At 69.3% G+C, this 56199-nt stretch carries 47 protein-coding genes and 9 pseudogenes (2 of these 56 only partly in view); 28 read left to right on the top strand and 28 right to left on the bottom strand.

Annotated features, from left to right (window positions below):
- On the bottom strand, nucleotides 1–219 hold the 5' portion of the coding sequence (locus tag OHA58_RS31775) for a toxin-antitoxin system HicB family antitoxin (protein WP_100597555.1). Its footprint begins 9 nt before the window's first position; the window shows 219 of its 228 coding nt (coding positions 1–219); its start codon is at nucleotides 217–219; its stop codon lies beyond the left edge, outside the window.
- Nucleotides 220–396: 177 nt separating this feature from the next.
- On the opposite strand from OHA58_RS31775, the gene OHA58_RS31770 reads away from it, so the two are divergent.
- The 7 genes from OHA58_RS31770 to OHA58_RS31740 all read left to right on the top strand — a co-directional run bounded on the left by OHA58_RS31770 (nucleotide 397) and on the right by OHA58_RS31740 (nucleotide 8637).
- A complete protein-coding gene (locus OHA58_RS31770) occupies nucleotides 397–1191 on the top strand; it encodes an ABC transporter ATP-binding protein (protein ID WP_405483013.1) in 795 nt (264 codons plus the stop codon).
- A 10-nt stretch (nucleotides 1192–1201) separates the two neighbouring features.
- The gene (locus OHA58_RS31765; RefSeq protein ID WP_405483012.1) at nucleotides 1202–3769 is read left to right on the top strand and encodes an ABC transporter permease; all 2568 of its coding nucleotides are present in this window, start codon (nucleotides 1202–1204) and stop codon (nucleotides 3767–3769) included.
- A 71-nt stretch (nucleotides 3770–3840) separates the two neighbouring features.
- Nucleotides 3841–4731, top strand: a complete 891-nt coding sequence (locus OHA58_RS31760) for an LLM class F420-dependent oxidoreductase (RefSeq protein WP_405483010.1) — start codon at nucleotides 3841–3843, stop codon at nucleotides 4729–4731.
- A gap of 67 nt (nucleotides 4732–4798) precedes the next feature.
- On the top strand, nucleotides 4799–5224 hold the full coding sequence (locus OHA58_RS31755) for a GNAT family N-acetyltransferase (RefSeq protein WP_405483008.1): 426 nt from the start codon (nucleotides 4799–4801) through the stop codon (nucleotides 5222–5224).
- Nucleotides 5225–5418: 194 nt separating this feature from the next.
- Nucleotides 5419–6759, top strand: coding sequence for a hemolysin family protein (locus OHA58_RS31750; protein ID WP_405483007.1), 1341 nt, complete (start codon nucleotides 5419–5421; stop codon nucleotides 6757–6759).
- Entirely contained in the window at nucleotides 6756–7769 is a 1014-nt protein-coding gene (locus OHA58_RS31745) for a hemolysin family protein (RefSeq protein ID WP_405483005.1), read from the top strand. The genes OHA58_RS31750 and OHA58_RS31745 overlap by 4 nt, the downstream gene beginning before the upstream one ends.
- A gap of 79 nt (nucleotides 7770–7848) precedes the next feature.
- Nucleotides 7849–8637, top strand: a complete 789-nt coding sequence (locus OHA58_RS31740) for an SGNH/GDSL hydrolase family protein (protein ID WP_405483003.1) — start codon at nucleotides 7849–7851, stop codon at nucleotides 8635–8637.
- Nucleotides 8638–8718: 81 nt separating this feature from the next.
- Here OHA58_RS31740 and OHA58_RS31735 read toward each other — a convergent pair.
- The 3 genes and pseudogenes from OHA58_RS31735 to OHA58_RS31725 form a co-directional block, all read right to left on the bottom strand.
- A pseudogene (locus tag OHA58_RS31735) lies at nucleotides 8719–8934 on the bottom strand (NADH-quinone oxidoreductase subunit B family protein); the annotation flags it as partial.
- Between the two features lie 113 nt (nucleotides 8935–9047).
- Nucleotides 9048–9236 (bottom strand): annotated as a pseudogene (locus OHA58_RS31730) (universal stress protein); the annotation flags it as partial.
- A gap of 174 nt (nucleotides 9237–9410) precedes the next feature.
- Complete coding sequence (locus OHA58_RS31725; protein WP_405483002.1) at nucleotides 9411–10313, bottom strand: universal stress protein; 903 nt, start codon at nucleotides 10311–10313, stop codon at nucleotides 9411–9413.
- A gap of 486 nt (nucleotides 10314–10799) precedes the next feature.
- On the opposite strand from OHA58_RS31725, the pseudogene OHA58_RS31720 reads away from it, so the two are divergent.
- Nucleotides 10800–11300 (top strand): annotated as a pseudogene (locus OHA58_RS31720) (CBS domain-containing protein); the annotation flags it as partial.
- Between the two features lie 36 nt (nucleotides 11301–11336).
- Nucleotides 11337–11594: a CBS domain-containing protein gene (locus tag OHA58_RS31715; protein ID WP_405485280.1), complete on the top strand. Its 258-nt coding sequence runs from the start codon at nucleotides 11337–11339 to the stop codon at nucleotides 11592–11594.
- Here OHA58_RS31715 and OHA58_RS31710 read toward each other — a convergent pair.
- From OHA58_RS31710 to OHA58_RS31700, 3 genes are all read right to left on the bottom strand, one after another.
- Nucleotides 11572–12327, bottom strand: coding sequence for a DUF3472 domain-containing protein (locus OHA58_RS31710; RefSeq protein WP_405483000.1), 756 nt, complete (start codon nucleotides 12325–12327; stop codon nucleotides 11572–11574). The genes OHA58_RS31715 and OHA58_RS31710 overlap by 23 nt on opposite strands.
- Before the next feature lie 124 nt (nucleotides 12328–12451).
- The gene (locus tag OHA58_RS31705; RefSeq protein ID WP_405482999.1) at nucleotides 12452–13342 is read right to left on the bottom strand and encodes a family 16 glycosylhydrolase; all 891 of its coding nucleotides are present in this window, start codon (nucleotides 13340–13342) and stop codon (nucleotides 12452–12454) included.
- 65 nt (nucleotides 13343–13407) lie between these two features.
- Nucleotides 13408–15153, bottom strand: a complete 1746-nt coding sequence (locus tag OHA58_RS31700; protein ID WP_405482997.1) for an alginate lyase family protein — start codon at nucleotides 15151–15153, stop codon at nucleotides 13408–13410.
- A gap of 105 nt (nucleotides 15154–15258) precedes the next feature.
- Between OHA58_RS31700 and OHA58_RS31695 the strand changes: the two genes are divergently transcribed.
- Together OHA58_RS31695 and OHA58_RS31690 are read left to right on the top strand one after the other, a co-directional pair.
- Nucleotides 15259–18993 (top strand): S8 family peptidase, encoded by a 3735-nt coding sequence (locus OHA58_RS31695; RefSeq protein ID WP_405482996.1) that lies wholly within the window; start codon nucleotides 15259–15261, stop codon nucleotides 18991–18993.
- 137 nt (nucleotides 18994–19130) lie between these two features.
- A complete protein-coding gene (locus tag OHA58_RS31690) occupies nucleotides 19131–20135 on the top strand; it encodes a TrmB family transcriptional regulator (protein WP_405482994.1) in 1005 nt (334 codons plus the stop codon).
- Nucleotides 20136–20357: 222 nt separating this feature from the next.
- Here the strand turns inward: OHA58_RS31690 and OHA58_RS31685 are convergent.
- The 3 genes and pseudogenes from OHA58_RS31685 to OHA58_RS31675 form a co-directional block, all read right to left on the bottom strand.
- Nucleotides 20358–20555, bottom strand: a pseudogene (locus OHA58_RS31685) (NAD(P)/FAD-dependent oxidoreductase); the annotation flags it as partial.
- Between the two features lie 384 nt (nucleotides 20556–20939).
- Nucleotides 20940–21179: a UTRA domain-containing protein gene (locus OHA58_RS31680; protein ID WP_405482992.1), complete on the bottom strand. Its 240-nt coding sequence runs from the start codon at nucleotides 21177–21179 to the stop codon at nucleotides 20940–20942.
- A 164-nt stretch (nucleotides 21180–21343) separates the two neighbouring features.
- The gene (locus tag OHA58_RS31675) at nucleotides 21344–21940 is read right to left on the bottom strand and encodes a TetR/AcrR family transcriptional regulator (RefSeq protein ID WP_405482990.1); all 597 of its coding nucleotides are present in this window, start codon (nucleotides 21938–21940) and stop codon (nucleotides 21344–21346) included.
- Between the two features lie 219 nt (nucleotides 21941–22159).
- Here OHA58_RS31675 and OHA58_RS31670 point away from each other — a divergent pair, with 219 nt between their 5' ends.
- Nucleotides 22160–22795, top strand: coding sequence for an ATP-binding protein (locus tag OHA58_RS31670; RefSeq protein WP_405482989.1), 636 nt, complete (start codon nucleotides 22160–22162; stop codon nucleotides 22793–22795).
- A gap of 99 nt (nucleotides 22796–22894) precedes the next feature.
- Here the strand turns inward: OHA58_RS31670 and OHA58_RS31665 are convergent.
- Nucleotides 22895–23008: pseudogene (locus OHA58_RS31665) on the bottom strand (IS5/IS1182 family transposase); the annotation flags it as partial.
- Between the two features lie 575 nt (nucleotides 23009–23583).
- On the opposite strand from OHA58_RS31665, the gene OHA58_RS31660 reads away from it, so the two are divergent.
- A complete protein-coding gene (locus OHA58_RS31660; RefSeq protein WP_405482987.1) occupies nucleotides 23584–24729 on the top strand; it encodes a CapA family protein in 1146 nt (381 codons plus the stop codon).
- Nucleotides 24730–24741: 12 nt separating this feature from the next.
- Here the strand turns inward: OHA58_RS31660 and OHA58_RS31655 are convergent.
- A pseudogene (locus OHA58_RS31655) lies at nucleotides 24742–25500 on the bottom strand (DUF72 domain-containing protein); the annotation flags it as partial.
- A gap of 128 nt (nucleotides 25501–25628) precedes the next feature.
- On the opposite strand from OHA58_RS31655, the gene OHA58_RS31650 reads away from it, so the two are divergent.
- Complete coding sequence (locus OHA58_RS31650; RefSeq protein ID WP_405482986.1) at nucleotides 25629–25931, top strand: DUF1876 domain-containing protein; 303 nt, start codon at nucleotides 25629–25631, stop codon at nucleotides 25929–25931.
- A gap of 66 nt (nucleotides 25932–25997) precedes the next feature.
- Nucleotides 25998–26387 (top strand): annotated as a pseudogene (locus OHA58_RS31645) (NAD(P)-dependent oxidoreductase); the annotation flags it as partial.
- A gap of 96 nt (nucleotides 26388–26483) precedes the next feature.
- On the opposite strand, the gene OHA58_RS31640 reads toward OHA58_RS31645, so the two are convergent.
- Nucleotides 26484–27056: a hypothetical protein gene (locus tag OHA58_RS31640; protein ID WP_405485278.1), complete on the bottom strand. Its 573-nt coding sequence runs from the start codon at nucleotides 27054–27056 to the stop codon at nucleotides 26484–26486.
- 263 nt (nucleotides 27057–27319) lie between these two features.
- Here OHA58_RS31640 and purB point away from each other — a divergent pair, with 263 nt between their 5' ends.
- The 4 genes from purB (at nucleotide 27320) to OHA58_RS31620 (ending at nucleotide 31950) form a co-directional block, all read left to right on the top strand.
- Complete coding sequence (purB, locus tag OHA58_RS31635) at nucleotides 27320–28762, top strand: adenylosuccinate lyase (protein WP_116500128.1); 1443 nt, start codon at nucleotides 27320–27322, stop codon at nucleotides 28760–28762.
- A complete protein-coding gene (locus OHA58_RS31630; RefSeq protein WP_405485276.1) occupies nucleotides 28759–29364 on the top strand; it encodes a mismatch-specific DNA-glycosylase in 606 nt (201 codons plus the stop codon). Before purB ends, OHA58_RS31630 begins: the two co-directional genes overlap by 4 nt.
- Nucleotides 29365–30341: 977 nt before the next feature.
- Nucleotides 30342–31097 (top strand): DUF6879 family protein, encoded by a 756-nt coding sequence (locus tag OHA58_RS31625; RefSeq protein ID WP_405482984.1) that lies wholly within the window; start codon nucleotides 30342–30344, stop codon nucleotides 31095–31097.
- A gap of 10 nt (nucleotides 31098–31107) precedes the next feature.
- Nucleotides 31108–31950, top strand: a complete 843-nt coding sequence (locus OHA58_RS31620) for a helix-turn-helix domain-containing protein (protein WP_405482982.1) — start codon at nucleotides 31108–31110, stop codon at nucleotides 31948–31950.
- 232 nt (nucleotides 31951–32182) lie between these two features.
- Here the strand turns inward: OHA58_RS31620 and OHA58_RS31615 are convergent, their stop codons facing one another.
- The 6 genes from OHA58_RS31615 to OHA58_RS31590 all read right to left on the bottom strand — a co-directional run bounded on the left by OHA58_RS31615 (nucleotide 32183) and on the right by OHA58_RS31590 (nucleotide 36814).
- Nucleotides 32183–32800 carry a hypothetical protein gene (locus tag OHA58_RS31615; RefSeq protein ID WP_405482980.1) on the bottom strand — a complete coding sequence of 206 codons (618 nt, stop codon included), beginning with the start codon at nucleotides 32798–32800 and terminating at the stop codon, nucleotides 32183–32185.
- A 14-nt stretch (nucleotides 32801–32814) separates the two neighbouring features.
- The gene (locus tag OHA58_RS31610; protein WP_405485436.1) at nucleotides 32815–34341 is read right to left on the bottom strand and encodes a terminase; all 1527 of its coding nucleotides are present in this window, start codon (nucleotides 34339–34341) and stop codon (nucleotides 32815–32817) included.
- 34 nt (nucleotides 34342–34375) lie between these two features.
- The gene (locus OHA58_RS31605) at nucleotides 34376–34693 is read right to left on the bottom strand and encodes a hypothetical protein (protein ID WP_405482979.1); all 318 of its coding nucleotides are present in this window, start codon (nucleotides 34691–34693) and stop codon (nucleotides 34376–34378) included.
- A gap of 39 nt (nucleotides 34694–34732) precedes the next feature.
- Nucleotides 34733–35119, bottom strand: coding sequence for a hypothetical protein (locus tag OHA58_RS31600; RefSeq protein WP_405482978.1), 387 nt, complete (start codon nucleotides 35117–35119; stop codon nucleotides 34733–34735).
- 576 nt (nucleotides 35120–35695) lie between these two features.
- Entirely contained in the window at nucleotides 35696–36301 is a 606-nt protein-coding gene (locus OHA58_RS31595; RefSeq protein WP_405482976.1) for a DNA primase, read from the bottom strand.
- Nucleotides 36302–36556: 255 nt separating this feature from the next.
- Complete coding sequence (locus OHA58_RS31590; protein WP_405482974.1) at nucleotides 36557–36814, bottom strand: hypothetical protein; 258 nt, start codon at nucleotides 36812–36814, stop codon at nucleotides 36557–36559.
- 390 nt (nucleotides 36815–37204) lie between these two features.
- Between OHA58_RS31590 and OHA58_RS31585 the strand changes: the two genes are divergently transcribed.
- Nucleotides 37205–37810, top strand: a complete 606-nt coding sequence (locus OHA58_RS31585; protein ID WP_405482973.1) for a DUF4352 domain-containing protein — start codon at nucleotides 37205–37207, stop codon at nucleotides 37808–37810.
- 770 nt (nucleotides 37811–38580) lie between these two features.
- Here OHA58_RS31585 and OHA58_RS31580 read toward each other — a convergent pair.
- Both OHA58_RS31580 and OHA58_RS31575 read right to left on the bottom strand, forming a co-directional pair.
- Nucleotides 38581–38949, bottom strand: a complete 369-nt coding sequence (locus OHA58_RS31580) for a hypothetical protein (RefSeq protein ID WP_405482972.1) — start codon at nucleotides 38947–38949, stop codon at nucleotides 38581–38583.
- Between the two features lie 788 nt (nucleotides 38950–39737).
- Nucleotides 39738–41321, bottom strand: a complete 1584-nt coding sequence (locus OHA58_RS31575) for a recombinase family protein (RefSeq protein WP_405482971.1) — start codon at nucleotides 41319–41321, stop codon at nucleotides 39738–39740.
- A gap of 20 nt (nucleotides 41322–41341) precedes the next feature.
- On the opposite strand from OHA58_RS31575, the pseudogene OHA58_RS31570 reads away from it, so the two are divergent.
- Nucleotides 41342–41530: pseudogene (locus tag OHA58_RS31570) on the top strand (mismatch-specific DNA-glycosylase); the annotation flags it as partial.
- 45 nt (nucleotides 41531–41575) lie between these two features.
- Here OHA58_RS31570 and OHA58_RS31565 read toward each other — a convergent pair.
- The 4 genes from OHA58_RS31565 to OHA58_RS31550 form a co-directional block, all read right to left on the bottom strand.
- On the bottom strand, nucleotides 41576–42382 hold the full coding sequence (locus OHA58_RS31565) for an SAM-dependent methyltransferase (RefSeq protein ID WP_405482969.1): 807 nt from the start codon (nucleotides 42380–42382) through the stop codon (nucleotides 41576–41578).
- A 90-nt stretch (nucleotides 42383–42472) separates the two neighbouring features.
- On the bottom strand, nucleotides 42473–42907 hold the full coding sequence (locus OHA58_RS31560; protein ID WP_405482968.1) for a hypothetical protein: 435 nt from the start codon (nucleotides 42905–42907) through the stop codon (nucleotides 42473–42475).
- A gap of 65 nt (nucleotides 42908–42972) precedes the next feature.
- Nucleotides 42973–43710 carry an ABC transporter permease gene (locus OHA58_RS31555; RefSeq protein ID WP_405482966.1) on the bottom strand — a complete coding sequence of 246 codons (738 nt, stop codon included), beginning with the start codon at nucleotides 43708–43710 and terminating at the stop codon, nucleotides 42973–42975.
- Between the two features lie 2 nt (nucleotides 43711–43712).
- Nucleotides 43713–44642, bottom strand: a complete 930-nt coding sequence (locus tag OHA58_RS31550) for an ATP-binding cassette domain-containing protein (protein WP_405482965.1) — start codon at nucleotides 44640–44642, stop codon at nucleotides 43713–43715.
- 108 nt (nucleotides 44643–44750) lie between these two features.
- Here OHA58_RS31550 and OHA58_RS31545 point away from each other — a divergent pair, with 108 nt between their 5' ends.
- The 3 genes from OHA58_RS31545 to OHA58_RS31535 all read left to right on the top strand — a co-directional run bounded on the left by OHA58_RS31545 (nucleotide 44751) and on the right by OHA58_RS31535 (nucleotide 47948).
- A complete protein-coding gene (locus tag OHA58_RS31545; RefSeq protein WP_405482963.1) occupies nucleotides 44751–45974 on the top strand; it encodes a sensor histidine kinase in 1224 nt (407 codons plus the stop codon).
- A 71-nt stretch (nucleotides 45975–46045) separates the two neighbouring features.
- A complete protein-coding gene (locus tag OHA58_RS31540) occupies nucleotides 46046–46696 on the top strand; it encodes a response regulator (protein WP_405482962.1) in 651 nt (216 codons plus the stop codon).
- A gap of 94 nt (nucleotides 46697–46790) precedes the next feature.
- Complete coding sequence (locus OHA58_RS31535) at nucleotides 46791–47948, top strand: ROK family transcriptional regulator (RefSeq protein ID WP_328542878.1); 1158 nt, start codon at nucleotides 46791–46793, stop codon at nucleotides 47946–47948.
- A 291-nt stretch (nucleotides 47949–48239) separates the two neighbouring features.
- On the opposite strand, the gene OHA58_RS31530 is transcribed toward OHA58_RS31535, so the two are convergent.
- Nucleotides 48240–49007: a GntR family transcriptional regulator gene (locus OHA58_RS31530; RefSeq protein ID WP_405482960.1), complete on the bottom strand. Its 768-nt coding sequence runs from the start codon at nucleotides 49005–49007 to the stop codon at nucleotides 48240–48242.
- A 259-nt stretch (nucleotides 49008–49266) separates the two neighbouring features.
- The gene (locus tag OHA58_RS31525) at nucleotides 49267–50145 is read right to left on the bottom strand and encodes an RNA polymerase sigma-70 factor (protein WP_405482959.1); all 879 of its coding nucleotides are present in this window, start codon (nucleotides 50143–50145) and stop codon (nucleotides 49267–49269) included.
- Between the two features lie 183 nt (nucleotides 50146–50328).
- On the opposite strand from OHA58_RS31525, the gene OHA58_RS31520 reads away from it, so the two are divergent.
- Nucleotides 50329–51159 (top strand): alpha/beta fold hydrolase, encoded by an 831-nt coding sequence (locus OHA58_RS31520; protein WP_405482958.1) that lies wholly within the window; start codon nucleotides 50329–50331, stop codon nucleotides 51157–51159.
- 84 nt (nucleotides 51160–51243) lie between these two features.
- Here OHA58_RS31520 and OHA58_RS31515 read toward each other — a convergent pair.
- Nucleotides 51244–52032, bottom strand: a pseudogene (locus OHA58_RS31515) (EamA family transporter); the annotation flags it as partial.
- A gap of 47 nt (nucleotides 52033–52079) precedes the next feature.
- Between OHA58_RS31515 and OHA58_RS31510 the strand changes: the two are divergent.
- The 3 genes from OHA58_RS31510 to OHA58_RS31500 form a co-directional block, all read left to right on the top strand.
- On the top strand, nucleotides 52080–53558 hold the full coding sequence (locus OHA58_RS31510) for a PLP-dependent aminotransferase family protein (RefSeq protein ID WP_405482956.1): 1479 nt from the start codon (nucleotides 52080–52082) through the stop codon (nucleotides 53556–53558).
- Between the two features lie 176 nt (nucleotides 53559–53734).
- Nucleotides 53735–55318, top strand: a complete 1584-nt coding sequence (locus OHA58_RS31505; RefSeq protein WP_405482955.1) for an alkaline phosphatase D family protein — start codon at nucleotides 53735–53737, stop codon at nucleotides 55316–55318.
- Between the two features lie 96 nt (nucleotides 55319–55414).
- Nucleotides 55415–56199, top strand: partial view of a GNAT family N-acetyltransferase gene (locus OHA58_RS31500; protein WP_405482953.1) — the 5' portion only. It continues 667 nt past the right edge of the window; 785 of the gene's 1452 nt are visible here — the first part of the coding sequence; the start codon lies at nucleotides 55415–55417; the stop codon falls past the right edge of the window.

Here is a 56199-nt window from a genome sequence, read left to right as displayed (position 1 = left end):
GCCTTCGCGCTCCGCGCCGAATTCCTCGGCGAACACGGATTCGTACTGCTTCATGAAGTCGGCCGCCGCCTCGACGAACGTCCGGCCGAGCTCGCCCGCGTCCTGTCTGACCAGCTCCTCGATGTACCGGTTCACACTCACGCCGCGTGCCAGCGCACGCTCACGCGCGGCTCGGGCGGTGTCCTCGTCCACCCGTACGTTCAGCTGAGTCTTCGCCATGACTTCACGCTAGCGCCGACGTGCTAGCACCGGCAAGGAGACAGCGAATGTGCCCCTTACACGCGTATCGGGAGCCCGACCTCGGAGGGATACCGCGCGTGTGACGCACCGCACTACTCTCGTACGCGACACGGGAGTCGGTACGGCCAGGACGACGGCGAGACCCAGGAGGCGGCCTTGTCCACAGCGGCAGCAGAACAGCCCCACGGCCTGGCGGAGGCGGGCGACGTCGCCGCGCGCGCCCGGGGCCTGACCAAGGCGTACGGGTCAGGGGAGACCGCCGTCCTCGCGCTCGACTCGGTCGACGTGGACATCGCGCGCGGCCGGTTCACGGCGGTCATGGGCCCCTCGGGGTCGGGCAAGTCCACGCTGATGCACTGCCTGGCCGGGCTCGACTCGGTCTCCGCAGGCCAGGTGTGGCTCGGGGGCACCGAGATCACGGGCCTGCGCGACAAGGAGCTGACACAGCTGCGGCGCGACCGGATCGGCTTCATGTTCCAGTCCTTCAACCTCATTCCGACGCTGAACGCGGCGGAGAACATCACGCTGCCGATGGACATCGCGGGCCGCACCCCGGACGCGGAGTGGCTGAAGCAGGTCATCGACACGCTGGGCCTCGGCGACCGGCTCAAGCACCGTCCCGCGCAGCTCTCCGGAGGCCAGCAGCAGCGGGTGGCCTGCGCCAGGGCGCTCGCCTCGCGACCGGAGCTGATCTTCGCGGACGAGCCGACCGGGAACCTGGACTCGCGCGCGGGCCTTGAGGTCCTCGGCTTCCTGCGCGAGGCGGTGGACGACCTCGGGCAGACCGTCGTGATGGTGACGCACGACCCCGGCGCCGCGGGCCACTCCGACCTGGTGCTCTTCCTCGGTGACGGCCGCCTCGTGGACGAGATGCCGCAGCCCACGGCGGAGGCGGTCCTGGAACGCATGCGTCTGTTCACCGGGGGCAACCCCCACAACTCCCAGCCGTAGAGAGGCCGCTTTGCTGAAGGCGACGCTCAGGAGTTTCCTCGCGCACAAGGGCCGACTGGTCCTGTCGGGGCTTGCCATCGTCCTCTCGGTGGCGTTCGTGGCGGGCAGTCTGGTCTTCTCGGACACGGTCACCCGCACCTTCGACCGGCTCTTCGCGTCCACGTCCGCCGACGTACAGGTGAATCCGAAGCAGGACTCCCTCAGCGAGAGGGTGCCGACCGGGGCGGTCGAGACCGTCCCGGCCGGGCTCGCCCGGCAGATCAGGTCCGTCGACGGCGTCGCCGCGGCCAGGATCGACGCCGCCGCCGAGAACATCACCGTCGTGGACGACAAGAACAACTCGGTCGGCCCGACCAGCGGCGCCCCCACCATCGCCACCAACTGGTATGTGACGGACCGCAGTCCGGTCCGCCTGACCTCGGGCCATGCCCCGCGCGGCAGTGGCGAGGCGCTGCTCGACGCGGACACCGCCGAGAAGAAGCACATCCGCATCGGCGACTCCCTCACCGTCCTCGCGCAACCGGGCTCCTTCCCCGTCCGGATCGTCGGCATCGCGACCTTCCGCACCACCAACCCCGGCGCCGCGCTCGTCTTCCTGGACACGGCGACGGCGCAGGCGAAGCTGCTCGGCGGGACGGACCGCGCGACGAGCATCTCCGTGGACGCGGCGCCGGGGGTGAGCGACGCCGCACTGAAGCGGCGGATCGCCCAACAGCTCGGCTCCGGCTACGACTTGAAGACCGCAAGCGAACAGGCCACGTCGGACGCGGCGGACCTCGGCTCGTTCCTCGACGTGATCAAGTACGTGATGCTGGGCTTCGCCGGGATCGCGGTTCTGGTCGGGATCTTCCTGATCGTGAACACGTTCTCGATGCTGATCGCGCAGCGCACCCGCGAACTGGGACTGCTGCGCGCGCTGGGCGCCGACCGGCGGCAGGTGCGCCGCTCCGTCCTGACGGAGGCGGTGCTGCTCGGCCTGGTGGGCTCGGTGCTCGGCCTCGCGGCGGGCATCGGGCTGGCGCTCGGCCTCATCCGACTCATGAGCGCGTTCGGGATGAACCTGAAGTCGACCGAGATGGTGATCGGCTGGGGGACGCCCGTCGCCGCGTTCGCGGTCGGTGTCGGGGTCACGTTCGTGGCCGCGTATCTGCCGTCGCGGCGTGCGTCCCGGGTCTCCCCCATGGCGGCGCTCGCGGACGCCGAGATCGCGGGTGCGGGGCGGCCGCTGCGGGTGCGCGCGGTGGCGGGAGCCGTGGTCGGCGTGGCGGGGGTGGCCGCTCTCGCCGGCTGTGCCGCGGCCACGAAGACGGCGAGCGCCTCGCTGCTCCTGATGGTCGGCGTCGTCCTGACGCTGCTGGCCACGGTGATCGCGGGCCCCTTGCTCGTACGTCCCGTGATCCGCGTCCTGGGCGGCGCGTTCCCCGCCGTGTTCGGCTCGGTGGGGCGGCTGAGCCAGCGCAACGCGCTGCGCAACCCGCGGCGCACCGGGGCCACCGCGGCCGCGCTGATGGTCGGGCTCGCTCTGGTGGCGGGCATGTCCGTGGCCAGCGCGTCGATGAGCAAGTCGTTCGACGAGCAGATCGACAAGACCCTGGGCGCCGACTTCACCGTCCAGAATGCCAACTTCACACCCTTCCCTAAAGAAGTGACCGACAAGATCCGCGCCACCGAAGGGGCGGGGCTCGTCGTGCGACAGCGGTTCGTGCCGCTCGCGGTGCGTCTGCCGGACGGCAAGCGCGTGAAGACGACGGCCGCGGGTTACGAGGCACAGCTCGACGAGGTCGCGCACATCACGTACTCCCAGGGCGACTCGGCGGCCGCGCTCGCGCCCGGGAAGGTCGCGATGGACGCGGAGTTCGCCAAGGAGCACCACGCGCGCGTGGGCACGGTGGTGCCCGTGGACCTGCCCGGCGGACGCACGGACCGGCTCACCGTCGCGGCCCTCACCGATCAGGGCGGGGGCGACGGATTCGGCATGTCCGGCGGCCTGTTCATGGGGATGGGGACGCTGGAGAAGTTCCTGCCCGACGGCCAGGACTCGGCGGTGTACGTGAACGCCTCCCCCGGCACGGGCGCGGACGTGCTCCGCGCCCGTCTGGAGAAGGCCCTCGATCCGTACCCACAGGTACAGGTCCGCGACCTGGCCGACTACAAGAAGCTCGTGCACGACCAGATCGCGGTGCTGCTGTACCTCGTGTACGCGCTGGTCGGGCTCGCGATCGTCATCGCCGTCCTGGGCGTCGTCAACACTCTTGCCCTGTCGGTCGTCGAGCGGACGCGGGAGATCGGTCTGCTCCGCGCCATCGGGCTCTCCCGGCGCCAGCTGCGGAGGATGATCCGCCTGGAGTCCGTGGTGATCGCCGTGTTCGGCGCGGTGCTCGGGCTCACCCTCGGTGTCGTGTGGGGGCTCGCGATCCACGAGGTGCTCGCGCTCCAGGGCATGGAGGCGCTCGCCATCCCGTGGGGCACGATCGTCGCGGTCGTGGTCGGCTCGGTCGTCGTGGGGCTCGCGGCGGCGCTCCTTCCGGCGCTGCGCGCCTCGCGCATGAACGTGCTGGCGGCCATCGCACACGAATGATGTACTCGCCGCACGGTCTCCCGGCCGTTCAGCTCCACCGAGTTCAACTCGCCCGAGACTGAGGAGAGTTCATGAGTCGCGCGTTCCGCTTCGGCGTCAACATGGTCACCCCCGCGTCCGGCGACGAGTGGCGCAAGCGCTGCCGCAGGGCCGAGGAGCTCGACTACGACGTGATCCTCGTCGCCGACCACCTGGGCATGCCCTCGCCGTTCCCCTCCCTGGTCGCCGCCGCCGAGGCGACCGAGCGCCCGCGTGTGGGCACGTTCGTCCTCAACGCCGGCTTCTGGAACCCGGTACTGCTCGCCCGCGAGGTGGCGACCACGGACACGCTCACCGGCGGCAGGCTCGAACTCGGCCTGGGCGCAGGCTACGTACAGGCGGAGCACGAGGCGGCCGGGCTGCCCTGGGGGGCGCCCGGTGAGCGAGTGGACCATCTGCGGCGCGTCGTGGAGGAGCTGGACCGGCTGCTCGGATCGGACGAGCATCAGCCTCGGCCGGTGCAGCACCCCCGCCCGCCGCTCCTGATCGGCGGCAACGGCGACCGGATGCTGAAGCTGACGGCCGAGCACGCACAGATCGCGGCGTTCACCGGGGCGCGCTCCGTCCCCGGCCACCCGGGCGGGAAGCTCCAGCACCTCACCCCTGAGGAGCTGGACGAGCGCGTCGCCGCGTACCAGCGCTTCGCGGCGGGGCGCGCGGAGCCCGCCGAGCTCAATCTGCTGATCCAGATGGTCACGGTTACCGACGACCGGCAGGCGGCGATCCGGCCGGTTCTCGAACACATCCCGCAGTTCACGCAGGACGAGGCGCTGGACCTGCCGCTGCTGCTCGTCGGCACGGTCCGTGAGATCGCGGACCAGGTGCGCGCGCAGCGCGACCGCTACGGGTTCACGTACCTCACGGTCCTGGAGCCGTACATGGAGGCGTTCGGTCCGGTCATCGAGGAGCTGCGGAAGGCCTGAGCCGGGGCCCTGTCCGCATCCTGAAAATGGCGCGCGGGCCCGGCCGCCCGGTGATGGGATCGGCCCCATGAGTGATCTTCGGATACGGGCCGCGACGCCCGACGACCTCGATGCCGCCCTCGCCTTCTGGAAGCTGGCCGCCGAGGGCACGAGCATCAGCGACGACCGCGCGGGCGTGGAGCGGCTCGTCGCCCGCGACCCCGAGTCGCTGCTGCTTGCCGAGCGCGACGGGGAGCTGGTGGGGACCGTCATCGCCGGCTTCGACGGATGGCGCTGCCATCTGTACCGGCTCGCGGTGCATCCGGACGCGCGGCGGCAGGGCGTGGGGTCGGCGCTGCTCGCGGCCGCGGAGGAGCGGTTCGTACGGCTCGGTGGGCGGCGGGGCGACGCGATGGTCCTGAACCGCAACGAGCGCGCGCAGCACGCGTGGCGTGCCGCGGGTTATGCGCCGGAGCCGCAGTGGACGCGCTGGGTCAAGCACCTCACGGACTGACCCTGCGCGGCCTCCGGGCGACGGCGTCCCGGCCGCACGGGCTTTGCTGATCCTTTACCATGGTTGCTCCACTTGTCCCGTCCTCCTCTTGAAAGGTGTGAGCGTCCGCCCATGGGCGAACCTCCCAGTACCCGGCGCCTGCGACATCGCGCGATACCCACCGCCCTGCCCGATCATGGGACGGAGGTGACCCGATGACCGAAGTGCTCCTGCTCGCCGTGGCGGTGCTGCTCTCGCTGGCCTGCGGTGCGTTCGTCGCTGCCGAGTTCTCCCTCACCACGGTCGAGCGTTCCGGCCTCGAACGCGCCGTCGAGCGCGGTGAGCGGGGCGCCGCCGGCGCCCTCAAGGCCGCACGGAACCTGACCTTCCAGCTCTCCGGCGCCCAGCTCGGCATCACCGTGACCAATCTGGTCGTCGGCATGCTCGCCCAGCCGTCCGTCGCCAAACTGATCGCGGGCCCCCTGGAGAGTCTCGGGCTCTCCCGCTCCGCCGCCTCCTCGGCCGCACTGGTCATCGGCACGGGCCTGTCGACCGTCTTCCTGATGGTCGTCGGCGAGCTCGTCCCCAAGAACTGGGCGATCTCGTCGCCGCTGGCCGTCGCCAAGCGCGTCGCGACGCCGCAGCGCCTGTTCAGCGCCGCGTTCCGCCCCTTCATCACGCACCTGAACAACACCGCGAACCGGGCGGTGCGCCGTTTCGGCATCGAGCCCGCCGAGGAGCTGGCCTCCGCGCGCGGACCGCAGGAACTGGTGGCCCTGGCCCGGCACTCCGCCAAGGAGGGCGCCCTCGAGGCGGACACCGCCGAGCTGTTCATGCGCACCCTGAACCTCGCGGACCTCACCGCGGAGAACGTGATGACACCGCGCGTCCAGGTCATGGCTCTCGACGCGCAGGCCACCTGCGAGGACGTGGCGAACGCGACCCGGGCCACGGGCCTGTCCCGGTTCCCCGTCTACCGCGGCAACCTCGACTCGGTCGTCGGCGTCGCGCACATCAAGGACGTCCTCGCCGTGCCCGCCGAACTCCGGGGTCGCCGTTACGTGTCCGATCTGATGCGCGAGCCGCTCCTCGTACCCGAGACCCTGACCGTCGACCGGCTCCTCGACCGGCTCTCCGGGAAACGCACGATGGCCGTCGTCATCGACGAGTACGGCGGCACCGCGGGCGTCGCGACCCTGGAGGACATCGTCGAGGAGGTCGTCGGCGAGGTGCGGGACGAGCACGATCCGCACGAGACGCCCGACCTCGCCCCGGCCGGCGTGGACGACGAGGGCCACGCCCTCTACTCCGCCGACGGCGCCGCCCGCACCGACCAGCTCCAGCGGGTCGGCCTGCGCGTCCCCCACGGCCCCTACGAGACGCTCGCCGGCCTGGTCGCCACCGAGCTCGGCCGGATTCCGGCCGTCGGCGACAGCGTCGAGGTGGCCGGATGGCGGCTCGACGTCGTGGACGCCGCAGGTCACCGCGCGGCCCGCGTCCTGATGCACGCGCCCCTCGCCGAGCAGTCCGACGACGCCCCGGAGGGGGACCGATGACCGCGATCCAGCTCCTGATCGGCCTGGCGACGCTGGTCGTCAACGCCTTCTTCGTGGGCGGCGAGTTCGCCATGATCTCCGTACGCCGCAGCCAGATCGAACCGCACGCGGACGAGGGCGACCGGCGGGCGAAGAGCGTCCTGTGGGGCCTTCAGCACGTGTCGGCCCTGCTGGCCGCGGCGCAGCTCGGCATCACGCTGTGCACCCTGGTGCTCGGCATCGTCGCCGAACCCGCCATCGCTCATCTTCTGGAGCCGGTGTTCGACGCGGTCGGCGTGCCGCACGGTCTGGTCCACCCGATCTCGTTCGTGATCGCGCTGACGGTGGCCACGTATCTGCACATGCTGCTCGGCGAGATGATCCCGAAGAACGTCGCGCTCGCCGAGCCGGTGCGCAGCGCGCTGCTGCTCGGGCCGCCCCTGGTGACCTTGGCGAGGGCGCTGCGTCCCGTGATCTTCACGGTCAACGCCTTCGCCAACGGGCTGCTCAAGCTGTTGCGTGTCGACGTCAAGGACGAGGTGTCCGCGACGTTCTCGGACGACGAGCTGGCCCGTCTCGTCAAGGACTCGGGCGACGCGGGACTCATCGACGACCGCGCCCAGGAGCGCCTGCGCGACGCACTCGAACTGGGCCGCCGCCCGGTCAGGGACGTCGTCCTGCCGCTGGAGCGGGTGGTCTACGCGCATGTGGGCGTCACGCCCGAGCAGCTGGAGCAGCTGTCGGCCCGGTCGGGGTTCTCGCGCTTCCCCGTGGTCGACGACAACCGCCGCATCGTCGGCTATCTGCATGTGAAGGACGCCCTGGACGCGTCGCCGCGCGATCTGCCGTTCCGGATTCCGGACATGCGGCCGATCGCGCGCGTCCGCGAGACGACGCCGCTCGACGACGTCCTCTCGGCGATGCGCAGCAGCCGTACGCATGTGGCGGCGGTCCTCGGCTCGGACGGGCGGCTCGCGGGTCTGGTGACGATGGAGGACGTCCTGCGGGAGCTGTTCGGCCAGCCCGTGTGATCTCGGCGCCGTGTGCCCGACGTCGGGCACACGGCGCCCCGTCGGCTGTCCCAGGGCCCGGGTTACCATCGCTTCCGCCATGCAGAAAAACGCCAAGCACACCAGTTACAGCAGCCTCGTCACGATCGGTGACTCGTTCACCGAGGGCATGTCCGACCTGCTGCCCGACGGCTCCTACCGCGGCTGGGCCGACGTACTGGCCGGCCGGATGGCGGCCCGCACCCCCGGGTTCCGCTACGCGAACCTCGCCGTGCGCGGCAAGCTCATCGGCCAGATCGTCGACGAGCAGGTGGACGTCGCTGCCGCGATGGGCGCCGATGTCATCACGCTGGTGGGCGGGCTCAACGACACCCTGCGCCCCAAGGTCGACATGGGCCGGGTGCGCGGACTCCTCGAAGAGGCCGTCGAGAAGCTGGCGCCCGCCTGCGAGCGGCTCGTCCTGATGCGCAGCCCCGGCCGCAACGGGCCCGTGATGGAGCGCTTCCGGCCGCGCATGGAGGAGCTGTTCGCCTGCATCGACGACCTCGCGGCGCGGCACGGCGCGGTGGTCGTGGACCTGTACGGGCCGCCCGTCCTGGGTGACCCCCGCATGTGGGACGTGGACCGGCTGCATCTGACGGCGGAGGGGCACCGCCGGGTCGCCGAGGCCGTCTGGCAGGCGCTCGGCCACGAGCCCGAGGGCGACTGGCAGGCCGTGCTCCCGCAGACCGCGCCGCCGGGGTGGGGCACCCGCCGCCTCGCCGACGTCCGCTTCGCCAAGCAGCACCTGGTCCCGTGGATCGGCCGTCGTCTGACGGGCCGCTCCTCCGGCGACGGCCGCCCGGCGAAGCGCCCCGAGCTGCTGCCGTACGAGACTCCGCGCGGCTGACCTGCCGGGACGGGGCGGCGCGCGCCGGGCGCCCCGCCCTCGTAGCTTCCGACGAATGGGGCCCTGGCGCTGGACCGCGCAGTCACCGACCGCGATCACCATCCGGGGCTCGGGCATCGCCGCAACCGTGCGGCGCAACGGCTCCGCCATGTTCCTGGTGACCGGGCCGGTCACCAGGGCGACATCCGCGTGCCGGGGCGAGGCCGCCAGCCGGGCACCGTACCGCTCGGCGTCGTACACGGGGTTGAAAGCCGCCGCGATCTCGATCTCGCACCCGTTGCAGGAGCCCGCATCCACACACCGCACCTGTACCGAGCCACCGAAGGCCCGGGCCCGTGCTCGGCGTCGCCCACGACGACGGGACAGTGTGCCTGCGCCGTGACGGGGACCACGAGAGAACCCGCGCTGAAGAACTCGGCTGTGCGGCCCAAGTGACGCGAACCGAGGACGATCAAGCGGGCCTGCCTGGACAGTCGGCCCATCGCCTGCACGGGAAACCCCTCGACCAGCTCAGCGGCCGGTTCGACTTCCGTATGACGCTCCCTGCTCCAAGCGGCGGCAGCGTTGAGGGCATCCGAGGCGGCCTGTCGCAGGGCCATGGCGTGGGGGATGTCGTCGACGTGGTGCGTGCTGTGCTGCGGGAGTACGGCCTAGACGAGGCGCACCCCGTACCGGCGCCGTCGGGCCTCGTCCACCGCCCAAGCAAAGGGGCAGGCGCCGGTCCCGGGCCGGGTCGATGCCGACGGCGATCTCATCGCGTCCGCCCTCGCCCATCACGGCTCACTCCTGTGCTCGTCTTTGTGGCGCGCAATGAGCTGCACGGGGCAGTGCGCATGGTGGAGCAGGCTGTGCGTTGCCCGCCCGAGGGTGGGTCCGAGGTAGCTGGGCGACCGCCGACCCCCCATGACCAGCAGGTCCGCCTGATGCGAGGCTTGCACGAGGGCAGCAGCGACGGACGTGCTCTTCTCGGCGTCCACCTGGACGGTGAGGTCCGGGAACTCCTCGCGGATCTGATCCGCCACCGCGTTCAGATGATGGATGTGCTCGCCTGCGATCTCCTTCAGGTCGTCGAGAAAGGCGACGACACTCGCGGCGGACTGCAGGATGCTCCACACGTACAACAGCCGCAGCGAGCCCTTGCGAAGCTCGGCCTCACGGGCGGCGTAGCGCGTGGTGTCGAGGTCGTGTTCATCGCGGACGGCAGCGAGCACCACCCCCGATTCGCCACCGTTGTTGATGCCTCTGACGACGATGACGGGCGTCTTCGCACCCGCCGCGACCTTCAACCCGACCGAGCCGAGCATGAGCGTGCTGAATCCGCCCCCGCCACGGCTGCCCACCACGATCGTGCCGTGCAGTCCCGCGGACCGGTGGAGACTCGGGACCGGAGCGCTGCGGCTGAACTCTGTACTGACCCGCAAGCCGGGAAAATGCTCCTTCACCGCGGCAGCCGTGGCATCCAGCAGCTCACGGCCCGCCCGGCGGACGCGCTCAAGACTCTCCACCGAGAAGAAGAGGGCCCGGGTGTCCGTGTCAGCCCCGTACACGATGTGAAGCGGGCGTTCGCGGCGCGCGGCCTCGGCCGCTGCCCACAGCGCTGCCTGGCGGGCCGGCTTGGAGCCGTCGACCCCGACTATGACGGAGCCGAGTTCCGGGTTGCTCGTGGCGCCATCCATGTTTCCTCCTCAGAGAACCGCCAAGCGGACCCCCACCCTCAAGGCTGGCACTGCGGACACTCTCAAGGCCGGCACTGCGGACCTCCGCGACAAGAGGGCCGCTCAGGGGCCTGCTGGGGGCCAAAGGTCCCGGGTTCTTGCCAGGCTGCACCCCCACGCCCGACGCAAGGTCCGACCGAGGACAGTTCCGGACAATCAGCTCTCTCGCAAGGGTCGACGGTCGTCGATCGCAAGTAGCTCGGTGCAGCGACGAGAGGCGCTCTGGTGAAGGACATCAAGCTGGGAGAACGATGACCGGCCAAGTCGTCCGCTATCGCCACCTCCACCTGTTCCAAGGATGGCGCGAAGCCGTCCGCACGGCATGACATGCGACAGCCGCAGCGGTGGCTCGCAGCTGTCGCAGGACGAAAGGGACCGCCTCTCCGGCTTCATCACCCGCTGTGACCGCCGTGGCTCTGTCCACTCGGGACCGGCCAGTCCCCGGTGGACCCCGAACGGCCTGTGGGTGTCGTCTCAGAGGCTGATTTGCTCTACAGACGTGCTGCCGGGAGCGGCACGACCACCGCGGCAGACATCATGACCAGTCCGGCCTTCACCGCCGCACCCGAGTGGAGCGTCGTCCGTGCGGCGCGTGTCATGGGCAGACACGCGGTCAAGCGTCTGCCCGTGGTGGACGCCGCCGGCCGGCTCATCGGCGTCCTGAGCCGCAGCGACCTTGTGCAGCTCTTCCTGCGCCGTGACGCGTCGATCCGGGAAGAGATCGTCGAAGACGTACTGACGCGCACGCTCCAGCTGAGCCCTTCGGCGCTGTCCGTGGAGGTCAACGATGGTGTGGTGACCCTCAGCGGCACGGTGGAACGGCGCATGCTCATCCCCGTCGTCGTGCGGCTGTGCCACAGCGTCGACGGAGTGGTGGACGTGATCAATCGGCTCGGCTACGAGCGGGACGACATGCCTGTCGGCTCGCCGACGGCCACCGAGCAGTAGGAGAAGACCGTGAGGCATCGAAAAGTGAGCGAGCTGATGCCCCGAGAGGTCATCACCGTCCCCCGGAACGCCGCCTTCAAGGACACCGTGCGGACACTCACCGAACACCAGGTGTCGGCAGTCCCGGTCGTCGACTCCGCGGGGCATCCCCTCGGCCTGATCTCGGAAGGGGACCTCCTCCAGAAGTCCGCAGGACAAGGCGACCAAGGGCGTGCGCGGCAAGAAGTCGGCGGGGCGCACCGACGCGGTGCGCCCCGCGTGGTGCGGCGGATTATCCGCCGGAGGTCATGGTGACTTCACCGCCGGAGAGGGAGTAGCTCGCGCTGGACTTGCAGTTGCCGTAGGTGTAGGCGCTGGTGTTGGTGCCGGTGCCCGGCTCGGGGTCGACGAACGGCTTGCGCCAGGTGGCCTGCCCGTACGGGATCGAGTTGCAGTCGGCGACCGAGGAGTAGTACTCGACGAAGCCGACGCCGCTCGGCTTGAGCTTGCCGGCGCCGGACGGGACGTTGAGGTTCCCGATGGTCGTCCACACGCCGGTGTTCGAGTCCCGCATGTAGCCGGTCCAGTTGTTGTTGCCGTTGTTGATGACCTCGACGTTGTAGTTGCGGCCCTTGACGATCGGGTACGAGACGCTGCAGCTCGTGCCGGCGCCCCCGTCCGCGCCCGTCGAGCAGTTGGCGTTCGAGGTGGAGGTGCCCGAGCCGAAGACGCTGAAGATCGCGCGCCCGCCGCCGCCCGATCGCGGCTGCCAGCCGATGTACCCGACCTGCCCGGAGCCGAAGTAGTACTGCTGCGCCCAGAAGTAGCCGCTTGCGTCCGGCGCGCTCGTGACGTTGAGCACGAACGCCACCTTGTCCAGCCCGTCAGACGGCGCGCCGGAGATGGACCAGCTGTTGGAGACCATCCCGCCGGGCGTCACCGCGGCCGCGGCCGGGCCCGTGGTGTACAGCAGCGAGGCGAGAGCGCTCACCAGAACGCCGAGGCCGAGGCCTGTCCGGCGGTGGGGGGTTGTCTTGCGATCGGTCATCTGTCCTCCTACTTCCGTGACTTGCAACCGGATTCATTTGTTGCGCGGGGAAACACCGCCCGCCCAGTGCCGACATGCTCGTTGCCGGCTTTGAACGGGTGGCGACTATGGGGAAGTTGAGGACTTACTGCCAGATGCGGACGTAGTCGACGTACATGTTGGAGGTCCACTCGTAGGTCTCGTCGTGGATGGAGCCGTCGGCCCAGTTGTCGAGGACCTCGTGGGAGAGGATGGGGAACTCCATGACCTGGCTGATCAGTTTGGGGTCGGTCTCGGTGCGCACTACAGCCCCGTCATAGGTGAACTCCAGTTTTGCGGGCGTCCAGTTGAGACCGAAGGTGTGGTACCAGACGCTGTGCAGGCCGGGGGCGGCGGGCGTGGTCCCCAGGGACTGGTGGTCCGCGCCGTAGCCGTCCCAGTGGATGGCCGTGGAGAACTTGTCGGCCTGGTAGGCGGTCTCCACCAGGTCCATCTCGGATCCGTCGCGCGCCGTGCCGTCGACGACACCGCCCGGGGTGGGCCCCCCGTCGGCCTGGAGCCAGACCGCGGCCAGGTGGCCGTTGGTCACGTACGGTGTGTGTACACCCGCCTCGAGCGTGCCGTAGGTGTACTTGAACTTGCCCTGGCTATCGATGCGGCCACCGGAGTACACGCCGGTGCCGATGTTGTGGACCTCGATGGCCAGCGCGCCGTTGTTGTCCGTGCGGACGTTGCCGGGCTTGTACCACCAGGTGTCGCCGGGGGCCGCTCCTGAACGCTCCTGGTCGCGGGCGGTCCACTTGCTGCTGTCGACCGTGCTGCCGTTGAACTCGTCGCTGAAGACGAGCGTCTGAGCCGCCCGGGTGCCGTCGGCCGTGAGAGGTTGCACCCCCGCCGGTGTCGTGGGGTCGACGAACGAGGAGGCCGGCTCCGCCGGGACAGGCGCCGGGGCTGCCTGGGCCTGTCCGGCGGCGAGCAGCGCGCACGCGCTGAGTATCGCGCCCGCCATTCCGTATGCAGTGTTTCGGAATCGCATGGGATCACCTCTCGGGTACTGGTGCCGTGGGTTCCGTGCGCCTGCGGTACGCGCTGCGCCTGGGGTCAGCCGATCGCGGCGGCCAGGATGGCGTCGCCACGGCGGGCAAAGGGGGCCTTGCGGCCGTTGACCGTGACCGTACGGGCCCAGGGGGCGTGGATCCGGATCGCCGCGTGGTGGTCGGTGGTGGCGGTGAGCTGGGAGCCGGTGATGGCGACCGTGGCGGCCCTGGGGTCGAGGAAGACCGCCACGTCGGTCATCGGGGTGGACGAGGACACCAACACCACATTCCTGAAGGTGAGTTGCCTTCCTCCGTGGAGCAGCCAGGTCTGCCAGTGGCGGTCCTGGCCGAGGTAGGTGACCGTGCCGTCGAAGCCGTACCGCCCGAACTGCAGGGCACCGCGCGGCGCAGCGTGCGCGATGCAGTACGTCGCCGAGCGGTGCGCGTCGAAGGTGATGGCCAGCGCGGCGGCGTCGGAGGCTCCCGCGACGGGCAGGTGCTCGACGGTGGCCTGTGGCCGGGTGCCTTCGGGTGCGGGCAGCAGCAGCGTGTCGAAGACCGTTGGTCCGGAGCCCTGCCGGGTGTACGTGACGTACTTGGTGTCCGTGATGTTGTAGAAGGCCGGCGAGTAGTACCCGTCGCGGACCTGTGCGGTGAGCTTCTCGGGCCGTGCCGGGGCGATCAGGAGGTTGGCGCCCTGGGGGAAGGTCGTCCCGGTGTTCTTGGTGGTGGCGTCGATGGCCGGGTGCGCGTCGGGCAGTAGGTGCCAGTTCTGTCGGTAGGTGTGCGAGGCGGTGTCGGCGGGGTCGAGCCGGTCCGAGACGATCCACATCCCGGGGTGCATGAACAGTACCGACCGGGTGTGCCGCACTCCGGGCGTGGCGTCGCTCCAGGCGCGTGCCACGTCGAAGACCGCGTTGGTGGCGAAGAGGTCGAACTTGGCCGCGGAGTCCGAGGTCTGTGCTTTGCCGTCGATCTCGACGGTGGTGTGGGACTCGGTGGTCATGCGGAGCCAGTTGCTGCGGGGGTCGTTGCTGTAGGTGAACGCACCCATGTTGGGCAGCAGTTGGCGGCCGTGCGCGTAGACGGTGACCGCCAGCTCGTCCGGGTGGGAGTGCGGGCCCCGGTCGGCGTTGATGCGCAGGTAGGACGCGTCGGGGCGCCAACCGCTGCGTAGCACGGCCACGCGGGTGTCGGGGTAGAGCACGGAGTCATGGCCTGGCTCGGTGCCTTTCTTCCCGTCGGTGGCGACGTAGCGCAGTTCTTCGTCGTCGAGGGCGTCGGCGAGGGTCGTGAGGAGGGGTCGGCGGTCGGCGCTGCCGCTGTCGCCGTAGCCGGGGCCCCAGCCGCCGGGGAAGTTCTCGTCGGCGAGGAAATGGGCGAGCCGGCCGAGGTCCTTGGTGCCGCCCAGTTGGTGGCCGTTGGCCGCGAAGTAGTTGACCAGGCCGACGAAGGTGCCGGCCACGCCCGTGGCGTAGCCGTCGCTGGCCTCCGCGTATCCGCCGTCCGGGTACAGGGCTTGGCTCAGCTGGTTGGTCAGGAAGTCGCCGGCGTTGGTGAGCCAGCCGGGGCTCGCGGCGAACTCGGGGAAGTGGATGGCGATTTCGGCCAGTGCCTGTTTCTGCGCCTGCATCCAGTTGGGGGTCGGGCTGGTGGCGATGGCCAGGTACTGGCCGGACTTCTCCAGGGTGCGCAGGATGGCCGTGGACGCCGCCGCGGTCAGGGACGAGCTGGTGCGCAGGATCTCGTACGCGTAGACCAGGTTGAGGATGCGGTTGGCGGTGTCGGCCCGTGCTCCAAAAGGGCGCAATCACGCCTGGATACGGCGCTTTGCGGCTGGCAAGTCCCTGCCATGGCGAGGACTTGTCGTCGTCTTGGCTTCACGTCAGCATCAAGGGGCCGATAGACCCAGGGCATGCTCTCTCCCTCCCAGTCTTCCGCCTTCCGGCGCAGACGCTGGCAGCTGATCTCGGCTGCCACCGTGGCGCCGTTGCTGGCGTCGGGGCTCGCAGTTCTGCAAGAGCCCGCACAAGCCGCTCCGAGCAAGCCCACTGTTCCCGCCAAACCCTCGGCGACCCACAAGGTCACCCTGGTCACCGGCGACGTCGTCACGGTCACCACGATGGCCGACGGCAAGCAGATCGCTGATGTCGACCGACCGGACAGCGCCGTCGGTGGCGTGAAAGTACAGACGGTCAACGGTGATCTGTTCGTCATCCCGGACGAGGCGGTGCCGCTGCTGGGCACGGGCAAGCTGGACCGGCGGCTGTTCAACGTCACCGATCTGATCGAGATGGGTTACGACGACGCGAAGACGTCCGCGGTGCCGCTGATCGCGACATACGGCAAGTCCAAGTCCCTTGCAGCCGTTGAGCCGACGGCCCCCCGGGGCAGCAAGCTGACCCGCACGCTCAAGGGAATCCGCGGCGCAGTGCTCACCGCCCAGAAGGTGCGGGCCCGCACCTTCTGGAACACCGTCGCGCCACAGGGCAGCGCGGTGATGGGCGCGGGGGTGCAGAAGCTGTGGCTCGACGGTCGCGTGAAGGTCAACCTGAAGGAGAGCGTGCCGCTGATCGGAGCTCCCGAAGCCTGGGCTGCCGGCTACACCGGCAAGGGCGTCAAGGTCGCGGTGCTCGACACAGGCATCGACGTCAACCACCCCGACTTCGCCGGCCAGATCGACGGCACGGCCAGCTTCGTGCCGGGTGAGGCCATCACCGACCTCAACGGGCACGGCACGCATGTGGCCAGCACCATCGTCGGTTCCGGCGCCGCCTCCGGAGGCGACTACAAGGGCGTCGCTCCCGGGGCGGACCTGTACGTCGGCAAGGTGCTCAGCGGCGCGGAGGGCTACGGCCAGGACTCCTGGGTCATGGCCGGCATGCAGTGGGCCGCCGAGTCCGGTGCGGACGTCGTCAACATGAGCCTCGGCGACTCCTACCCGACCGACGGCAGCGACCCGATGTCGCAGACGGTCGACGCGCTATCGGCGAAGTACGGCACGTTGTTCGTCATCGCTGCCGGCAACGCGGGCCCGGAGAGCATCTCCGCCCCGGGCGCGGCCGCCTCGGCGCTGACCGTGGCCGCCACGGACAAGCAGGACCAGCTCGCATCCTTCTCCAGCACCGGCCCGCTGGCCTCCTCCGGCGCCATGAAGCCGGACATCGCGGCGCCCGGCGTGGACATCACCGCGGCCCGCTCGCAGGAGATGACCGACGGTGGCGAGGGCCTGTACCGCACGCTCAGCGGCACCTCGATGGCCACCCCGCATGTGGTCGGCGCGGCGGCGATCCTGGCCCAGCAGCACCCGGACTGGACCGGCGCGCAGCTCAAGCAACACCTGATGAGCACAGCAAAGGGCCTGGACGACGGGTACTCGCCGTACGAAGTCGGCACCGGGCGCGTCGACGTTGCCGCCGCCGTGCGCACCACGGTCCGCGCTACCGGATCCCTGTTCTTCGGGAACTACACGTGGCCGCACGAACCGAACGACAGGGCCGTCACCAAGGACCTGACCTTCACCAACACCGGATCCTCCGACGTCACGTTGAACCTGGACCTGACCAACGAGGACGGCCCGTTCACCCTGGGCGCGACCAAGGTGACCGTCCCGGCGGGCGGTACCGCCGCCGTTCCCGTGACCGGTGACCCTCAATCCGCCTCAGCGGGCCGGCACGTCGGCTACGTGATAGCGACCGACACGGCCACCGGGAAGCCGGTGACCCGCACGTCCGTGGCGCTGCTCAAGGAGGAGGAGCGCTACGACCTGAACATCAAGCTGGTCGGCCGGGACGGCAAGCCCGCCGCCGGCTGGGTCACGGTCAACCTGGCCGGCGACTTCTGGCCGTGGAACGTCTACGTCGACGGCTCGACCACCATGCGCATGGCACCCGGCCTGTACACCGTCGCGGGGTACCTCGACGTGGCCGGTGAGAAGGCGGACCGCTCGGGTCTGGCCGTGCTGGTCGACCCCGAGACCGTACTCAAGGACGGCTCCGCGGACGTGGTGCTGGACGCGCGCAAGGCACGCCTGCTGCAGACCGAGGCGCCGCAGCGCACCCAGGACCGCCAGCGCAAGGTCGACTTCAACGTCCACTACAAGGGCCTCGACCCCTTCACGGACTACCGCAGCGCGTACGTGCTGCCGCCGACGTACGACGACGTCTACGTAGCGCCGACGGAGCCGATGAAGCACGGCGAGTTCGTGCTGACCACCCGCTGGCGCAAGGGCGAGCCGCAACTCGCTCTGAGCGCGCGGGGCGGCCGCCTCCGCTTCGACGCGCTGGTGCAGCCGGGCAGCGCACTGGGCACGGCCGCAGACAGGCGGGACGTGGTCTACGCGGGCAACGGCGCGGCGGCCGCGTACGAGAAGGTCAAGGCCAAGGGCAAGGTTGTTGTCGTCGAGCGCAGCGACGAGGTCGCGCCGCAGGAGCGTGCCGAGTCCGCGGTCGCGGCCGGTGCGAAGGCACTGATCGTGGTCAACGACAGTGCCGGCGCTCTGATGGAGTACGTCGGTGAGGCGACCATCCCGGTCGCTACCGTGCACCGTGACGGCGGCAAGACGCTGATCGCGCTGGCCAAGTCCGGCAGCCTGAAGTTGACGGTGAAGCAGACCCAATACACGCCGTTCGTCTACGACCTCACTCGCGACTACCCCGGTCAGGTGCCGAACCGGGCACTGGTCTACAAGCCGACCAAGAGCGATCTGGCCCGGATCGATGCCCGTTATTACTCGGCGACGGGCGGCAAGTTGGCAGAGGGCTACCGTTCCGACTTCACCCTCAGCCCGTCGTTCAACCTTCCCGAGAGCGAGTGGCACCCGGGCACCCGCACCGAGTGGGTGACTCCGGGGCAGGTCTGGAGAGAGTTCCACACACAGGGCGTCGACGGACCCCTGCCGTGGTCGATGGTGTCGGGAGACAACACGTACACCAAGGGCAGCACCACGCGTCTGAACTGGTTCGCTCCGGCGACCCGGCCCGGGCAGAGCGAGTCCTTCGGTGTGTACAACTCCCGTTGGCAGAACTACATGACTTGGAACGTCCAGGCGTGGGCTTCCGCCAGCGACAACATGCGGCTGGGCGGCTATCTGCCGTGGGGTGAGACGCCGTCCCACCTGCAGGTTTTCCAGGGCGGCACGCGGATCTACGACAACCCCGTTAGCGGGGACATGCAGTGGGAGGAGGTGCCGGCGGGCAATCTGCCCTACCGCGCCGTCCTCGACGCGGAGCGTCCCGGCGACGTCTTCCGGCTGTCGACACGCACCCACACGGAGTGGACGTTCATGTCCGACACCGTCGACTCGGACTCCTTCGAACCCTTCTCGGTACTGAACCTGAACTACAAGCTGGGGACGGACCTGCACGGCGACATCAAGGCCAACGCGGCTCAAGAGATCGCGCTCAAGCCGGTGTCGATGGACGGCGGCACCGTGCCCGGCAAGATCAACACGGTGAAGCTCGATGTCTCATACGACGACGGCGCCACCTGGCAGAAGGTCACCCTGGCCAAGGGCGCAGGCGGCTACTGGACGGGTTCATTCAGGACGGCCAAGAAGCCCGGCGGCTTCCTCTCGGTCCGCGCGAGCGCCGAGACGAGCAGCGGCTTCGGCGTCAAGAACGAGATCGTCCGGGCATACGGCCTTCGATGAACCGCACTGCAGCGCCCCGGGGAGGCGACTCCCCGGGGCACAACCCGTCACACCTACTCCCACCAGGCACTATTCAAGGTCTGCCGCCATGGCGCATACTCTCTCCGCTGCGACAAGCGGAAGAGAGTCGGTCGCCGATGCTGGATGTTCTGGGCCTCGAACCAGATGATGAGCGCGTCTACCGGGCACTCCTTGGACGGCCGGACTCCACCGCGACAGTGCTGTCGGATCTCCTCGCCCTGGCACAGGCTCAGGTCGACAGGTGCTTGTCCCGTCTGGTCGCATGGGGACTGGTGATCAGGTCGGCAGACGAGCAGTTCACCGCCGCGCCGCCCGCTATGGCGCTCGGCGCCCTCATCAGCCAACACCGAGACGGGCTACGTGCGGCCGAACACGCGCTGGTGACCTTCGCCGAGCAACACCGGGCAGCCACGACAGCAAGCGGCATCGTCGATCTGATCGAGGTCGTCACAGGCGTCGACGCCATCCGCCATCGCTACCTCCAGGTACAGCAGGCGGCTCGCACGCAGGTCCGCGCCTTCATCACCGCACCGTTCATCGCCCTGCCGCCCGAGGAGAACACCGCCGAACCCATGGCCCTCGATCGCGGCGTGCAGTTCCGGGCAGTGCTGGACCGGGCCGTGCTGGCAGAGCCGGGCATCATCCATGACGCGATCGATTCCCTGCGCAACGGTGTGCAGCTGCGTGTCGCCGACCAACTGCCCATGAAACTCATGCTGGCCGACGCCGAACTCGGCCTCGTCCCGCTCGCGACCACGCAGACCGGAGAACCGGGAGCCGTGTTGCTGCACCGCAGCGGCCTGCTGGACGCGATGGACACACTGTTCGAAACCGTTTGGCGCACCGCAAACCCCTTGGCACTGTCCTCCGACGAAGAAGCCGAAGCCGGCGTCGAACTGGAGACGGAAGGGCCAACAGCCATCGACCAAAGGATCCTCGCGCTCCTACTGGCCGGCGTAACCGACGCAACAGCCGCGACACAGCTGGGCCTGTCACCGCGCACGCTCCACCGACGCCTACGCCGCCTCATGGACCTAGCCGGAGTTCGCACCCGGATGCAGCTCGGTGGACACGCCGTCCGACACGGCTGGGCAGAGCCACCGCTGCCGAGGCAGACCTGACGGCCTCGGCGAGGCGACTGAAAGCAGAGCAGCACGAACAATCCACGCTCCCCTCCCTCCCACCAGCCCGGGGGTTCTCCGACCGCAGAACCGACATCAACTGTCGATGCCGCGCTACCGATTTTACGGTCGACGTCTGAAGAGGGCCTGGCGCAGGACGGGCCCTGCTGCCTGATGCCCATGCGGCCGGAGTGGGGCGGCTCCATGCCAATATCTCCGGCGTAGGTTCTTGTGCTTGTACTCCTTCTGTCGGCGGCCGCGCAGGCGGGCGATGATGTTGTCGCCGAGGACGGTGGCCTGGCGGCAGGCGTGCTGGGCGTTGCGCTGGCACCAGGCGCCCTCGCCGACGGCCAGGTCGGGGACCTGGGCATTGTCACCGGCGGACCATACGTTGTCGAAGCCGTTGACCTGGAGGGTGGCGGGGTACATGGTCGAGGACCGCCGTCCTATCTCTGCTGGGCTGGCCGAACGCCGCCGCCGGCAACCTGGGTCCCTCGTCGCCGCGTTCGCGGGAGGTGGGAGCTGGTTGTGACAGGCGCTGGCCTCGGCTCGTTGCCACCCTGAGTGCCGCCCTCAAGGCTCGAGCGAGGTCCACTGCCAGGAGTCTCAGGTCGTTCGGCGCCACCTCTTCTTCGGCAAGTAACCCCGCGGCCTGTTCAAGGAGTTCCGCCGCCATGCCCAGCTGGATGGCTTCCGTGTTGTCGGCCAGGCGAGACAGATAGCTATCGGCGTCGTCGGAACTCAACTAGCAGGGCTTGCCCTCGCGGCCCGACCACGGAAGCAGCCGCAGCTCGATGGGAGACGTCATCCTTCCCTCCTCTTCTCTACGGTCATGGGGCGGGTGATGAAGTACGCGTCCGCGCGATGACCGGGAAACACCAGAAGGGCCGCCTCGACCACACGTCCCGTGCCGTCGACAGCTACGCGGGTGATGGCTAGGACAGCCAGGTTGGGGCTGATCCGAAGGATCTCCGCTTCCTCGGGTGTGGGCAGTCGGGCAGTGACCCGCTCCCGGATCTCTGCCCGTGACGGGTGGAGGTCCATCAGCCTCGCTTCGAAGTCCGCGGACGAAGGCGACTCGCAGAGCGGGCCCGTTTGCGGTAGATCGCATGGCACGTAGACGCGAGCAAGGCTGTGATAGCGATGGATGAACGATCACCCAGGAGGAGTTCGAGCGCTCCAGACCTGAGCTGCTGGCCTGAGTATCTCTAGGTGTTGTGCCAGCCGGGTTCGAGGCGGTCGAGAAGGGTGTGGAAGGCTGCGTCGGCTCGGTCCCAGTCGCCGTCGGCCAGGGGTGCAATGAGCAGGCCGAAGAACGCGTCGACCAGGAGGGCGGCCTCCGTTCGGGCTCGGGCCTCGGTCATGCCCAGGCCGCGGAAGACGGAGATGAGCAGGCCCGTCCACTCGGTGAGCACGTCGCGCATGACGGGCCCGTACCGGTCGGGATGGAGCAGGCTGGCGGTCATGACCTCGAGGTAGAGGGGGAGCCAGGCGCGCAGGTTCGGGGTGCTGAGTTGCTGCCAGGTTTGCTCCGCGAAGCGGCGGAGCCACGCAGGGTCATTGGGGGAGGCGGTGGGGTCGAGCAGATTCCGGGCGCGCAGGAGCGGTCGCCTCTCGTCGAGGGCGAGTGCCTCGGCGACCATGCGTTCCTTGGTTCCGAAGTAGTACAAGAGCATGCGGTCGCTGGTGCCCAGGGCCCGGGCCAGCGGGCGAAGGGAAAGGTCGGCCAGGCCGTTGCGGATCACGTACTCACGGACCCGGTTCAGCAGGTCGCGTCGTTTGGCCGGGTCGGGCGGGCGTGGCATGAAGGCTCCCAGCTGCAGCTGCGCGAGACGGACCAATCCCACATGTCCGATTCATTTACTTTCGTTCAGGTATTTACTGTAGCACCCGCTACGTGTATATTTTTAAGCGTAGCAAGTGCTACGTGACGCAGGACCTGGCGCATGCCCGGCCCTGTCATCGACGGCCCTCCGCCTCCCTGGCGGCCATGGTCGCCAGGGCTTCAGAAGGGACTGATTCGTGTGGCCTCCCGGGCCATCGACCTCTCCACGACCTCTCACCGGGGATGCTTTGCCCGGTTTTACCGCCGCCGACCTGAGGAGTCGGGGCGGAGGGGCGCCGCGGACCCGGTACAGGGGAAGGGTCCGTCTCCGGAGGGCGCAGCCACATCGTGGGTCGCCCGGAACCGGGCTCTCTGGTCGCGCACCCTGGAGCCCCTGCGGCCGCTTGACAGGCCCCGCGCCCGCGCAACCGCCTGGGACGCCTCATGGCCCATACCGCGGGAACTGACCTCGGTCCGCCAGGCCCGGCGCCTGGTGACCGCCCAACTGGGCGACTGGAATCTGGAGGGCCTCGCAGACACCGCCGAGCTCTTGGTCAGCGAACTGGTCACCAACGCCCTGCGTCACACGCGCGGCCCTCTGCGGCTCAACTTGCAGGTGCGCGGCTCCCGGCTCCGGTGCGAGGTCGAGGACACTGCCCCCGCCGGCCCCGTCCGCCGCGTCGTCGACGCCGACGCAGAAGGAGGACGCGGTACCGAACTGCTCGACCTGCTCACCGAAGCCTGGGGCAGCACCCGCACGGCCACCGGCAAGACCACGTGGTGCGAAATGCTGACGCAGACGCCTTCGCCAAAGGGATCGCCTGCCTCCGACTGAGCTGGTCCCGGTAGGTCCGGACGGTCTCGGCGACGCCTGAATTCAGGCGTCGCCGAGAATCAACAGACTGATCGGCATGGACGTCCCTAAGACGGTGTCCTATGTGGTGAGTCGGGTGAGGCGTTTGTAGCAGCAGAGGGCGGCGGCGAGACCGAGGAATGCCAGGTAGTTGCGGGGTTGGCGTTCGTATCGGTGGTTGAGCCGGCGATACCCCGGTCAAATCTCTCATGAGTCAGACCCCGGGCCCGGGACAGCACTCACCAACTCTCGCGCCCGACACGCCACATGGACACCGTGTGTCCACACCCGACCGCCGTCCGTGACCATTCGACAGCTGGCGCCCACTGACGACGGCGAGTGCGCGAAACGGAGAGACAGTGACGACGCATGTGCTGCGCCGGGCCTGCTCGTCGACAGAGCCACCGCCATCGACCAGCCCCGATGAGGCAGCCAACTCCGTTGACCTCGACGGTCACGACCAACCGGCCTGAAGACCACGGATGAATGCTCAGAAGCTAGTTCAGAGAATTCCACGTGTTGCGGGAGACGTTCGTAGTCGCGGGCGTTTCGGCGGGCGTTCATGATCCAGCCCATGGTGCGCTCAAGGCGCCGGCGTCGGGGAAGGACGAGGAAGCCCTTCGTGCCCTTGGGGTCGGGAGACAGTGCGGAGGGTGACGGTCTGCCGTCCCCCGGCCAGGAACGCGGGCGTCGTGCGCACCTCGGCCGGCTGAGCACGGCGGCGTCGCAGCTCCCGTGACATCCCGGTGGCAGGGTTCTAACTTGGAGGGATGCAGGGTGATCCGATCACGCTGTGCCTCGCCGGCGACGTGATGCTTGGGCGGGGCGTCGACCAGATACTTCCGCACCCCGGTGATCCGGCACTGGCGGAGACGTACGTCCGGGACGCCCGCTCCTACGTCGAGCTGGCGGAGGTCGCGAACGGCCCGCTTCCCCGCCCGGTCGATTTCTCCTGGCCCTGGGGTGACACGCTGCGGCTCCTCGACGGGACCGCTTCCGACGCCGTGGTGCTCAATCTGGAGACCAGCGTCACGCGGAGCGACGACTTCGCACCCGGCAAGGCCGTCCACTACCGCATGCATCCCGCCAACCTGCCCTGCCTCATCGCCGCCCGCCCCGACGTCTGCGTCCTGGCGAACAACCACATCCTCGACTTCGGCCGCCGCGGGCTCGCGGAGACCCTCGACGCGCTGGCGGGCGCCGGTATCGCCTCAGCGGGTGCGGGACACGACGCGGACGCGGCCCGGCGGCCGGCGATCGTCCCCGTCAAGGGCGGCCGACGGATCCTGGTCCACTCCTTCGGCATGCCGTCCAGCGGAATCCCGCAGAGCTGGGCCGCCGCGGTGGACCGAAGTGGGATCGACTACGTGGCCGAGGCGTCGGACGCCGCAGCGGCTGCGGTGGTCACCCGGATCCGGCAGGTGAAACGACCGGGTGACATCGTCATCACCTCGATCCATTGGGGTTCCAACTGGGGCTACTCCGTTCCCCGCGACCAGGTCCGCTTCGCACACGCACTCGTCGACGGAGGCGCGGACGTCGTCCACGGGCATTCCTCGCACCATCCCCTGCCGCTTGAGCTGTATCGGGGAAAGCTCATCGTCTACGGCTGCGGCGACCTGGTCAACGACTACGAGGGCATCTCCGGCTACGAGAACTACCGCGACGACCTGCGGCTGCTCTACTCCCCCTCGCTGGAGCCGTGCACCGGCAGACTCCGCGAACTGCGCATCACGCCCTTCCAGACCCGGCGGATGCGCCTTCGGAGGGCGTCGGCGAAGGACTGCCAGTGGCTTCAGGACCGCCTGGGCCGGATCAGCCGCGGCTTCGGCTCGCGCATCGCGTACGACCCGGACGGCATCCTCACCCTCGGCGTCGACGGGTCGCCCGTCCAGAACGGCGCCCAACCGGCATAAGCCCGTGAGGGACGACGGCGTCCGGCTCACCGTCCGGCCCAGCGTGGCCGCGGCCCGGGCGAACCTCGTAGCGTCGACGACGGCCGCACCGCCCAGGTCGTTGTTGAAGTACACGTACACGTCGTCCCGGTCCGGCCAGGCGTCGGCGATGCGTCCGGCCCAGGACTCCAACGCCTGCCGGCCATAGCGGGGCGGCGGCTGGGCGCTGCCGCCGTGGAAGCGCACGTACCCCCAGGACGCGGTACGCCACAGCGGCGTCACCGGCCGTGATCCCCGGTCCGCCCAGCACAGCGCGCTGCCGTGCCGCTCAAGTACCGCCCGAAGCTCCCGCCCCGCGTCCCACCACGAGGTGTGCCGCAGTTCAACGGCTACCCGAACCGTGCTTGGAAAGCAGCCCAGGCACGCATCCAGCGCCCCGACGTCCTCCCGGAGGTGGGGCGGCAATTGCAGCAGTACGGGCCCCAGGCGGTCACCAAGGCCCTCGGCACGGTCCAGCAGACGGTGCACCGGCTCCTCGGGGTCGCGCAGCCGCTTCATATGGGTCAGATAGCGGCTGGCCTTGACCGCCATGACGAACCCCTCAGGCGTCCGCTCCCGCCAAGACCCGAAGATCTCCTTCGTCGGAAGCCGGTAGAAGGCGTTGTTGTTCTCGACGGTCGCGAATCGCCGGGCGTACTCCTCCAGCCACAACCGCTGTGGCAGGCCGGGCGGGTAGAGAGCGCCGCGCCAGTCCTCGTACTGCCACCCCGAGGTTCCGACGAGCATGGCCATGCCCGACCCCTACCCGCGAGAAATGGGTATATCCATAACAGAACGTGATGAACTCGCCGAATGAGCCCGCACGGAGGGATTCTGGAAACTGCTGGAATCAGAGAGACCGGAGCCTGAGGAGGCACGTCATGACACACGCCGAAGAGTGGAAGGTCGGCGTCTACCTGACCGAGGAGGACGGCATTACCAAAGCCCGGGCAGTGCTCGCCAACGGGAAGACGCAGATGGTCGGACGCGGCAAGGCGCGCTGCAATCCCCAGGACGTGGAAATCCCCGCGATAGGGGACGAGCTCGCGGCGAGCCGGGCGATGCGCGACCTGGCCGGTCAGCTGATGCACGCCGCCGACCGGGACCTGGCGGCGGTGGGCGCCGTACCCGATCTGCCGCGCACCGCCTACGGCTGGCCGGATGACGCGGGCCCGGCCAGGTAGGCTGCCTCGCCGCCACGGCTGAGCGTCGTACCGTTCCGGCGTGCACGATCCCGCGGCACCGACAACGAGGACGCGGGCTTCGCGGCCCTGCACGACGTGGCCCTGCTCAGCGCCATGTACGGGATGTTCGCCGGGGCCGCGCACGCCTTCGCCCTGATCCGCAAGGAGGACATCGACCCCGCGTCGCTCGCCCCGCTGCTGGCCGACTGGCTCGTCGCGATGGCCCCGGCAGTTCACCAGACCGCCGACCATCTGCGGAGCGGCGACTACACCAAGGGCGTCGTCTCCAGCCTCGCCATGCAGGTGGCTGGCACGCCGGCCTTCCTGAGCACCGCCGAGGTGCCGGGTGTCAGCCCGCAACTGCTCAGCCCCTGCTTCGAGCTAATGCGCCGCCGCCTGGCCGAGGACAGCGGCGAGGAGGATCTGACGGGCGTCATCGACCTGCTGGTGCACTGACCAGCCACTTGCTGCCACAGAAGCGACCGTGCCGGTCACAGTCCTCAACGAGACGCTGTGGACCAGCACTTTCACAACACGCTCTAGCCCTCACGTTCACAGCGGGCCCGCGTGCCGGGCCGAACACCGCTGCTGTGACCTGCACTTGGGAACCGGCCTCGTCGTACGCGGCATGCACCGAGCAAGCTGTGTGGCAGTCGCCGCGCAGTTCACCAAGGACGCCCCTCTCGACGCGCAGCAGGCGCTGGGCGGGTGGGTCGTCGATTGGCTTGAGCAGGCGATCGGGTCGTCGGCGCGATGTTCAACGATCACGAATCCGGCGCCGGTGGCAGGCATGAGGACGCCGCGGGGAAGGGCCTCCGCGGCCCGATCGGGGAGGCCGAGGCGTTGCAGGCCGGCGCAGGAGACGACCAGGGCATCGAGTCCTTCGTCGCCCTGGTCCAGCGGTTTGATCCTGGTGTCGAGGTTGCCGCGCAGCGCGCGGACGGTGAGCTGGGGGAAGCGGATGCGGAGCTGGGCAGCTCGGCGTGGGGCGATGGCGCCGACCACTGATCCCGGCCGCAGCTCTCGAAGGGGCGTCGGGTCGGCTCCGGCCGGCAGTACGACGGCGTCGCGGGAGTCCTGCCAGAACAGCACAACACAGAATGGCACGCTCAGCGCCGCACACATCTGAGCCACCTGGAGCGGAACGGCCAGCATTAATGCCACACCCTCCGAGATGAGCACAGCACCTGCTCCTGAGCTGACGCACGACGAGCCCCCCGCCGGATTCCCGGCGGGGGGCTCGTCGTGCGCCCACCCTCGCCCGCCCGTCTCACACCCGTCTCACCAACGTGACGTGACGAGAACGGCCAAGAAGCCTCTGAGCTGTACGTTCCTACATCACGTGGACGGTTAGGAGCCTGTATGGACGCCCGGTAAGCTCCGTACACGTGACTGCTGCGCCTGCAAAGCCCCGTATCCCGAATGTTCTCGCCGGACGCTACGCCTCCGCCGAGCTCGCCACTCTCTGGTCCCCCGAGCAGAAGGTGAAGCTGGAGCGTCAGCTCTGGCTCGCCGTGCTGCGCGCGCAGAAGGACCTCGGGATCGAGGTGCCGGACGCCGCTCTCGCCGACTACGAGCGCGTCCTCGACCAGGTCGACCTGGCCTCCATCGCCGAGCGCGAGAAGGTCACGCGCCACGACGTGAAGGCCCGTATCGAGGAGTTCAACGCCCTCGCCGGTCACGAGCAGGTCCACAAGGGCATGACGTCCCGCGACCTGACCGAGAACGTCGAGCAGCTCCAGATCCGCCTCTCCCTGGAGCTCGTGCGCGACCGCGCCGTCGCCGTGCTTGCGCGCCTGGGCAAGCTGGCCGGTGAGTACGGCGAGCTGGTCATCGCGGGCCGCTCGCACAACGTCGCCGCGCAGGCCACGACCCTCGGCAAGCGCTTCGCGACCGCCGCCGACGAGCTGCTCGTCGCGTACGCCCGGGTCGAGGAGCTGCTCTCCCGCTACCCGCTGCGCGGCATCAAGGGCCCCGTCGGCACCGCGCAGGACATGCTGGACCTGCTCGGCGGCGACGCGGCGAAGCTCGACGAGCTGGAGCAGCGCATCGCGGGCCACCTGGGCTTCTCGCAGGCGTTCACCTCGGTCGGCCAGGTCTACCCGCGCTCCCTCGACTACGAGGTCGTCACCGCGCTCGTACAGCTCGCGGCCGCGCCGTCCTCGACCGCCAAGACGATCCGTCTGATGGCCGGGCACGAGCTCGTCACCGAGGGCTTCAAGCCGGGCCAGGTCGGCTCGTCCGCGATGCCGCACAAGATGAACACCCGCTCCTGCGAGCGCGTCAACGGCCTCATGGTCATCCTGCGCGGCTACGCGTCGATGACCGGTGAGCTGGCGGGCGACCAGTGGAACGAGGGCGACGTCTCCTGCTCCGTGGTGCGCCGCGTCGCGCTGCCGGACGCGTTCTTCGCGCTCGACGGTCTCCTGGAGACGTTCCTGACGGTGCTCGACGAGTTCGGCGCGTTCCCGGCCGTCGTCGCCCGCGAGCTGGACCGCTACCTGCCGTTCCTCGCCACGACGAAGGTCCTGATGGCGTCGGTGCGGGCGGGCGTCGGCCGCGAGGAGGCTCACGAGGCCATCAAGGAGAACGCCGTCGCGTCGGCCCTCGCCATGCGCGAGCAGGGCGCCGAGCGCAACGAGCTGCTCGACAAGCTCGCTGCGGACTCCCGGATCCCGCTGGACCGCGCCGGGCTCGACGAGCTGATGGCCGACAAGCTGTCCTTCACGGGCGCCGCGAGCGACCAGGTCGCCACCGTCGTCGCGCGCATCGAGGAGATCGTCAAGCAGCACCCGGAGGCCGCCGGCTACGCGCCCGGAGCGATCCTCTGACCAGGCTGACCCCCGCGGACGTGGAGGCCGCCCGTGACCGCATCGTCCCCGATGTGGTCGCGAGCGGCCTCTCCGTGCTTTTCTGCGGGATCAACCCGGGCCTGATGACAGCGGCGACCGGCCACCACTTCGCGCGCCCCGGCAACCGTTTCTGGCCCGTGCTCCACCTGTCCGGGTTCACGCCTCGGCAGCTGGCCCCCGCCGAGCAGGAGGAACTCCTCTCCTACGGGCTCGGGATCACGAACGTCGCCGCGCGGGCCACGGCGCGGGCGGACGAGCTGAGCGCGCAGGAGTACCGCGACGGCGGCCGCCTGCTCACTGCCAAGGTGGAGCGGCTGCGGCCGCGCTGGCTCGCGGTCGTGGGCGTGACGGCGTACCGGTCGGCCTTCGCAAACCGTAGAGATACCCAGTCATACACTCGCGGCCTGACCTGCGGATACGACAAAGCCCCGCCCACTCTCCCAGCAGCAAGGGAGTGGACGGGGCCTTCGCCGCCGGAGCGGGCAGGGTCCCTAACGGCGACGCCGGGACCCTGCCGCCCCTCCGTGAACCGGCTGGGAGATCCGGCCCACGGGTCTGTGGTGGGACGTCAGTCCCAGTAGAAGATGCCGCCCCCGGGAAGGGCGGCCTCGTGGCTCGGGTGGTGGCCGTCAGGGAGCGTGCACCGGACGATGAGGGACGAGAGGTCTCGTCGGCACACCGCCAAGAGGCTCCGCGCCAGGAGACGCGGGATCGTGGACACGGCGGCACACAGGGGCGGAGATGTCATAGCAACGGCCCCCGCCTCTCCTTCGCCTGAGCCACTGCACACGTCGGGGCGCAGGCCCAGAGGTCGATGCGGGTTCTACGTCCGGCACGGGTCTCATAGACGGGCGGTAGCGGCCGGTCCTCGTAGAGCCGGCCCCCGCACAGTGCGCAGGCCCAGCCCCGCCGCTGATCCCCCGTCAGGGACTCCACTGCGGGGAGCTTGTCCTCCTGCACGGTCATGACGTCGCCCTCGTCACGACGGGCCGCTCCGCGACGGCTGCACGGCGGCGCTCGCCCTCGTTCGCCGGCCGGAGGTGAGCGGGGTCGGCGTCCCACTCACGCCCGCCACCGGGGGCGCGGAGCTGAACGTACGGCCCGACGTGGCCCCTGATACGACCTAGCTTGTCCGTCGCTGTGTCGACGACGAGAGAACCGATTTCTAGTTTCACCGTCACGCCCCTTGGCCCCCTTGCCGAATTGCGTCGGCCAGACGACAGGCAATGTCCGCGCGGACCCGCCCCAGATTCACGAGCCCTGTGCCGAATGACGCATCGTCGACTCCCAGCGAGGGGAGGACGATTCCCGCCTGATTAAGGGCGGCCCTCAGCACCTCTATTGCGTCCCGCGCTTCGGTGTTATCCGGCTCTCGCGTGCTGACCATGCGTTAGACGCTACGGACGGTAATCGCGGTCGGTCGACGCGATGTTCTCGAATGTTCTCGTCAAATGGCCGGATGTTCCCGTGTGTTCTCACGGCGGAAGGCGCATCCTGTGGAGAACACGGCCCCCAACGTCGACGCTGAACGGACCAACACCCGCGAGAGGAACCGGTCATGGCTCGCACAATCCGCTTCAACGGCACCGACAGTAAGAACGGTGGTTGCCCCGCCGTGCACGAGATTGTTGGCACGGACGACTTCATCGTTCAAGGAGTACCTGTCACCGACCCCAACGAGGTGGCCCAGCTCCGTCACCTAGGCCCCGATGACGTCGCCGTCGTCGTTCCGCGGGAGACTCTCGTCAACCACGGACCGAAGGAGCTTGTACGCGTGGCGAAGCTGATCGACCTGGAGGAGTTCGGGCGCCTCTTCGAGACGTTCGAGCACACGGCCTGGAGGCTGGAGACGCGGGGCCGGTACCAGTCAGACACCGAGGACCCGACATACGAGGAGTTCGTCCGCGCGGGCCGCTTCGACCTGGACACCGACGACGACTGGTCACAGCTCATGCGGCGCCAGACGTCAGCCGGTAAGACCGTCGGCCGCGTCCGGGTCGTCGACGAGACACCGACCGTCGGACAGCTCTTCCTTCTCGCCGACGCCCCGCGCAATGCTGCCGCGGGTGAGGACATGCGCTACCTCTGGCGTCAGGAGGCCGACGCACGGAACCTCCCGCGAGAGGACTTCTGGATCTTTGACTCCCGCCTCGTCGCAGTGCTCCGCTTCGACGACGAGGACGTCCTCCACGGTGCAGAGATCATCACGGAGCCGGCGGAGGTCAACCGCTACATGCAGCTCCGCGACATCGCCACGCACGGCGCCATCCCTCACGACGTCTTCGCCCAGAGCGTCGCCCAGCTCGATCAGTGAGTGAGAACCGGTGAGCACGGACTACCAACAAGCGCGGGTTGCCTTCGGGATCTCGCTGCGGGAGATCCGCATGTCGTCCGCGCTCACCGGTACTCAACTGGCCTCCGCCCTCGGGTGGCCTCACTCGAAGATCTACAAGTGCGAGGGTGGCAAGCAGACCATGACGGAGGCGGATCTCCGTCTGTGGGTCGATGCCTGCGGTCAGCCGGACAAGTTCGCTGGGATGCTGTCCCGCCTGCGTGGGTTCGAGTCTCAGATCCGCTCGTGGCGGCGCCAACTGGCCTCAGGTCACAGCCCCGTTCAAGACGGCTGGAACGTTGAAGTCGGGCGCTCCACCGTCATCCATGCGTGGGAGGAGTCGGTCGTCGCCGGCATGTTGCAGACGGCCGACTACGCACGCCACGTGTTCATGCGCTACGGCTCGTTCTACGGCACGGCCCGCGACGCCGACGAGGCCGTCCGTATCCGGGTCAAGCGCCAAGAGTGGATCTACGAGAGCGGCCACACCCTCCGCGTCATCATGTGGGAGGCAGCCCTCCGCGCCCTCGTGTGCCCTCCGTCCGTCCTGGACGCCCAGCTCGACCGACTCTCCAGCGTTGTCGGGATGAACACGGTGGAGCTCGGGATCATCCCGTTCAGTGCGTCGCTCAAGCTGCCGACGGCCAACGGGTTTTGGATCTTTGACGAGCGGTTGGCCGTCACCGAGGACTGGCACGCGGAGGTGTGGCTCGACGACGCGGAGAACATCCGCCTGTACGGCCGCGTCTGGAAGACTCTTCAGGAGTCCGCGGTCTATGGCGCTGACGCTCACAACGTAATCAACGCAGCACGGAGAACGCTCAGTTCTCGTTGATGTCGTCCTCGCGCGACGGCACCCGACCGCGAGTTCGGCGGGCAGCCACACCGCATCATCGCCTAGCTCGTCGTCCCGCTTCGCGGCGCTGGCAAGGACGTCAAGGAGCGCATGGGCGTCGTCGAGGCTGAGGAGCGGAAGGTGGTCATCGCGTATGCGGTCCCCCGTGGTTGTGGTCAGGGGTGCACGGTACGGCGAAGGGTGGGCAACGGGTGTTCCTGTGGATAGCGGTTCAGCGCAGCCAAAGGGACCCTACTGCTACGACAAGACCCGCTGTCGAAAGGCCCGATCCCAGAGCAGCGACCAAGGTGCTCCGCCGCTGCTGCTCGTCCATGTTCAGCGCACGCTTGATGGTCACCCCCACGAAGGGATCAAATGATGTGTCGACATGCTCCTCGGGGCCGTCGACCAAGACGGTGTACGTGCAGCGCTGCTTGACTGCGAGGAGTGCGGGATTGATCTCCAGATGCTCCCCTGCAATCAGAGCGCTGGGCGCAACGCGCGTTGCTGGTATCGACTCAGCGCTCAGCACTGCAACGATCGGGGTCTTGAAGTCAAAGACCAGGCCGTCACCGTTGAACTTGTCGCTGGTTACTTCACGCTTTGACGGGTTCCAGATCTCCAACCTGACTACTCGCGGGTTGGTGACAGATGCACCCCCGTGGAACACAGCAAGATCAGGATCCGAGGTACTCAACAACGATGTGTTGGTGCGCTCAGCCCACCGCAACCGCAGTCGTCGCCCCTGCAAGAACACGGCGACTACACCACCCGCGGCCCCCAACAGCCCGCTGACGATGCCAACAAACAACGCACTCTGATACCAGGGGTCCCCCGCGGCAATGACCATGCGGAGTATCTACATCACACGGCCCTCAACTGCCAACACGCCCTGCGCACACGATGGTTCACACTCGCGCCGCTTCGTAGTGGTGCGCCCGACCGCCCCGCCACAGCACCCACGACGGATCGTCGAGCAGCTTCTCCATATTCGGCAGGCCCGCGCGGCTCAGGAACTGAACGCATCTTCGCTGGTGACCAAGCTCGCCCTTGATCGTCGGAGGGTCGGACATTGCACCAAGCGAAGGGATCGATCGTGAAGTTCAGCAAGCGCGCCGCTGTCGCTGTTGCAGGGGTGGCCCCTCGGGCAACGGCAGCGTCAACCGATTCACGGTCCACCTGCCAGCCGTCGCCTTCGGGACCCTCCGGCTTCTCCCAGCACCCGAGCAGCATCAAGTGGCCGTCGGAGACGCGGCAGGCAGTGAGCGCCGTTGCGTCGTCGCGGATCGAGCCATCGAAGCCCAGCGTGACGAGGTCGCCCGCGGCTATCTCCTCCGCGCGTCGGCACAGGGCCCACGCGTCAGGATCCATCCAGGCATCGGAGGCGACGGTCCTGGAGTTCAGGAAGTAGCGCCGTCCGTCCGCGGAGTCGTTGCGCAGGTCGTAGAAGTCATCGACGAGCGACTCCAGGTCCATCCACTCCATGGCGTCGCCGTAGGCGTCCAGGAGTGCGGCTCGGAGCTCTTGCTCGTCCTTCAGGTTCTTGCACTCGCCCCATCGGTGGTCGTACATGAGGCGGGCGCGACCGCGCTTCTTACGGCCGTCGCGGATGGCTTCGGCTTCCTCGTAAGTGCGCTCCGCCACGGAGTCCTGCCCGGGGGCGAACATGGTCGTTGTTTCCAAGTACCACGTTTCGCTGCCGCGCTTGCGCTTGCGTAGGTTACGAGTGACGGTCGCGTACATGCGCCGCAGCTCAGGCGTGTTGTAAAGGTGGGTCTCGTCGAAGACGACAAAGGTCTCCTTGCCGCCATCTTTGGAGGAGCTGGAGGCGGTCGACGGCATGATCTCTCCGCCGTCAGGGAGGATGATTCGGGTAAGTCCCACGTCGACGTTGGGGACTTGACTCAGCGGCGACGCCTCGTCGGTCAGGTTGAAGTGGATGGTGTCGAAGACGTTGCCGGTCTGACCTTCCTCCGTCGCCATGATGCGGAGGTAAGGAACCTTGACCGGGCGTCCCATCGGTTCGCCAGCCTCGTAGACGTACTCGAAGCCCAGCCCCCACGGGTCGCGGTAGACCTCCCCGCCCTCAGCCCAGCCGGCGAATCTCGCAGGGCCGAAGGCTTCGAAGAGGGCGATGCGGGATCCAAGCCCGCTCTTGTCGCAGCCCTTCGGGCGACTGAAGAACGCGGAGTCGTAGAGGAGACGGCCCTCGTCGTCGTCGACGCCGTAGCAGTCGACCACGAAGCCTGTGTATTCGTCGCCGTGGCGTACGGGCTCGCCCTGGACGTCGCCAGGGCCGTGCACGACGAAGTACTCCATCCATGCGACCGCCATCCACCCAAGTGAGCGGGAGCGGTCATGACCGGGGGCGCGCACGATTGCGCGCGGCATGAAACCACCTCACCGGCGGCGCATGCCAGGGGAGCTACCTCCCAGCCGCCCAGTAGATCCAGCCCAACTCTCGGGCGGGCTTGAGAACAATTGACTTCAAGGGCAAGCCCTCCACCGTGAACCGAAGCTCTCCAGGGCTGTCCCCAGGGACAAACGCCGTGAGGAACTGCCGGAAGATCGTGACCCTGTGCGCGCCCGACTCGAACAAGAGAGAATCTCGTTGTCGCTCCACGGTGCCGACCCACGGCTCCCGCTCATCGACGAAGTAGAGGACGGCAGGAGCTGTCTGCATTTCCCGCCGTGCCTGAGCGCTCATTTCCTGGTACTCGTTCCAGCTCACGTCTTCGGACATGGCGCCCCTCCCTGGTTCCATCTGAGGGTATGCCGTCTGCTAGCCCGTCAGGCGGGCTCTCCGAGAGTTGATGTCGCTCACGTTGTCGGCGCGCTGTACGGGCGCCTGCGGGCGTGTGGCGGGGTCGTCGACCTTCAGCTTCAGGCGGGCGCGATCCTCCGGCGTGGCACCGAACTTCGCTGCCCTGAGCCGCACTTCGGAGGCGAACTCCCATCGGCCCTTTGCCCACATCGTGTGGTGCATCAGGGCGGTGTCGATGAGGAAGAGCCAGTCCGTCTGTACGAAGGTCTGCGCCTGTGCGCTGGAGCGCCAGGAGTCCCACCACAACTGCGTCATGGGGTGCCACTCGACGACCATGCCGTCTTCCTCACCCAGTACGCCGGCGGGGAGTTCAGGGCCGCGGAGCTCCTCGTCAGGGGTGATCACGGTCTCTGGCTCGCCAGCGTTGCGCCGGCGTCGCTTGGTTGGGTCCTTCGGGGCGGGACCTCGTCCGGCCATCAATCCTCCTTCACGCACGTCGTTTTGGGGTGCTGACGTCGGTCTTTGGTGCCTGCGTATGTGGCTGCTAGATTCGAGTCAGGCAGCCACTTACGGCACATGCCTACGGGGAGGCATTGCCTCCTGACACCCGCGGCAGAGTCCGACGGCTGGGCGCGGGGTACAGGTTATTCGCTTGGCAGCGTTACCCCTGTCGAGATTCGCGCGGCCCCCTGGGCAACGTCGGGGCGACTCTCGGTTTCGACCACATCATGTGGTCGGGCCGAGCACGCCTATGTTCGGTCTGACCATCCGTTCAGGAAGGTTTCGCAGGCCGAATGGAAACCGTCGGTTGGGCCGCAGCCGCAATCGCAGCGATTGGCGGCGTCACTTGGGTGATCGCCTACACGCTTGATCAAATCCCGTCCCTGTGCAGCAAGGCGACTCGCGCTGTCAGGTCTGTCCGCGAACTCAAAAGGGAAATTCGCGATCAGCCGTCGCAGCCTCAGATAACTGCGGCACAGATCACACAGACCGGAGTAGACCGTCAATAACGAAGGTCAACTCCGCGAGCACTGACGGGGCGTTGCCATGTCGGCGCCCCGTCATTGCGATGTAGCGGCCGGTCCCGTAGATCTCTACGGCCGTACCGTCGGGGCGCCGGATCTTCCGTCCATGGCGGACGTCAGCGCGACCCCAGATATGCAGTCCATCGCCGGACGGTGACACCTCTACGTAGGTGGCGCCTGCGTCGCGGACGATGGCAGCGGCCCACGGGGCGAGTTGCCCAGTGAGCAGGTTCAAGCAGTGGTCCAGGTCGAGACAGACGATGTCGTCGACGTCCGAGAGGACGAAGCCCAGACCGGCGCCAGCCGTCGAAGCGGCGGCTTCCTTGTGCGTGCTCCAGGTGCGGGGGCGCGTCGACGATGCCGCCATGCCGGCGACGGTCAACGGGCGCTTGTCCGCGGCGCGTCGAACCCACCTGTCGCGGGTCGTCAGCTCGTGGGGAGTCGCGTCCTTCTTCGCCGCGCGGTGCGCAGCCACACGACAACGGGTCGAGCAGAAGCGCGCGCGGTGTGAGTGCCGCGCCCCCAGGTGCTCCGAGCATCGCTCGCATTGTCGCGTGTTCATGGCTCCATCTTAGCGCGGCGTGTAACGGTAGAACAGCGCTTGACCTGCATTTATTCAAGTCGAACGCATACCGGCTCGCTGTGTCGCCGCCTCCCGTGTCGGGGTCTTCGGCAGTCCAACGGGCCGGCGTTCGGGCCTCCAGGCGGCGTCTGCGGACGTCTCAGCCACATCCCCCAGACCCGTACAGAGCGCGAGGCCCAGCACCTTTACGGTCGGCAGGGTGGCCGGCAGGGGGTCACCCCCCTGGGGTTAGGGCTAGTCGATCTTGGCCGTGAAGCCGGCGCGAGGCTCGCGACGATCACCGTCAGCTAGCTCGCCCTTGATCTCCAAGCGGCTCGGGACGAGCGTAATCGTCACTGTCGTGACGCTTCGATCGCGATCACTTCCGACCTTGATCTTCGGAGCGTTCGCAAGTCGACCAACGTCAACGCCGTTGATCACGACGCGAGTCACCATGACTCCGTCCTCGCCCGTGTCGTCGGCCTCCTCCAGCACCACATAGGCACCGCTCATGGGCTAGTCCTCCAGGGCGGGATGTGTGGTGGTAGGGCGGGCAGTACGTACGCGTGTGAGGGCCGCTGCTGAGCCGCCTTCACTACTGCTCTTGTGCCTGTGATGCCAACTGCACAACAGCCTTAGGTTCGTGGCTGTGTGGTCGTCTCCAGGGACGATGTGGTCCACCTCAGTACCAGGCAAGCCGCACTGTGTGCCATCGCTGTACGTGGCTACACAGACGCCCTTGTCACGGCGGATGATGCGGCGTCGGATACGAGGCCAGTCCTTCGGGAGGCGTGCTCTGCGCGTGCTGCCTTGCCACGCCATTGCGCCTCCTCACCGTGCGCTCGTGCCTTACGCTGACTGCTCCATGCGGCCAGGGGAGGCCGCTGTTTCATGGGGGTTGCTATGAGCACCTACGTTCGTCGTGCGGCTTTACTGGCCGCACCTGCCGTCCTCGTCGCCGTTCTGAGCGGCTGCACGAGCGTTGATGCCGACGTCGACAAGGCGGCGCCCAATACGCCGGCCGTGGAGGCGTCGGCCTCGTTCGACAAGGTGGACGCCGGCAAGAAGGCCGACACCGCGCCAGCGCCGTTGCTGGTCGTCGGAACACGCGGGTCGTTCACCGCTGTTGACAGTTCTGACGAGTCCGTGAAGACGAAGATGAGTGTCACCGTGAAGTCGGCGAAGTACGTTCAGCCCGCGGACATCGACACCACGAACAAGCCCGAGAAGGGTCAGTTCGTCGTCCTCACGCTCACCATCAAGAACGTGGGATCGAAGCCGGGCGCCTTCGCCCCATACGGCGCGATGAAGTGGCAGGACGACCAGACGGCCGCACAGGACTGCACCACGCTGGAGACAACCGACGGCCAGGACGTCGACGCGACGTACCAGCCGGGCCAGTCCGTCACAGGGGACGTCGTGCTCGACGTCGTCCGCAAGGGCGGAACCGTGAGCTACTACGACGACGCGGGGAAGGCAGCATTCGCGGTGTTGCTGCCGAAGGCGTAGCTCCTGGACGTAGCTCAGCCCCATCGCGGGGACTCTCCTCCGCGGCGGGGCTGCGTTGTTGTCGGGACGGAAGGATTCGAACCTTCGACTCCCCGCTCCCATGGGTGTATCGCAGGTTCGTATCCTGCCGGGGACCACCGGCCCTGCGAGGCCGTCGAAGTGACGTTCCACGTCCGGCAGGAAAGTGAGGCCCTCAGCCTCACCTACCTAGCAATACCTATTCTCTGCTCGGGCAAATCCGCTGCTGTACCCACTGGCGTAGCCGCGGGCGTAATCGTTGTTGCCGCCGATGCTTTGGTTGCTTTGGCTGCCACTACTTGCCCGGCAGTCATCCCGAGCATCCGCGTAACCCCCCCGGAATCCGGCGCGGAAGCCCTGTCGAAAGTCGTTGTCACTGCCGACTGCTGTGTGAGTCTGGTTCGGCGTGGCCGCTACTGCCGCCATTGACGTCACGCCAAACGGGGCAAGGGTGAGGATCAACGTCGAACCAGCAACTGCGGATCGCTTCCAGAGTCTTGCGTTCATGGCTGTTCCCCTCTGCAAGATGGGCCATATCCCCTCATTTTCAGCCTAGTAGCCCAAGTAGGTCTCGCAACTTGCAGGATGTCAATAACTCCAGCGGAACGCGCCGTGCCTCCAGGAGGACCGATAGGGCGCGTTGCATGCCGAGCCGTGGACTCGAACCATGGACTTACGGGCGGTCAATCCGGCGCTCGACCAACTGCGCTTCTGCCCATACACCCGCACACGTACATATGCGTTAGGGCCGTTCATGTGCCGCCGCCCAGCGTGGGGAAACAGACCTTCTGTCCGTTAACCCACTCGATGTGCGCGCAGTCTGCCCCACGGTGCTGCAGGGGGGGCGGCGAAGGAGGCGGAGTGGGCGTATGGATGGGGCTACAGACGATTTTCTTGACCTGCGTGATGACGAGCTGCCAGTGCCCGAACTTGAAGACCTTGACGACCTTATTGGTCTTCACGATCTTGCAAGGAAGCGGCACCCGTTGATGGCCCTGAATCGTAGTCGCCCGGTGCACCGCTGGCGCTTGCGGGGCTGCGCTAACTGCGCCTGCGGCGCCCTCCAAAATCATGGCAGAAAGCGCGACGCCAGTAGCGGCAGCTGCTCCGATGAGACGCATTCGAACCCTCCTCTGAATGCTTCTACCTCTACAGTCAAGGATACGCCTCGACGTCAGGGGCGCCTCAGGAGCGTGGGCACGTGGCCTATCTACTGAACCCGTCCCAGCAGCGGCGGGAGGTGCCCAAATCGCTCTCTCCGGGAATTGGCTCACGAGATTCAACTGACGTGGGCGCGACGGGATTCGAACCCGCGGTCCCACCCTTCGTCCGACTGCCGGACGGGTAAGGAACTTGGCAGTGTCACCCTCTAGGCCAGCCTCGGGGCACGCGTCCACCTCCCCCGTCGTCCGTCCCCTGGACGTCGACGGGAAGCATTGGGACGACCGGGGCCGCTCTACCGCGCGTCAACCCGGAGGAGAGTGCGGGGAGCGCAGGAGCGGTGCCGGCCGTCAGGGAGGGAAGCGGACGCCGCGCCATTCGCCGGCGTCGCGATCCTTCCCTCCTACCTCTGTTATGGGTCGCGTGTGACGCGGTAGTGATCTTGCTCCGCGTCCGCCTCTCCCGGGGCCGTGCACGGCCTGGCAAACTAACCCCCTTTTTCACAAACCTCTTAACGCGCGTTAGAGGAAATTGAAATAAGGGGTTGGTTTGGCACTTTGACCCTCAGAATGACCGCCTACGTCACTCGACGTAGCGAACCCACAGAACTTCGTCACTCCCTGGAGTTACCCACAGCATCCTGTGGACGGCGCGGACGGCTGGCGACGTCGACGAGGTGGCCAAACTCGCGCCGGGAGCCCCGGCGTTGGCCCGCCAGGGCTCCCAACTCCTTTACCTGAACGTGACCTTAGAGACTCTCTTGGTAGGTCACGTCGTCCAGCGCGTCCTGTACCGGGTCGACGTGCTGGCCGATCTGGAACGTCAGACGGTCCTCACGGGGCGTCCAGCGGTTGCCTGGCCCAATCCAGACGATCACGCCGGCGGAGGCGAGCATCTGCCGTCTGACGGTCCAGTCGGTTGCCGCGCGCCAGTCGTCGGCCCACGTGGTGTCCAGGTCAACAACCTCTTCGCGGGCCGGGATAACCGGCCGCTCCTTGAGCTTCTCCTGACGGTCCGACAACCCCTGTACTTGCGCTTCCACCGCATCCGCAGCCGCACCGCGGAGCCGCACGAGGCGGCCCGACAGTTCTTCGATGTCGGACGCCAGCTCGGCAATCTCTGCGGTGTGATCCACGCCGGCGACGCGGATCAGTTGCGTCCGCCGGAAGGGGCCGACGTGCGCCAGGAACTGTTCCTCCACGAACTCCAGGACGTGACTCCGGTTCATGCTGAACGCAGGGTCTCCGGGCGCGTGCTTGTCGCCGTAGCAGCGGAAGGTGTCGACCCAGACACCCCCACGCGTCTTGTACCGCGAGCCGTGCATGTTAGACCTACAGGTGACGCACCGGGCGATACCCAATAGTTCGTGCGCGTCACGTCGCGGCACCCCCTGATTGGGCAGTGCCAACGACTGCAACGCCGCCTTCAGTTGGTACCAGGTCTCATCGTCAACGAGCGGATCGGCGTGGACGACTGGAGACCCATCAGGGTGGCGGATGATGTTGCCCTCACGGGTTACTACATGCCCGCGCACAATTGGCGATCTCAACATGTCGTAGACAGTGGTGAGATTCCAGGTGTCTTCCGGGTCGTCAGGCCGCGGGGGCTTCGCGAGTCTGCCTTGATGATTCTTCGGAGTGACGGCATTTGACTCCTGGAGCCATCGGCGCACCTGCGAATAGTTCTTCCCCGCAATGGCTCGCGCTATGGCCTCTCGCCGAATCTTCGCGGTCTCCTCGTGGGGCGTAAGCCACCACCCTTCATTCCCGTCGCTGAACATCTTGCGAGTCAGCATGAAGCCGTATGGGAGTGTGCCGCCGGACCATCTTCCGATGGACTTGAGATGCGCCGCAGCCCCCTGGTTCCGCTCCATGATCGTCTGGCCTTCGAGCTGAGCAGCGAAGGCCAGGATGAGCATGATCAGCTCTGACATCGGTGACGCGAAGTCGAGTTCCAGCATGTCGCCGCCGGGACCCGATGCGAAGATCAGGCGCTTCTTATACTTCTTGGCGAAGCGTCCGAGATCGGCCATGTCAGCCATGCTGCGGACAGCACGGTCCATCCTCTGCCAGATCATGACGTCCCATGACTCAGGCGCGTTCAGCCACGGAGCTAGCTCGTCCCGCTCCCACGGAGTCGTTTTAAGGGCTGACACGTCCGTGTCTCGGGCCCAGCCAACGAACTCACCGCCGATGCGGTGGCACGTTCGGGTGACCATCTCCTCTTGCACTTCGGGCGACGTCGATGCGTCGGTGTACTTGCTCAGTCGGACGGCGCCGACCACGCGCAGCCGGTTCGTGCCGGTCTGCCATGCAGAGTTTTCCCTCCCCATGTATGACACGGTACTCACTTCGGTCGGCCTTCGGGGAGCCGAAGGCGAGGATCGGCCCGCAGGAGCGGATGATCGGCGGGACCCGGGTGTGGGCGCTGCCCAACCCCAGTGGTCTGAACGCGCATTGGACGGCGGCGACGATGGCCGAGGAGTACGGGCGGCTGCGCGCCGCCGCCTCGGAGGACGACGGGCCGGGGCTCCCCGGCTGACGCGACGCGTTACGGCTTGCGTGTCAGGTTGCCTTACGGCTTGCGTTACGGCTTGCGGGCCACGACGCCGAACTGGGCGACGAGCGGCCCCTCGTCGGCGCTGTCCGTCCGCCAGCGCGCGCAGGAGACGAGGCCGGGCTCCAGGATGTCGAGTCCGTGGAGGAAGCCCTCGATCTCGGCCCGGCCGCGTGCGGTGATCGGCGGTGTCGCGTTCTCGTTCCAGAAGCGCATCGCCGCCTCGTTTCCCTCGCCGCCCAGTTCCAGCGTGGGGTGCGTGAGCACGAGGTAGCTGCCGGAGGGGACTGCGTCCAGGAGGTGGCGCACGATGGACGTGGCCTCGGCGGTGTCGAGGACGAAGTTCAGGATGCCTAGCATCATGACGGCGACCGGCCGGCCGAGGTCGAGGGTGCCGGACGCGGCGCGGAGGATGGCCGCGGGGTCGCGCGCGTCCGCGTCCACATAGCTGGTGGCGCCCTCGTCCGTGCTGGTGAGGAGCGCGCGGGCGTGCGTGAGCACGATCGGGTCGTTGTCGACGTAGACGACACGGGAGTCGGGGGCGATGCGCTGGGCGACCTCGTGGGTGTTCTCGGCGGTGGGCAGGCCCGTGCCGATGTCGAGGTACTGGCGGATGCCTGCCTGGCCGGCGAGGTGGGTCACGGCGCGGCCGAGGAAGGCCCGGTCGGCGCGCGCCACTTCGCCGATGCTGGGGTACATGGAGGTGACCTGGTCGCCGACCTGCTCGTCCACCTCGTAGTGGTCCTTGCCGCCGAGCCAGTAGTTCCACACGCGGGCGTTGTGCGCGATGTGGGTCGCGGTCCGCTCCCCCGGTTCCTGCCCGCTCTGCTCGCTCACGTGCTCTCCCTCACCTCGGTCGTGCCATGATCCGATGCCAAGATCCCATGGTGGCACGGCAGTTCCCGCTCACCGGGTCCAGGCGCGGCATCAGGGCGGGTCCACGTCCGTGACAGCGGCGACGAGCCGGTACGGCAGGTCCTCGGCGCCGAGCGGGATGCCCAGCACGATCCATCGCCCGTCGGCCTGCCACACCTGGACGTCCGGCACATAGGCGCTGAGCGCGGCCCAGGGCTCCGGTATGTCCTCGCCGCCCTCGACCGCGCGGAGGCTGACGCTCCACAGGCTGAACCACTGCGGCTCACCCCAGCGCTCGGTGAGCACCGAGGAGAGCCCGTCCCGGTCGGCGACCCACTGGTCCTGAGCGGCACCCTCGGGGGCCGGCTCCCGGAGCTCGTCGCACGTCGCCAACTCCGCGATGTGGTAACCCGGTCCGCCGGAGCCCGCGTCCGATCTGCCGTGCTCCGCGGGGAACTCACGGGAGCGCAGCAGGTCGATCGTCGCGAGATGCTGTGCGGTGCTCATGACGTCCAGTAAAGCGGCCAGCACTGACATTTGGCGGGGCGTCCGGCGGTTACGAGCCCCTGCCGTCACGCGTCCCTGCGGCGCAGCGCCCACCAGCCGGCGAGGAGCGCGGCCGCCGCCCACCCGGCGGTGACGGCGAGCCCCGTCCACGGCCCGAGCGTGCCGACCGGGTCCTGGTGCAGGACCTGTTGTCCGGCGTGGTCCGGCAGGAAGTCGGCGACGGAGGCGGCCATGTCACCCACGACGAAGGACACGATCAGGATGAACGGGATCAGCAGGCTCAGGACGGCGACCGCGCTGCGCAGGACGACGGTGAGACCGGCCGCGAACAGGGCCATCAGCGCGAGGTAGAGGCCGCCTCCGACGCAGGCGCGCAGGGCGCCCGGATCGCCGAGTCCGAGGGCGTAGGACCCCATGAACGCCTGCCCGGAGAGGAAGGTGACGAACGAGGTGAGCTGGCCCGCGACGACGGCGAGGGCACCGACGACCGTCATCTTCGCGGCGTAGAGCAGGTTCCTGTTGGGGACCGCGGCGAGGGAGACGCGCAGGGCGCCATTGAGGTACTCCGAGGACACGGCCGTCGTGCCGAAGGCGATGGCCGCGATCTGGCCGAAGTTGAGTGCGTAGAAGGCTCCGAAGAGGAGGTCGGCGCCTTTGTTGTCGGCCTCGGCCTGCCCGACCGCGGCGGAGGCCAGGATGTTGATGGCGACGGTCGTGACGAAGACCGCGACGAGTGAGCCGGCGCTGGCGCGCACCGACCTCACCTTGATCCATTCGGAACGCAGCACGGCGGTGGTCGACATCGTCAGGCCTCCTGGAGGGGGGTCGCGGCGGACGCGAACTCGGTGGCGCCCGCGGTGAGGGCGAGATAGGCCTCCTCCAAGGAGGCTGATTCGTCGGCGAGTTCGAGGACGGGGATGCCGTCCGTGGCGGCGAGCGCGCCGATCTCCTCCGCGCGCGCCCCGGCGACGGTCCAGCGGCCGTCGCCGGTTGCCACGGCTTCGAGTCCCTTGCGGCGAAGTGCGGCGCGCAGGCTCGCGGGGTCGGTGGTGCGGATGCGGACGCGCCGTTCGCTGTGCGCGTCGATGAAGTCCTGCATCGGGGTGTCGGCGAGGAGCCTGCCCCGGCCCAGGACGACGAGGTGGTCGGCGAAGGTGGCGGTCTCGTTCATGAGGTGGCTGGAGACGAGGACCGTGCGGCCCTCGCGGGCGAGGCTCCGCATCAGTTCGCGAATCCAGATGATGCCTTCGGGGTCGAGGCCGTTGGACGGCTCGTCGAGCATCACGACCTGCGGGTCGCCGAGGAGTGCGGCGGCGATGCCGAGGCGCTGGCGCATGCCCAGCGAGAACGTCTTGATCCGGCGTCCGGCGACGGCCGCGATGCCGGCGAGCTCCAGGACCTCGTCGACCCGGCGTACCGGGATGCGGTTGGAGGCGGCAAGGGCGCGGAGGTGGTCGCGGGCGGTACGGGAGCCGTGGGCGGCCTGGGCGTCGAGGAGGGCACCGACCTCGCGCAGGGGTTCGCCGAGCGTCGCGTAGGGGCGGTCGCCGAGTGTGGCGGTGCCCGACGTGGGCCGGTCGAGGCCGAGGACGAGGCGCATGGTGGTGGACTTCCCGGCGCCGTTCGGGCCGAGGAATCCGGTGACCCGGCCGGGCCCTACGCTGAACGTCAGGCGGTCCACCGCGCGGGTCGTGCCGTACTCCTTGGTGAGCTCTTGGACGTCGATGCTGGTCATGGCTCCAGCCTTCCGGCCGCGCCCCCGCCGGGTCCTCCCCCGGGCGTGGAGAGCGTCTCCCCCATGAGGGGGAGCCATCCGCGCCCGCACCGCTGGCACGATGGCGGCATGTCCCGCCTCCTCGCGCCGCTGACCCGCGCGGTCACGTACACCCGCTGGCTGCACCTCCTCGTCGGCTGTGTCATTGCCCTGGTGTGCGCGATGATCTATCCGGGGTTGGTCAGACCCGGGTTCTGGGACTGGGTCCAGATGCTGCTGATCCCGGTGCCGCTCCTCATGGCGAGCGCTCTGGTCCCCGTGGTCCGCAGGGCCGAGGGACTTCAGGCCCGCATGATGCTGTTCCCGGGTGCCCACGCGCGCGTGGAGGACGGCCCGCGGGAGTCAGAGGTCTCCGTGGCGCCGTCGGCCTCGTGGCGCGACCGGGGCAGGACCGCGGCCTGGCTGGTGCTGCGGCTGTGGGCGGGCTGCGCGACGGCGTTCGTGAGCGTGCAGCTCATGGCATTCACCCTGGAACTGGTGGACGCCTCCTCGGGCGGCTCGGCCGAGGGCGAGTCGCTCATCCCCGTGCCGGGGCACGGATGGGCGTCCGCGCTGCTCGTGCCGGTGTCGCCCCTGGCGCTCATTTACGTGATCGCGTTCGCCGGGCGGCTGATGGCCGCGGCCTCCCTGGGTCTGCTCGGGCCGTCCGCGGCGGAGCGTCTGGCCGCCCTGGAGGAGCGCACCGAGCAGCTCCTCGAACGCAATCGCATCGCCCGCGAACTCCACGACTCCATCGGGCACGCGCTGACCGTCGCCGTCGTGCAGGCCGGCGCGGCGCGGGCGGCCGCCGACCCCGCCTTCACCGACCGCGCCCTGGACGCCATCGAGGAGACCGGCAGGGCCGCCCTGGAGGACTTGGAGCGGGTCCTGTTGGTGCTGCGCGAGTCGGAGCAGCCCGCGAGCCGACGGCCCACGCTCACGGAGGCGGACCGTCTCCTGGACTCGGCGCGCGCCTCGGGCGCTGAGGTGGACGCGAAGGTGGCCGGCGCGCTCGACACGGTGCCGGGGCCCGTCTCCAGAGAGGGCTACCGCATCCTCCAGGAGTCGCTCACGAACGTGCTGCGCCACTCGGGGACCGTCCCGATCCGTGTCGATGTCACCGTCGACGGCGCCCACCTGCGGCTCGACGTCCGCAATCCGCTCCCCGCTGACACACCCGTGAACGGCCGGGGCGGAGGCAGCGGCAGCGGTCTGCGCGGCATCCGCGAACGGGCGGCGCTCCTGGGCGGGCAGGCGCAGACGGGCCCCCACGAAGGGCAGTGGCGGGTGCACGTCGAGCTGCCGCTCGGCTGATCCCCGCCACTGCCCTTCGCGGGGGCCCGGCCGATCCACGTACGCCTCGACCGCCCCTCTACGCTGTCCGGATGCCGCTCACCGTGCTCCTTGTCGATGACGAACCGCTGGTCCGCGCGGGGTTGCGTGCCGTGCTCTCCGCGCAGCCGGACATCGAGGTCGTGGGCGAGGCCGCCGACGGCGCCGCAGTGATCCCGCTCGTCCGGCAGCTGCGTCCGGACGTGGTCGCCATGGATGTGCGCATGCCTCTCCTGGACGGGATCGAGGCCACGCGCGCGGTGCTGCGCAGTGTGTCCGAACCGCCCAAGATCCTGGTGATCACGACGTTCGAGAACGACGAGTACGTGTACGGGGCGCTGCGGGCGGGCGCCGACGGGTTCCTGCTGAAGCGATCGCGGCCCGCCGAGATCGTGAACGCGGTGCGGCTCGTGGCCGAGGGCGATTCCCTGCTGTTCCCCGCGGCCGTGCGGCGGCTCGCGGCCGAGTACGGCAACACGTCGGCACGCGAGGCGATGGACCGCGCTGCGCTCACGGAGCGGGAGGCGGACGTGCTGCGCCTGATGACGCGGGGCCTGTCCAACGCGGAGATCGCCGAGCGGCTCGTCGTCGGCACGGAGACGGTCAAGTCGCATGTGAGCGCGCTCCTCGCCAAGCTCGGGGCGCGGGACCGGACGCAGGCCGTCATCGCCGCCTACGAATCCGGTTTCGTCTCGCCCGGCTGAGCGTCCCGGGACACAGAAGTGCACCCGCGCTCGCCGGTGTCCGGCGCGGCGAGTACGATCCGCCCAACACGCGCGCGAGCTGGGAGGACGGACGTTGGGGCGGCTGACCGGCGGGGACCCTTCTCTGCTACGGCGGATCAACTCCGCGGTGGTGCTGCATGCCCTGCGCGCCACGGATCTCGCGACGCTCACGGAGATCACCCGGGTCACCGGGCTTTCCCGGCCCACGGTCGAGGGCGTCGTCGAAGGGCTCATCGCGGCGGGGCTCGTCGTCGAGACGGCCGTCGACGACAGCGGGACGCGACGCCAGGGGCGGCCCGCGCGACGGTTCCGCTTCCGGGCCGAGGCGGGGCACCTGCTCGGTCTGGAGATCGGCCCGCACCGCGTGGCCGCCGTCCTGTCGGACCTGGACGGCAAGGTGCTCGGCACGGCCGCGAAGGACGTCGACGAGACCGCTCCGGCCGACGAGCGCCTCGAGCGGCTGCGGACCGCGGTCGCGGACCTGCTGCGCCGCGCGGGCGTCGCCCGGAACTCGCTGCGGGCGGTCGGCGTCGGCAGCCCCGGCATCGTGGAGGCCGACGGCACCGTGCGCCTCGGCACCGCCCTGCCGGAGTGGACGGGGCTTCAGCTGGGCGAGCGGCTGCGGCGCTCCTTCAAGTGCCCGGTCCTGGTGGAGAACGACGCGAACGCGGCGGCGGTGGCCGAGCACTGGAAGGGCGCGGCGACCGAGTCCGACGACATCGTGTTCGTGCTGGCGGGGCTCAGCCCGGGCGCCGGCGCGCTGATCGGCGGTCGGCTGCACCGCGGGTACGGCGGCGCGGCCGGGGAGATCGGGGCGCTGCACCTCCTGGGGCGCGAGGTGCGCCCCGAGACGCTGCTCTCGACGACGGACGAGCCGCTGCACCCGCTCGACGAGCAGGCCGTCGCGCAGGTCTTCGCTCTAGCGCGCCAGGGCGACGAGCGCGCCGGCGCGGCTGTCGACCGGTTCCTCCAGCGCCTGGTGCACGACGTGGCGGCGCTGGTGCTCGCCCTCGACCCGGAACTGGTCGTCGTGGGCGGCTGGGCGGCGGGCCTGGACGGCGTACTGGAGCCGCTGCGCCGGGAGTTGGCCCGCTACTGCCTGCGTCCCCCGCGCGTGGCCCTGTCGGTTCTGGGCGAAGCGGCGGTGGCGACCGGGGCGCTGCGGCTCGCGCTGGATCATGTCGAGGAGCAGCTGTTCGCCGTCGAGGGAACGGTCACGGCGCGCCGCTAGGGCCTTTCGTCTGGATCATGCTGAGCTCGCGGGGTGTGGCACGCACATCTGCGGCGTTGTCGTCACTCGCCGACGCTCCCCGTCGGCTCCCTCCTCCGCCTTGCAGCTGCACGCTCCCCCAAGCTCTCGGCTGCGCTCGAGCAGGGGGGACCCCCATGACCCCGCTCCCTGATCCAGCCTGATCCAGACGAAAGGCCCTAGCCGGAAACGCACAAACGCCGAAGGCCCACCGTGGAGGATCACGGTGGGCCTTTACGGAACGCGGCGGGCGCGGGTCCGGCCGCGCGTCTGTCAGGAGGCGCGGCGGTCCGGGCCGTGGTGGATCTCGACGCCGCCCGAGTCGCCGAAGGTGAGGCGGCAGGTGTCGGCGCGGTAGGTGGCCACGGAGACCGCGGCCGTCTCGCCCTCGCTGAAGAACCGGGTCGTGACGACGAGGACGGGCGCGCCCGGCAGCCGGTCGAGCTCCTTCGCGTCGTCGGCACGGGCCGAGCCCAGCTCGACGGCGCGGTCCTGGCCCTCGAGCCCGAGCCGCCCCAGTTCGCGGAGCACGACACGCCCACGCGCAGGCCCGGACGGGGCGTCTATGGCGGAGAGTTCGGGCACGGACGACGACGGTACGTAGAGGAGCTCGGCGGCGACGGGCTGGCCGTGCGACACACGCGTACGGCGCACCCGGTGGACGCGCTCGTCGGGCGCGGTGCCGAGGATGCGGGCCACGGCCGCCGGCGGCACCGCGGGCTCGCTGTCGACGGCCTGCCAGGCTTCACCGTCGGCGGCGCCTGGCCACTCCTGGTCGTCGGACGAGTCGACCGCCACGCCCACGCGGGGCGGGGCGACGGTGGTGCCGACGCCACGGCGGCGCTGGAGCCTGCCTTCGAGTTCGAGCTGTTCGAGCGCCTGGCGGAGCGTGGCACGGGCGACTCCGAAGCGGGCCGCGAGGTCCCGCTCGTTCGGCAGGATCTCTCCCACGGCGAACTCGGAGTCGAGTGCCTCGGTCAGCACGGTCTTGAGGTGCCAGTACTTCGGCTCCGGCGCCGTTTCCAACTGCGTGGTCCCCACCCTGTCCTCCGCAATCGTCTTGTCCCGGCGGTGTTTAGCGCCCTTGTTTATTAAAGGTTCCTGCACTATCTCTGCGAGGGTAGGCCCGCCCTCCGACTTGGTCAAGACCAATCCTCGGTCCGCTCCGGGGTCCGCGGGGCTCCGCCGCAGAGCGTTCATGGCGGTCCGCAGAGCGTTCACACCGCGTTCGCGAAACGACGAAAGCCCCCGCCCGGTCGGGGCGGGGGCTTCGGTGACGGCGCACGCCGCGGAGGGGACGTCAGGCGAGCGACGTGAGCTTGTCCGGGTTACGCACGATGTATACGCACTGCACGTGGCCGTCGGCGACATCGACCTGGAAGACGCTGTCCGGCTTGCCGTCGACGAGGGCGAGCACGGCAGGCCCTGCGTTGAGCTCCACGATCCGGAAGGTGAATGCGGCGCCGCCGCCCTTGGCGGCCCCGAGCAGGAAGCGGCCCACCTTGTCGGCGGACTCGATGACGCGCAGCGGCGCCTTGGACTTGCCGCCGCTGTCGCCGACGAGGCGCGCGTCGGGCGCGAGGAGCGTCATCAGACCCTCCAGGTCCCCGCCCGTCGCGGCCGCGAGGAAGCGCTCGGTGAGGGCGCGCTGCTCGACGGGGTCGACGTCGAAGCGCGGCCGGCGCTCGTCCACGTGCTTGCGGGCACGTCCCGCGAGCTGCCGCACGGCGGACTCGCTGCGTTCGAGCGTGGTGGCGATCTCGGCGAACGGGAACCCGAACGCCTCACGGAGCACGAACACGGCGCGCTCCAGCGGCGAGAGCGACTCCAGGACGACGAGGACGGCGAGCGACACCGACTCGGCGAGTACGGCCGCCTCCGCGGTGTCGGGCGCGGTCGGCCCGAAGTCGGTGACCAGCGGCTCCGGCAGCCAGGGACCCACGTACGCCTCGCGCCGGACCTGTGCCTGCCGCAGGCGGTCGATGGCCAGGCGGGTGGCGACGCGGACGAGATAGGCGCGTGGTTCGCGCACCTCGTCGCGGTCGGCCTGCGCCCAGCGCAGCCAGGCGTCCTGGACGACGTCCTCGGCGTCGGCCACGCGGCCCAGCATGCGGTAGGCGACCCCCATCAGGACCGGCCGGTGCTCTTCGAAGACCTCAATCACGGTGTCGGTTGCCACCCCTCCATCCCAACGGACGCGGCGGCACGTGTCCAGGTGGATTCGGTGCGGCGGTGACCACAAACGGCTCCGCGCCGGGCTTGTCTCGCCCTCTCCCTCTTGAACTGGAGGCTACTGAGCGGTAATTGTTGCTGACAAGCCGTCTAAGGAACCGTCGCCCGGGCGTCGGGGACAGGGAGCGACATGGCCACAGAGGTGTCCTTCAGCATCGAAACCCCCGATGGCCCCCGTGAGGTGACCGTCGCGTACGAACGCGTGGGCACCGGGGAGCCCTTGCTTCTGCTGCACGGGATCGGCCACCACTGGCAGGCCTGGGCCCCGGTGATCCCGGTCCTGGCCGCCGAACGCGACGTGATCGCGATCGACCTGCCGGGCTTCGGCGCCTCTCCCGCGCTGCCCGACGGCGTCGCCTACGACCTTCCGACGGTGACGGCCACGCTCGGCTCGCTCTGCGCGGCTCTCGGCATCGAGCGGCCGCATGTGGCGGGCAACTCCCTGGGTGGTCTGCTGGCGCTGGAGCTCGGCCGCGAGAAGCTCGTACGGTCGGTCACCGCGCTGTCGCCCGGCGGGTTCTGGTCGCAGGCCGAGCGCCTTTACGCGTTCGGCACGCTGCGCGCGATGCGGCAGGGCGCGCGGGCGCTGCCGGTTCCCGCGATCGAGCGGCTCGCGCGGTCGGCCGCGGGCCGGACGGCCCTGACGAGCACCATCTACGCCCGTCCCGGCCGCCGTTCACCCGATGCGGTCGTCGCGGAGACGCTGGCCCTGCGCCACGCTCCCGGGTTCGCGCAGACCCTCGCCGCGGGCCTGGACGTGCAGTTCACGGACGACGTGCCGGACATCCCGGTGACCGTCGCCTGGGGCACCCGCGACCGGCTGCTGCTGCGCCGCCAGGGCATCAGGGCCAAGCACGCCGTCCCCGGGGCCCGCCTCGTGCGGCTGCCCGGCTGCGGTCACGTCCCCATGAGCGACGACCCGGCGCTCGTCTCCCGCGTCATCCTGGACACCAGCCGCTGACCGCACCCCGAACACCCCGGAGCCGAGCGCCACTCCGGCGCCGACGAGCGCGCTGCCGACGGCCTGCGCGGCGCCGTACGTCCCGGTGCCGACGAGCGGCGCGGTGCACGCCGCCGCCACGGGGATGAGCCCGGAAAACAGGGTGGCGCGCTCGGCACCGATGCGCTGCATGCCGATGTACCAGCACACGAAGCCGATCACCGTGACGACGGCGGCCTGCCACAGCAGGGCCGTCGCCTCGGTGGCGTCGGGTACGCGGAGCATGTGCGTGCCGTCGAGCACCGCGCCGGCCAGGGCCGACTCCAGGGCGGCGACCCCGCAGACCGTGCAGGACAGCAGCTTCGGGCCAAGGGGGCGCAGCACCGGCACCGCGAGGACGGCGAAACCGACCTCTCCGATGAGGGCTCCTAGGGAGAACAGGAGACCGGCCGTGTCGGTGCGCCCCCAGCCCTGGACGGTGAACGCGCCGAAGGCGACCAGCAACGCCCCGTAGAGGACGACCCGTTGGGGGCGGCGGCCCGCGAGCAGGGGCACGAGCACCGCCACGACGACCGGGGCGCATCCGACGAAGACACCTGGGACGGCCGGTTCGGCGCTGCGCTCCGCGGCGAGCACCGCGAGGTTGAAGCCGACCATCCCGACGGCCGCCAGCAGGGCGAGCCGCCCCCATTGGCGCCCGGTGAGGTGGCGCAGCGGCGCCGTGCCGCCCCGGCCGAGCAGCGGAAGCAGAAGCAGGCAGGCGAGGGCGTACCGGAGGAACTGGCCGCCCGCGTACGGGTAGTCCCCGAGGACGCTGTTGGCGGTGAAGGAGGCGCCGACGAGGACGCAGGCGAGGGCGGCCGGCAGGGCCCCTCGGATCGAGTGCGCGTTCATGGCCCTGACGCTAGGGAGGGCGGCGGCCCGGATTAAGGTCCACGTTCATGACGTCATCGGGGACCAATCCGCGTGCGGCCGGTCCGGGAACTGCGGAAGGTGGGGTCCAACCGCCTTCCGCCGCCTGGGAGTTACTGCTGCCTGCCGCATCGGCGCCCGCACGTGCGCGTGGCCGCGGTCTCCAGGCGGCGCTGCGGGACGCCGTCAGGTCGGGGCGGCTCGCGCCCGGGACACGCATGCCGTCGAGCCGCGATCTCGCGGCGGATCTGGGCGTCTCGCGCGGGCTGATCACCGAGGCGTACGAGCAGTTGACCGCCGAGGGGTATCTGCGCAGCGGGCGCGGTGCGGGGACCTGGGTGGGCGGGGCCGTGCGTGCCGCGGCGGCCGCCGGTGTGCGGGACCTGGCGCCCCGTCCGCCGGGCACCCGGGCCGACTTCGTGGCCGGCAGCCCCGATCTGTCGCTGTTCCCGCGCGCCGCGTGGGCGGCGGCGCAGCGCGGTGTGCTGGCCGAACTGCCGCACCACATGCTGGGCTACCCGGACCCGCGGGGCATCCCCCGGCTGCGTACCGCGCTGGCCGAACTCCTCGCGCGGCGGCGGGGCGTGGTCGCCGATCCGGAGCGGATCATCGTCTGCTCCGGGGTGGCACAGGCGGTGACGCTGCTCGGATTCGTGCTGCACGCGCGCGGGGAGCGGTCCGTGGGCGTCGAGGACCCTGGGAGCCCCGATCTGGGTTCGCTGTTCGCCTCGGCCGGTGTCGGCACGACCGCGCTCCCGCTGGACGGCGAGGGGCTGGCCATCGGGCCGCTGCGGGACTCGGGTGTGCGCTCCGCGGTGACGACGCCGTCCCACCAGTTCCCCTCGGGCATCGCCTACTCGCCGGCGCGCCGCACTCAACTCCTCGACTGGGCACGGTCGGTGGACGGTCTCGTCATCGAGGACGACTACGACGGCGACTTCCGCTACGACCGCGCTCCGGTGGGCGCGCTTCAGGGTCTCGACCCGGAGCATGTCGCGTACACGGGATCGGTGAGCAAGTCGCTCGCTCCCGGGCTGCGGCTCGGCTGGATGGTCGTGCCCGCGGGGCTGACCGACGAGGTCGTCGAGCGCAAGCGCTACATGGATCTCGGCAATCCGGCCCTCGACCAGGCTCTCCTGGCCCGTTTCGTCGAGCGCGGCGACTACGACCGTCAGCTGCGGCGCTGCCAGCGCGCCTACCGCGAGCGCCGCGACACCCTCGTAGCCGCGCTCCACGCGCATCTGCCAGGCGCCCAGGTGACGGGGATCGCCGCCGGACTGCACGTCATCGCCCGGCTCCCCGAGCGCTACGGGCCGCAGGAGGAGCTCCTCGAACGGGCCGCGGCGGCCGGGGTCACCGTCCGTGCGCTGACCCACTACGGCACCTCGGACGGCGGAGACGGCGGAGTGCGCCTCGTCCTCGGCTACGCGCATCTGCCGCCGGCCCGGATCGCGGAAGGCGTACGTCTCCTGGCGCGCGCGGCCCATGAGGGGGCCACGCGCGCGTGAACGGCGGCGTGATCGTGTGAGGCGATGCAGCGCGCCGGGTTCCCCGATCCCCAGGGGCAGTTGTTCACTTGGGGTTCGCGTGCGCGCCGTGGTGAGCCCGTAGGTGTGGCTTCGCCGCGGCGCCCCGCAGTGGTGGCACCGCACTGTCGTCGGAACCCGTTTCTGGAGGCGTATTCATGTCACACCGTCCGCCGAGTTCTCTGCCCGGCCGCCGCGGGGTGCTGCGCGGTTCGCTCGCCGCCTCGGCCGCGCTGGCCCTGCCCGCCGTGGGCGCGGCCGCCGCACCGGCCTTCGCCCTGTCGGGTCGCCCGAAGGCGGCGTGGGGTGTCCAGGCAGGCGACGTCGGCGCGCACTCGGGGCTGATCTGGACGCGCTCCGACCGCCCCGCCCGCATGATCGTGGAGACCTCCGCGACGGAGTCGTTCCGCCGGGCCACCAAGTGGCACGGGCCGCTGATCGGCGCGGGCACGGACTTCACGGGCACCACCCGCCTGCGCGGCCTGCCGCCTGGCGAGCAGATCCACTACCGCGTGGTGCTCGCCGACCCCGACGACCCCCGCCGCACGGGCGAACCCGTCACCGGCACGTTCCGCACCACCCCCGTGGGCCGCCGCGACGGGGTGCGCTTCCTGTGGTCGGGCGACATCGCGGGCCAGGGCTGGGGTATCAATCCGGACCTCGGCGGCTACAGCGTGTACGAGGACATGCGCGCCCTGAACCCCGACTTCTTCCTGTGCAGCGGCGACAACATCTACGCCGACGGCCCGATCCTGCCCAGCGTCACGCTGCCCGACGGCCGTGTGTGGCGGAACGTCACGACCGAGGAGAAGTCCAAGGTCGCCGAGACGCTGGCCGAGTTCCGCGGCGCGTTCCGCTACAACCTCCTCGACGAGAACCTGCGCCGCTTCAACGCGCAGGTGCCCACGATCACGCAGTGGGACGACCACGAGGTGCACAACAACTGGTACCCGGGCCAGATCCTGGACGACGCCCGCTACACGGAGAAGGACACGGACGTCCTCGCCGCGCGCTCCCTGCGGGCTTTCAGCGAGTACTTCCCCGTGTCCACGCTGCCGCCGGGCGACGACGAGGGGCGCGTGTACCGGGTCCTGCGGCACGGGCCCCTGCTCGATGTGTTCGTGCTCGACATGCGCTCGTACCGCAATGCCAACTCCCCGGGCCGGCAGCCCGACGACGCGACCGGGATCCTCGGCGCGCGGCAGCTGGCCTGGCTGAAGCGCGAGCTGTCGCGGTCGCGGGCCGTCTGGAAGGTGATCGCCTCCGACATGCCGCTCGGCCTGGTCGTGGCCGACGGCAAGGTGAACTTCGAGGCCGTCGCGCAGGGTGATCCGGGAGCGCCGCTCGGCCGCGAGCTGCAGATCGCGGAGCTGCTGCGGCACATCAAGCACGACCGGATCACGGGCACGCTGTGGCTCACGGCGGACGTGCATTACACGTCGGCGCAGCACTACGACCCGTCGCGCGCCGCGTTCCAGGACTTCGAGCCGTTCTGGGAGTTCGTCTCCGGCCCGCTGGCGGCGGGCGGTTTCCAGGCGGTGAAGCTGGACGCCACCTTCGGCCCCGAGCAGAGCTTCATCAAGGCGCCGGACCGGGCCAACACGTCCCCGATGGAGACCCCGCAGTATTTCGGCGAGGTCGACATCGACGGCGGCAGCGGCGAGCTGACGGTACGGCTGCGGCAGCAGGGCGGCGACGTGCTGTTCTCCAAGGTGCTCCAGCCGGGGCGAGTGGGACAGTAGCTGGCAAACGGGACGTAAGCAGGCTTTACTCATCGGTCACAAAGCGTTCGTGATCACGCAACACCGTTCCTTCACAGTGGCTGCATGAGTCCAGACATGTCTGATGTGAGGCGGACCAGGAACGGCCGCCCCGTCCACCACTGGCGGCGCGACGTCGTCGAGCTCGCCGCCCTGTTCACGGCCGTGGCCGTCGCGGACGCCGTGGCGAACCTCGTCGGTCACGGCCCCGACGGCCCCGCGCTGCTCGCCATCTCGGCCGTGGTGCTGCTCGCCACGGCCGGATTCCACACATGGTGGGCACGACGCCACAACCACGCACCCCCGACAGGCGATACCGACGCCCGGCGGCTCCCCACGGAGCGCGCCGGGCAGTCGGAGCAGCCCGACACAGAGGTCCCCGCGGGCGCCGGCCCGCAGGCGACGAACGAGGCCACGGCCACCGCGCTGTGGCGCATGCGGACGACGGTCCGTGACGAGCCGGGGTCGCTCGCGTCGCTGTGCACGGCGCTCGCCCCGCTGCGGGTCGACATCCTGAGCCTCCAGACGCACCCCCTGGGCGAGGGCACCGTGGACGAGTTCCTGCTGCGCGCGCCGCAGGAACTGCCCGCCGCCGAACTCAGCCGGGTCGTGTCCCAGGCCGGCGGCTCCGGCACCTGGATCGAGCGGGCCGACGCCCACGACCTCGTGGACGCGCCCACCCGCATCCTCGGTCTCGCCACGCGCACGGCCCTGGACGCCGCCGAACTCCCGCTGGCGCTGCGCCAGTTGCTCGGCCGATGCACCATCAGGTCACTGCCGGCCACGACGATGAGCGGCCGAAGGACGGAGAGCGCACCGGTGGAGGGGGCGCTCGAAGGGACCGTGATACGGCTCCGGGCCCC

It is taken from the genome of Streptomyces sp. NBC_00009, assembly GCF_045040855.1.
GTDB classification, from domain to species: Bacteria; Actinomycetota; Actinomycetes; order Streptomycetales; family Streptomycetaceae; genus Streptomyces; species Streptomyces aureus.
Note: the sequence above shows the minus strand (reverse complement) of the source record. Positions and strands in the feature narration are given on the sequence as shown.

What these genes read in the sequence shown, in the direction of transcription:
- OHA58_RS31760 (WP_405483010.1), top strand. Translation starts at nt 3,841, where the DNA reads ATGAGTCGCGCGTTCCGCTTCGGCGTCAACATGGTCACCCCCGCGTCC.
- OHA58_RS31755 (WP_405483008.1), top strand. Translation starts at nt 4,799, where the DNA reads ATGAGTGATCTTCGGATACGGGCCGCGACGCCCGACGACCTCGATGCC.
- OHA58_RS31750 (WP_405483007.1), top strand. Translation starts at nt 5,419, where the DNA reads ATGACCGAAGTGCTCCTGCTCGCCGTGGCGGTGCTGCTCTCGCTGGCC.
- OHA58_RS31745 (WP_405483005.1), top strand. Translation starts at nt 6,756, where the DNA reads ATGACCGCGATCCAGCTCCTGATCGGCCTGGCGACGCTGGTCGTCAAC.
- OHA58_RS31740 (WP_405483003.1), top strand. Translation starts at nt 7,849, where the DNA reads ATGCAGAAAAACGCCAAGCACACCAGTTACAGCAGCCTCGTCACGATC.
- OHA58_RS31725 (WP_405483002.1), bottom strand. Translation starts at nt 10,313, where the DNA reads ATGGATGGCGCCACGAGCAACCCGGAACTCGGCTCCGTCATAGTCGGG.
- OHA58_RS31715 (WP_405485280.1), top strand. Translation starts at nt 11,337, where the DNA reads ATGCCCCGAGAGGTCATCACCGTCCCCCGGAACGCCGCCTTCAAGGAC.
- OHA58_RS31710 (WP_405483000.1), bottom strand. Translation starts at nt 12,327, where the DNA reads ATGACCGATCGCAAGACAACCCCCCACCGCCGGACAGGCCTCGGCCTC.
- OHA58_RS31705 (WP_405482999.1), bottom strand. Translation starts at nt 13,342, where the DNA reads ATGCGATTCCGAAACACTGCATACGGAATGGCGGGCGCGATACTCAGC.
- OHA58_RS31695 (WP_405482996.1), top strand. Translation starts at nt 15,259, where the DNA reads ATGCTCTCTCCCTCCCAGTCTTCCGCCTTCCGGCGCAGACGCTGGCAG.
- OHA58_RS31690 (WP_405482994.1), top strand. Translation starts at nt 19,131, where the DNA reads ATGCTGGATGTTCTGGGCCTCGAACCAGATGATGAGCGCGTCTACCGG.
- OHA58_RS31680 (WP_405482992.1), bottom strand. Translation starts at nt 21,179, where the DNA reads ATGGACCTCCACCCGTCACGGGCAGAGATCCGGGAGCGGGTCACTGCC.
- OHA58_RS31675 (WP_405482990.1), bottom strand. Translation starts at nt 21,940, where the DNA reads ATGCCACGCCCGCCCGACCCGGCCAAACGACGCGACCTGCTGAACCGG.
- OHA58_RS31660 (WP_405482987.1), top strand. Translation starts at nt 23,584, where the DNA reads ATGCAGGGTGATCCGATCACGCTGTGCCTCGCCGGCGACGTGATGCTT.
- OHA58_RS31650 (WP_405482986.1), top strand. Translation starts at nt 25,629, where the DNA reads ATGACACACGCCGAAGAGTGGAAGGTCGGCGTCTACCTGACCGAGGAG.
- OHA58_RS31640 (WP_405485278.1), bottom strand. Translation starts at nt 27,056, where the DNA reads ATGTGTGCGGCGCTGAGCGTGCCATTCTGTGTTGTGCTGTTCTGGCAG.
- OHA58_RS31625 (WP_405482984.1), top strand. Translation starts at nt 30,342, where the DNA reads ATGGCTCGCACAATCCGCTTCAACGGCACCGACAGTAAGAACGGTGGT.
- OHA58_RS31615 (WP_405482980.1), bottom strand. Translation starts at nt 32,800, where the DNA reads ATGGTCATTGCCGCGGGGGACCCCTGGTATCAGAGTGCGTTGTTTGTT.
- OHA58_RS31610 (WP_405485436.1), bottom strand. Translation starts at nt 34,341, where the DNA reads ATGCCGCGCGCAATCGTGCGCGCCCCCGGTCATGACCGCTCCCGCTCA.
- OHA58_RS31605 (WP_405482979.1), bottom strand. Translation starts at nt 34,693, where the DNA reads ATGTCCGAAGACGTGAGCTGGAACGAGTACCAGGAAATGAGCGCTCAG.
- OHA58_RS31595 (WP_405482976.1), bottom strand. Translation starts at nt 36,301, where the DNA reads ATGAACACGCGACAATGCGAGCGATGCTCGGAGCACCTGGGGGCGCGG.
- OHA58_RS31590 (WP_405482974.1), bottom strand. Translation starts at nt 36,814, where the DNA reads ATGAGCGGTGCCTATGTGGTGCTGGAGGAGGCCGACGACACGGGCGAG.
- OHA58_RS31585 (WP_405482973.1), top strand. Translation starts at nt 37,205, where the DNA reads ATGAGCACCTACGTTCGTCGTGCGGCTTTACTGGCCGCACCTGCCGTC.
- OHA58_RS31580 (WP_405482972.1), bottom strand. Translation starts at nt 38,949, where the DNA reads ATGCGTCTCATCGGAGCAGCTGCCGCTACTGGCGTCGCGCTTTCTGCC.
- OHA58_RS31575 (WP_405482971.1), bottom strand. Translation starts at nt 41,321, where the DNA reads ATGGGGAGGGAAAACTCTGCATGGCAGACCGGCACGAACCGGCTGCGC.
- OHA58_RS31560 (WP_405482968.1), bottom strand. Translation starts at nt 42,907, where the DNA reads ATGAGCACCGCACAGCATCTCGCGACGATCGACCTGCTGCGCTCCCGT.
- OHA58_RS31555 (WP_405482966.1), bottom strand. Translation starts at nt 43,710, where the DNA reads ATGTCGACCACCGCCGTGCTGCGTTCCGAATGGATCAAGGTGAGGTCG.
- OHA58_RS31550 (WP_405482965.1), bottom strand. Translation starts at nt 44,642, where the DNA reads ATGACCAGCATCGACGTCCAAGAGCTCACCAAGGAGTACGGCACGACC.
- OHA58_RS31545 (WP_405482963.1), top strand. Translation starts at nt 44,751, where the DNA reads ATGTCCCGCCTCCTCGCGCCGCTGACCCGCGCGGTCACGTACACCCGC.
- OHA58_RS31540 (WP_405482962.1), top strand. Translation starts at nt 46,046, where the DNA reads ATGCCGCTCACCGTGCTCCTTGTCGATGACGAACCGCTGGTCCGCGCG.
- OHA58_RS31520 (WP_405482958.1), top strand. Translation starts at nt 50,329, where the DNA reads ATGGCCACAGAGGTGTCCTTCAGCATCGAAACCCCCGATGGCCCCCGT.
- OHA58_RS31510 (WP_405482956.1), top strand. Translation starts at nt 52,080, where the DNA reads ATGACGTCATCGGGGACCAATCCGCGTGCGGCCGGTCCGGGAACTGCG.
- OHA58_RS31505 (WP_405482955.1), top strand. Translation starts at nt 53,735, where the DNA reads ATGTCACACCGTCCGCCGAGTTCTCTGCCCGGCCGCCGCGGGGTGCTG.